We start from the raw sequence: 57,671 nt of genomic DNA on the forward strand, positions 1-57,671 counted from the left end.
CTTTGGACCCGGCCCCGGCTCCGGCTTTGGACCCGGCCCCGGCTCCGGCTTTGGACCCGGCCCCGGCTCCGGCTTTGGACCCGGCCCCGGCTTTGGACCCGGCCCCGGCTCCGGCTTTGAACCCGGTCCCGCCCCCGGATCGGGGCTCGGCGCGCGGTCCCGGCCGGGGCACGGGCGGGACCGGGGATCCGATCCGGTCCCGGCGCGCTCTCACGGCCCGCAGGAGGTCGCGGGCGGCGGGCAGCCTGACCGGGGGCGCCAGGCAGACGAGACCGCCGATCAGGACGCCGGTCGCCGCGCCGACCGCCATGGCCAGCGCCGGCACGGGGGAGGACGGCGAGGCCGGAGGCAGGGCCCTGGTGAATCCCGCCAGCCGCACCCGGGTGTTGCCCGACTGGTGGTTGGCGTAGGTGATCAACGCCTCCGCCACCGCGTTGGCCTGGTCCGCCGCCTCCTGCGGTCCGGAGGCGGAGGCGTTCAGCCACACCAGGGGGGCGTCCGGGGAGGCCGCCGCCCGGACCGTGTCCCGCAGCCGTTCGGCGGCGGCCAGGGGGAGGAACGCCTCGCCCGCGGTCACCGCCAGGATCTCGGGCTGGACGGCGATCCGGGCGTAGGCCTGGGCGAAGTCCACCGCCTGCGCCGTCCCGGCCGGGTCGGCCGGGACCACCACGACGTAGGCGTCGGCACTGTAGACGGGCTCTCTCACCAACGAGAAGACCAGGCCCGCCAGCGTTCCGAACAGTACGGCGACCGCCAGCGGCCACCAGCGCCGGGGCGCGGCCGCCCGCGGCGTCCCGGCCCTGCTCGCGGACCCGTTCACCGGTGCTCCTCCTGCTCGACGGAGTTCGCGGCGGAGTTCGCGGCCGGGCGCCCGGCGGGGTGCCCGGCGGGATCCGCGGCGGCCGGGACGGCGGGACCGAGGACGCGCGCGTACAGGGCTTCCAGCTGGGCGGCGTGGCGGCGGATGTCGTAGTGCGCGACGGCGCGGGGCGGCGGGAGCCGTACCGGTCCGGCGGCGGCGAGGGTGCGGAGCTCGGCGCGCAGGTGGTCCGGGTCGGGCAGGATGCGCCGGGCTCCGGGGACGGCGTCCGAGGGGAGCTCGTCCAGGGCGGGACAGGAGGCGTACAGCACGGGCAGCCCCGCCGCGAGCCCCTCGACGATGGCCAGGCCGAACGTCTCCTCCTGCGACGGGGAGGCGAGCACGTCCATGGCCGACAGCAGGGCGGGCATGTCCATGGACTCGCCGGCGAAGACCACCCGCCGCTCCACCCCCAGCACCCGGGCGAGGTCCTCCAGCGTCCCGCGCGCGGACCCGGCTCCGGCCAGCAGGAGGACGGCCTCCTCGAAGCCCTTCACCGCGTGCAGCAGGACGTCGAAGCGTTTGCCGGGCTCCAGCCGTCCCACGCCGCCCACGACGAAGGCGTCCGGGGCGATGCCCAGCCGCGCCCGCGCCCGCAGGCCGAGGCGGGGGTCGTGGCGGAAGGCCGCCCCGTCGACGCCGTTGGGGATCACCTCGATCCGGGAGCGCGGCACCCCCCACCGGACGAGCCGCTCCGCCACGGCGCGGGAGACCGCGATGGTCACATCCCCCATGGACGCCGTGGCCCGGTACAGCGCGCGGACCCCCACGGTGGCGCGGCGTCCCTCGATGGCGGACTCCCCGATCGAGTGCTCGGTCGCGACGACGGCGGGGACGCGCGCGAGCCGCGCGGCCACCCTGCCGTAGACGCAGGCGCGGTACAGGTGCGTGTGGACGATGTCGTAGCGGCCCGACCGCATCAGCCGGACCAGCCGGCCCACGGCACGCAGGTCCAGGTTGCCCCGCATGTCCAGATGGTGGACGGGGGTGCCCTCGGCCCGGATGGCCTCGGCGACGCCACCGGGATTGGTGAGCGCGGCGACCTCGCACCGCGCGGTCAGGTGCGGCAGCAGCGCCCGCAGCTGCTGCTCGGCCCCGCCCGCCGCCAGGCCCGTGATGACGTGGAGCACCTTCATCGGGAGCGCCCCCACTGCAGGCGGTGGCGGGCGCGCTTGGCGCGCATCCGGAGCGGCCCGTCCCGGTCCCCGACGTAGGTGCGCGCCAGCGCGTGCCGCCCGCTGTGCTCGGACTTCCAGATGGCGCAGGCGTAGGAGTATCCGGCCGCGCGGACCGCGTCCACCTCGCGGGCCCCCGCGAGCCCGTACGGGTAGGCGAAACCGGTGACCTCGCGGTCGAGGACGTCCTCCAGGAGCATCCGGCTCTCCTTGAGCTCCAGCTCCAGCCCCGCGTCGTCGGCCATCTCCAGGAAGGTGTGGTTGACGGTGTGCGAGGCCACCTCCATGCCCGCGGCGGTCACCTCGCGGAGGTCCTGCGCGGTCATCAGCGGTTTGCGCGGGCCGTCCGGGTCCCACACGTTGTGCCCGCCCAGGTGCCCGGCGACCGCGAACACGGTGGCGGTGAAGCCGTGCCGCAGCAGGATCGGCACCGCCTCGGAGGCGAAGTCGGCGTAGCCGTCGTCGAAGGTGAGCCCGACCATCCCGCGCGCCTGCCCGGACGCCTCGGCGGTGAGCAGATCGCGCATCGACACCCCGCGCAGCCCCTGCCGTCTCAGCCAGGCCATCTGGGCGGCGAAACGCCGGGGGGAGACGGTGACCAGGAGCGGGTCGCTCCTGTACTCCGCCACCGAGTGGTACATGAGCACGTACGGCATCACCGCCGTGTGCCTGCTCATAGCCGCTTCCCCGCTGGTGTGTAGCCGATCATTCTCGCGATCTCCTTGGATCCGGTGGCTGTCGCCACGACGATGAACACGGAGCCGACCGTGACCGCGCCGAGCGCCAGGGCGGCGACGGCGGGCAGTCCGGTCAGGACGGGACGGACGAGCCAGCCGGCCCCGGCGGCCGCCGCGGCCGCGAGGGCGGGACGGCCGAGGGCGGCCAGGACGACGTGTGTGCCGAGCCCGCGGAGCCCGCGGAGCCCGCGGAGCCCGGGCAGCAGCGCCGCCGCGGTGAGGGTGATGCCCGCCGCGTTGGCGGCGGTGATCCCCGCGGTCCCCCAGTGGGGGGTGGCGACGGCGGCCAGACCGGCGGTGACGGCCAGGCCCGCGGCCATCGCGCCCGCCGGGTACCAGGACGGCCGCTCCGCGCAGAAGAACACCCGGCACAGGACCCCGACGACGGTCTGCCCGAGCAGCCCCACGGAGTAGACGCGCACGATCTCGGCGGTCGCGGCCGTGTCCGCCGGGGTGAACGCCCCCCGCTGCAGGAGCAGCGCGACGATCTCGGGGGCGAACGCGACGAGGAGGGCGGAGGCGGGCAGCACGATCATCCCGGCCAGCGCGAGGTCGGCGGCGATCCGGCGGCGCGCCGCGGCGATGTCCCCCGCGGCGATGCTCCGCGCGAGCGCCGGGAACGTCACCGTGGCGACGATGAGCGAGAGCGTCATCGGCACCTGGGCGATCTTCTGGGCGTAGTTCAGGTGCGAGATGGAGCCGGCCGCCAGGGAGGAACCGGCGAAGCGCTCGACGAAGACCTGGCCCTGGCGCAGGAGGGTGAACAGGGCGATCGGCGCGAACGCCCCCAGCAGGATCGAGGCCCCGGCCGCCGTCCGGCGGGGCGGCCCGACGTGCCGCAGGAAGCCCGGGATCTGCACCGCGACCATCAGGGCTCCGCCGCACGCCACCCCGAGGGCCGCGGCGGCCACCCCGAACCGGTCGTGGCAGGCGAGGACGGAGGCGATGATGCCCGCGTTGTAGGCGACGTAGATCGCCGCGGGCGGGCCGAACACCTGCCGGGCGCGCAGCGCCGCGCTCAGGTAGCCCGCCAGCCCGAACATCAGGACCGTGACGGAGGTGATCCGCGTGCACCCTACGGCGAGCGCGGGGTCGGCCAGGCCGGGGGCGAGGACGCCGACCAGCCACGGGGCCGAGAGCGCGGTCACCCCGGAGACGAGGACGAGCCCGGCCAGGACGCGGGGGAGCGTGGCCGTGACCGCCTCCCGGATGACGCCGGCGTCCGCCGCCCGGCTGAACAGGGGGACCAGGAGGAACGCCATCGCCCCCTCGATGAGCAGGGGGGCCGCGGTCTCCGGCACGGTCCACGCCACGAGGAAGGCGTCCGTGCTGCCGGTCGCGCCGAAGATCTGGGCGACGAGCAGGTCCCGGCCGAACCCGAGGGCGGCGCCGAGCGCGACGAGCGCCGCGGTGACGGTGAAGGCGCGCAGGAACGGGCTGTCCCCGCGTCCCGGCCTCCGGTGCCGCCCGGGGGTCCACGTCCGGACCCGGTCCCGGCTCCACGCTCGGTTCCGGATCCGGTTCCAGGCCCGGTTCCGGTTCCACGTCCGGCTCCGCTTCCGGCCCCGGCCCCGGATCCGGTCGTGAGGCCGGTCGGCCTCCCGGTCCGGGAGGACGGGCGATCGGGTCAGGGTCATGAGGCGGCCCACCACAGGGCGGTCCCCAGCATCACGGACGTGACCAGCGTCGGCGGGCCGCCGATGTCCGAGTAGAGGAAGTCGACGAGCTGCCAGGCGAGGAATCCCGACGCGGCCAGGCCCGCCGCGCGGTCCCAGGGCGATCGGGTACGGCGGGCGCGCCGCACGCACCAGACCGTCACGCACCCGAGGAAGAGGCAGAAGGCCGTGGCCCCCACGAGCCCCTGCTCGCTGAGCACCAGGAGGTACATGTTGTGCGGGGACAGCAGCGGCTGCCGCTGGAAGCCACTGGCCGGGTCGGCGGTGTCGCTGCCCGACGACAGGTGGAGCGGGGCGCGGGAGTCGCGGAGGGCCGGGAAGGACCGCGGTCCCGCGCCGGTGACGGGGTCGTCCCGCCAGATGCCCGCGGCCGTCTCCCACAGGCCGTAGCGGTCGCTGACGGACCGGTCCGGCTCGGTGACCGAGGAGCCGATCGAGGTCAGCCGGTGGCCGAGCGTGTCCGGTCCCGGCCCCCCGTCCCCGGCGAGTCCCAGGGCCGGGGCGCCGACGAGCAGGACGCAGGCTGCCGCGGCGAACAGGCCGGTGCGCGCCGCGGTCCGCAGGCCGTACGTCACCAGCATGACCGCCGCTGCGCAGCCCACCGCGAGCCAGGCGCCCCGGCTCAGTGAGAACACCAGCGGCGGCGCCAGCAGCGCCGCCCCGGCCAGGGCCGCCGCCCGCCGCCGGCCCCGCAGGGCCAGGCCGAGCGCCAGCGCGACGATCAGCCCGTGGCCGACGACCGTCGCCATGCCCATCACGCCGGTCGCCCCGAAGGTCCCGACGGCCCGGATGCTCTCGCCCGCGTACGAGGCGCCGTTCCCGGTGAGCGCCTGCCAGGATCCGACCGCCCCCTGGATCAGGGCGGTCCCGCAGACCGCGCCGCCCACCAGCCACAGGTCCACCCGGTCCCGCAGCACCGCGACGACGGCCAGCGGGACCAGCACGAAGACCTGGAGGTAGCGGGCCAGTCCCGGCAGGCTCGCCACGATGTCCTGCGAGGCCACGGTGGCCGCGGTCACGCCGACCACCAGGGGGGCCGTGATCCAGGCGCGTCCCGGCAGCGTGCGGCCGGACGCGAGGAGGGCCGCCGCGGCCGTCACGACCAGGGCGACCGACGCGACGTCGGCGGGCGTCACGTCGGAGGCGGTGGTCAGGTCGTCACGTTCCCGGGGCACGCAGACCAGGAGCACGGTCGCGGCCGCCAGAACGCTCGGCCTGCGCCACACGGCTCTCGCGCCTTCGACGTCCGTCACCGCTTCTGCGCCCTTGACGTCCGCCACCGCTCCTGGGCTCCCGACGCCCGCCACCGCTAGCTTCCACCGGGGCGGAGCGCGGACGCGGCGGTGCGCAGGACGATCTTCATGTCGGACCGGAGCGTCCAGCCGTCGATGTAGTGGTTGTCGAACCGCGCGCGGTCCTCGATGGAGGTGTCCCCGCGCAGCCCGTGGATCTGGGCCCAGCCGGTGAGCCCGGCCGGGACGCGGTGGCGGTCGGCGTAGTGCGGCAGCGACGCGGAGAAGCGGTCGACGAAGAACGGCCGCTCGGGCCGCGGGCCGACGACGCTCATGTCGCCCCGCAGGATGTTCCAGAGCTGGGGAAGCTCGTCCAGCGAGGTCCTGCGCAGCAGCCTGCTCACCGGCCTGACGCGCAGGTCGCCGGCGATGCTCCAGCGCGTCTCGGACTCGTGCGGGTCGCCGGGCCTGAGCGTGCGCAGCTTGAGCAGCTCGAAGCGGCGGCCGCCGAGTCCCACCCGGCTCTGCCGGAACAGCACGCCGGGCCCGTTCTCGCAGCGCACGGCCAGGGCGCACGCGGCGATCACCGGCGCGCACACGACCAGGCCCGCCAGGGCGAGGGCGATGTCCAGGCCCCGTTTCAGCGGCCAGGTCGGCCGGGCCTGCGGGAGGGGGCGTATCCGCAGGACGGGCAGGCCCCAGATGTGGTCGCGCGGCGCCAGGAAGTCGGTGAGGACGTCTCCCGGCTCGGGGGCGAGGAAGACCTCGCAGTCCAGGTCCCTGGCGGTCCTGGCCAGGCGGCGGGCCGCCGTGCCGGCGCCGGGGGCCGGGGTGATGATCACCGCGCGGATCCGCCGGGCGCGCACGATGTCGGCGAGCCGCTCGGCGCGGCCGAGCACCGGCACGGCGCCCGGTTCCGGCGCCGTTCCCGTTCCCGGCGTCGGCGTCGTTCTCACGCCCGGGGTCGGCGGCGGGACGGGCACCGGGAGCCGGGCCGGTCCCGCCTCCGGCGCCAGCCGGTCGTCGATGAAGCCGACCGGCGCCATGCCGTACTCCGGGTGGTCGAGCAGGGTCGCCGCGAGCCGGTGGCCGTGGGGTCCGGCGCCGACCAGGAGGGTGGGCCTCGCGCCCGGGCCCGCCAGGCGGCTCCGGGCGGCCGCGTAGGCGGCCCCCCGGACGCCGCACGACAGGACGGTGTGGAGGATGACGGCGACCGTCCAGCCGTGGAGCCCGCTGGCGGGCGAGGCCCCGGCCGGGACGGGGACGAGGAACGGGGCGAGGAGCGGGGCGAGCGCCATGGCGACGGCCCCGCCCCCCGCGAGGGGCAGCAGGTCGTCCAGGACGGAGGGGGCCAGGCGCGGCCGGTACAGGCCGAGGGCGGCGTTGACCGCGCTCAGCAGGATCACGGCGATCACGGCCACCGTGGCGGACGGCGCGATGGCCGCCGCGACGGCCGCCGTGCCGGACGCGGCGGCGGACGGTGCGACGGACGACGTGGTGGCCGCCGCGACGGTCACGGCGGTGGCCGCGCAGGCGGCGTCGGCCGCGGGCAGGCTCAGCGGGGAGAGCGGCCGCCGGCCGGAATCCGGCCGCCGCGCCTCCCCCCGGTGAGGAATCCGCTGGTCCGGAACCGTCTCGCGGGAGGCGCTTCCGGTCGCGTCGCGGGCCGGGCGGCTATCCCTGATGGTCGCGGTCATCGGCGTCTCCGTAGCTGGTTCCCGCATCCGCGATCAACCCGAGTCCGGTCAAGATTCCCCCATGTCGACAGCTCCCACCGATGCCGGAAAACGATCGGCGAGACCCTGAGCGATTGATTTCTTCCGTGCTGGACGCGCGTTTCAATAATGCGCGGAGGCATTCGGCGTAATGCGGATGCCCCAGTTCTGCGATTTCCAGATGCTAGCGAGGGGGGCACCGCTAATCTCGCATCTGAACCGGTGGCCGTGTACGGCGGTCGCGAGCTCCGGATGACCCCTCTTTTTACGCGCGCATACCGGACCGGCCGGGAATTAAAGCGCGACTCCGGTGGGCCCATGTTTTCGCCGCGACCGGATACGGAAAGGCGTGCCCCGCGGGCGAGGCGGTGGAACGGTTCGGGACCGGCGATGGTGACGGGCCGTCACATTGACGTTCTCCATCTTTTCGGGTGGTATCAGGAGCGGTGCCTCATCTCGGTCAACGAGGATCGAAGGGGCACCGTTGGAGGTGTTGTGGCACGGGCCCTACCCGGAGGGTGGAGGTTGGGCGGCGAGAGGACGTGTCCGTTTCGCGGGTGCGAACCCGCATTGTGGGATGCTTGTCCCACCGTCTACTCCCGGCGAGGCGTCACTGTCCGTGACCGCGCGGCTTCCGACCTCCCGCCGCCGACGGCGAGGGATCACGGGTCACACGACGATCCGCGGCGGCTTGCCGAAGATTTGCCCGCCCCCCGCGGGGCCGCCGCGACGATGCGGGCGTCCGGCGCCCGGAAGCCGGGCATCACCGTCTTCTTCCCGGGAACTACAGCCTGACGTAGGTCCTGATAAAACCGCAAAACCCCTCACAAAGGAGTGAGAGCGACATGCCGCTCGACGAGGCCAAGGACGAGCTGCTGAGGAGTGCCGCGGAGAGATGCGCGCACACACCCGGCAGCGAACACAGGAACGTTGAGGAGGTGCTCGCCTTCCTCAGGCTCTACTACCGGCATGTCGCTCCAGAGGACCTCCTGGACCGTGACCCGGTCGACGTGTACGGCCCGGCCACGGCCCACCGCCAGCTCGCCGAGATCCGCCCCCAGGGCCGGGCTCTGGTGCGGGCCTACACCCCCACCCTGGAGGAGCACGGCTGGGACCCCGGCGGCTCGGTCGTCGAGGTGGTCACCGACGACATGCCCTTCCTGGTGGACTCCGTGCGGATGGAGCTCGACCGCCACGAGATCGGCATCCACCTGGTGATCCACCCGCAGATGCGGGTGCGCAGGGACCTGACGGGCAGGCTGCTCGACCGCGACCAGGAGGACGTCACCGGGCAGATGCTCGCCGAGTCCTGGATGCACTTCGAGATCGACCGTCAGGCCGACCCGTCCGTGCTCCGGGAGCTGGAGACCGACCTGCAGCGGATCCTGGCGGACGTGCGCTACACCGTCGAGGACTTCGCCAAGATGCGGGCCCTGGCCGTACAGACCGCCGAGGGCCTCGCGCTCAACCCGCCGCCGCCCCTGGACCCGGCCGCGGTGGAGGACGGGCTGGAGCTGATCCGCTGGCTGGCCGACGGGCACTTCACCTTCCTCGGCTACCGCGAGTACCGCCTGGAGCGGGGAGACGACGGCGACGAGCTGAACGCGGTGCCGGGGACCGGACTGGGCATCCTCCGCCACGACAAGGTGGGTTCGAGCAGTTTCTCCTCGCTCTCGCCCGAGCTGCGCGCCAAGGCCCGCGAGAAGCAGCTGCTGATCATCACCAAGGCCAACAGCCGCGCCACCGTCCACCGCCCCGCCTACCTGGACTACGTGGGCGTCAAGACCTTCAACGCCGAGGGCGAGGTCGTCGGCGAGCGGCGCTTCCTGGGCCTGTTCACCCACTCGGCCTACAACGAGTCGATCACCCGCGTCCCGCTGCTCCGGCGCAAGCTCGCCGAAGTGCTCGACCGGGCCGGGATCGCCCCCGACAGCCACGACGGCAAGGACCTCGTCGAGATCCTGGAGACCTTCCCCCGGGACGAGCTCTTCCCCACCTCGGTCGCCCAGCTCCTGCCGATCGCGCTCGGCGTGCTCCGGCTCCGCGAGCGCAAGCAGGTCAAGATCTTCCTGCGTCCGGACGACTACGGCCGGTACATCTCCTGCCTGATCTACCTGCCGCGCGACCGCTACACCACCAAGATCCGCATCAAGATGCAGGAGCTCCTGGTCAAGGCGCTGGGCGGCACGACGTCCGACTACAGCGCGATGATCGGGGAGTCGGCGCTGGCCCGCCTGCAGGTGGTCGTGCGCGGAGAACGGGGCAGGCCGGTGTCGGCCGCCGGGGTGGACCTGGAGGAGCTGGAGGCCCGGCTGGCCGCCACCACCCGCTCCTGGGAGGACGACCTGGGCGCGGCCATCGCCGAGCTGAGCTCGGAGGAGGAGGCCCCCCGGCTCATCCGCCGGTACGCCACCGCGTTCCCCGAGGGGTACAAGGCCGACTTCCCGCCCCGGATGGCCGTGGCCGACCTGCGGCGGCTGGAGACGCTCGCCAAGACGGGCGACGAGATCGGGATGAACCTCTACGAGCCCTACGAGGCCGGGGAGGGGGAGCGCCGGTTCAAGCTCTACCGGATCGGGGCCCCGGTGTCCCTGTCGCGCGTGCTGCCGCTGCTGCAGCGGATGGGCGTGGAGGTGGTCGACGAGCGTCCCTACGAGATCGACCGCGCCGACATGCCGGACGCCAAGGACGCCTGGATCTACGACTTCGGCCTGCGCTACACCCCCTCGGCGGAGGTGGACAGGGACGAGTTCAAGCGGCTCTTCCAGGACGCGTTCGACGCGCTGTGGCGCGGCCGGGTGGAGAACGACGGCTTCAACGGGCTCGTCCTGGCCGCCGGGCTGACCTGGGAGCAGATCGACATCCTGCGGGTCTACGCCAAGTACCTCCGCCAGGCCGGCACCACCTTCAGCCAGGACTACATCGAGCGCGTTCTGCTGGGCAACGTACGGCTCGCGCGGCTGCTGGTGCGGCTGTTCGAGGCGCGGCTGGACCCGCACCGCTCCGGCGAGGTCCGCGTCGAGCTGGCCGACGCGCTGCACGAGGAGATCCTCGGCGCGCTGGACGACGTCGCCTCCCTGGACGAGGACCGGATCCTCCGCGCCTACCTGGAGATGATCCGCGCCACGCTGCGGACCAACTACTTCCAGACGACGGACTCGGGACGGGGCGGGGAGCGCAAGCCGTACATCTCGCTGAAGCTCGACTCGCCCTCGATCAGCGTGCTGCCGCTGCCCCGGCCGAAGTTCGAGATCTTCGTCTACTCGCCCCGGGTCGAGGGCGTGCACCTGCGCTTCGGCAAGGTGGCCCGGGGCGGCCTGCGCTGGTCGGACCGGATGGAGGACTTCCGCACGGAGATCCTCGGCCTGGTGAAGGCCCAGATGGTGAAGAACACCGTCATCGTGCCCACCGGCTCCAAGGGCGGCTTCGTCGTGAAGAGCCCGCCGAAGTCGGGCTCGCGGGAGGAGGTGCTGGCCGAGGGCGTCGCCTGCTACCGCATCTTCATCTCCGGTCTCCTCGACATCACCGACAACCTGGTCAACGGCCAGGTGGTCCCGCCCGCCGACGTGGTCCGGCACGACGAGGACGACACCTACCTCGTGGTCGCCGCCGACAAGGGCACCGCGACGTTCTCCGACATCGCCAACGCGGTGGCCAAGGAGTACGGCTTCTGGCTGGGCGACGCCTTCGCCTCCGGAGGCTCGATCGGCTACGACCACAAGGCCATGGGCATCACCGCCCGCGGCGCCTGGGAGTCGGTCAAGTACCACTTCCGCACGACGGGCGTGGACATCCAGACCACCGACTTCACCGTGGTCGGCATCGGAGACATGTCCGGCGACGTGTTCGGCAACGGCATGCTGCTCTCCCAGCACATCCGGCTGATCGCGGCCTTCGACCACCGGCACGTCTTCGTCGACCCCGACCCCGACGCCGCGCGCAGCCACGCCGAGCGGGCCCGCCTGTTCGAGCTGCCGCGCAGCTCGTGGGAGGACTACTCGCCGACGCTGATCTCCGACGGCGGCGGCGTCTGGTCGCGCACCGCCAAGTCGATCCCGATCTCGCCGCAGATGCGCGCCGCGCTCCGCATCCCGGACGCGGTGACCGCGCTGGCCCCGAACGACCTGATCAGCGCCATCCTCAAGGCCCCGGTCGACCTGCTGTGGAACGGCGGCATCGGCACCTACGTCAAGGCGTCGGTCGAGTCGCACGCCGACGTCGGCGACAAGGCCAACGACGGCCTGCGGGTCGACGCCTCGCAGCTGCGCTGCAAGGTGATCGGCGAGGGCGGGAACCTGGGCCTGACCCAGCTCGCCCGGATCGAGTTCGCGCTGAACGGCGGGCTGGCCAACACCGACTTCATCGACAACTCCGCGGGCGTGGACACCTCCGACCACGAGGTGAACATCAAGATCCTGCTGGACCGGGTGGTCCGCGACGGCGAGCTCACCGACAAGCAGCGCAACGAGATCTTCCTCGACATGACCGACGAGGTGGCGCGGCTGGTGCTGCGGGACAACTACGACCAGAACGTGGTCCTGGCCGCCGCCCGCGCGCAGGCCGCCGACATGCTCCACATCCACGCGCGCTACCTGCGCCGGCTGGAGCGCGCCGGGCTGATCAACCGGGAGCTGGAGTTCCTGCCCTCGGACAAGGCGCTCGCCGAGCGCCGCCAGGCCGGGCTCGGGCTGACCGCGCCGGAGTTCGCGGTGCTGCTGGCCTACACCAAGCTGGTGGTGGACGCCGAGATCCTCGCCTCCGACCTGCCCGACGACCCCTACCTGGCGTCGTGGCTGGTGTCGTACTTCCCCACGCCGCTGCGCGAGCGGTTCCGCTCCTTCATGGACGACCACCCGCTCCGCCGGGAGATCATCACCACCTGCGTGGTGAACGACCTGGTCAACTCCAGCGGCACCACGTTCATGTTCCGCATCGGGGAGGAGAGCGGCGCGTCCTCGCCGGACATCGCCCGCGCCTACCTGGTCGCCAGGGAGGTCTTCGACCTGCCCAGCTTCTGGCTGGCCGTCGAGCGCCTCGACAACAAGGTGGACACGGCCACCCAGATCGCCATGGAGCTGGAGGCCCGCAAGCTCTGCGAGCGCGCCGCCCGCTGGCTGGTGGGCAACCGCCGCCCGCCGCTGGACCTGGCCTCCACGGTGAGCTTCTTCTCCAAGGGCATGAACGGCCTGCTCGCGCACCTGCCCAAGCTGCTGACCGGGTCGGACCTGCTGGCGTTCGAGGAGCGCCGTGACATGTTCATCGCCCGCGGCGTGCCGCAGGACCTGGCCGAGCGGGTCGCCGCGATGGTCCCGGCCTACTCCACCTTCGACCTGGTGGAGATCTCCGCCGTGACCGGGCGTCCGGTGAACGAGGCCGCCGAGGTCTACTTCGACCTGGCCGACCGGCTCCAGCTGGCCGCGCTGCGCGAGCGGGTCATCGCGCTGCCCCGGGACAACCGGTGGAACTCCATGGCCCGGGCCGCGCTCCGCGACGACCTGTACGCCGCGCACGCCGCGCTCACCCGGGACGTCCTCGTGCACAGCGAGCCGGGGCTGGCCCCGGAGGAGCGGCTGGCGCACTGGGCCGACGCGAACTGGGCGGCGGTGGCCCGGGCCCGGCAGACGATGTCGGAGATCTGGGAGAGCGACAACTTCGACCTGGCGACGCTCTCGGTGGCGCTGCGCGCGGTCCGCACGCTGGTGGCCTCCACCAGCCTGCCGCACAGGGAGTCCTGAGCCGGGATCCCCGCCCTGCAAGGAGTTCTGAGCCGCGATCCCCGCCCTCTCTCCTCCCGGCGGAGGGGGAGGGCGGTGGATCTTCCCGTACGGCGGCCCGCCCTCCCTCCCCGGCGGAGGGGAGGGCCGGGTCAGGTGACGAAGACCTTGGTGACGCCGCCGGTGTAACCGATGACCCGGGCGGCCTTGCCGCTGCTCTTCGGCGGGACCGTGCTCACGTACTGCTGCGTCTCCACGATGCGCAGCTCCTCCTGGGCGCGCCGCTCCTCCCCGGAGTCATCGCGCGGGGCCAGCCCGCGCGCCTCCTCGGGCATCCCGATGGGCAGCCCGCAGGGGTGGATCTCGGCCGTCTCCGTGGTCGTCCTGATCAGCGAGTACATGATCAGGGCGCCGCCGTCCGCGGTGCGCAGCGCGCGCACCGGGTAGCCGGCCGCGGCGAAGATCGACTCGTAGCCGCGGCAGTCGTTCGCCTTCGCCTCCGCCCGCTTGTCCGCGATCTCGGTGGCGTGGGCGGTGGTGTGCGGGCCCTCGGCGATCAGTCCGGTGGCGAACCCCGCCGAGCCCTCCTCGGCGGTGGTCGCGTGGAGCGGCGCCATCAGGCGGGGGCTGATCTGCACGGTGGAGTCGTCGTCGCCGAGCGCGGTCGCGTACCCCTCGGCATCCCGGGTGATCTCCGGGAGCGGCTCCTCGAGGAGCGACAGGGAGCTGATCTGCCAGACGTCTTCGCCTTGCTTGGACAACGTCAGCATCACCGGGTGCGTCTTGCCCGAGGCGTCGCGGCGGTCCGCGACCGCGGCGAACCAGACGGGCCCCCGCTCCAGCCTGGGGACCAGCAGGCGCGGCTCGCCCCAGGTGTGGCGGGGAGGGGACGCGCCCGTGTTCTTCGCCTTCTGGAAGGAGGCCTGGAGCAGCGCCAGATGCCCGTCACGGGACTGCTTGAGCAGGTTGTTCCGGTCGGCGAGCAGCCGGGGGGTGGCCGAGCCCAGGACCCCGTCGGCGGCCAGGACCTCCTTCAGCGCCTTGCCCGCCTCGGCCATGGTGAGCAGCGGAGGGACGGGAGTGGCCGGGACGGTGGCCCCGCCGTCCGTGCGGCCGGGCCCGGGGGCCGTCTCGCCGGAGGCGGTGCAGGCCGTGACGCCGGTCGTCAGGGCGGCCATGGTGAGTGCGAGCGCGAGCAGGCCTCGCCGCCCATGTCCCCGCACGCTCGCCTCCTGATGATCCCCGTCGCGGCGCCCAGCCTAGGGAGTGTTCACACCGGACACACCCTAGCCACGATGAGTGCCTGAGCCGTACACAACGGGGTGTCACGGTCGCGTACCCTTTACAGACGTGGCACTCAACGATCCGACAGAAGAGATCAACGAGCTTACCGGCACGCTGAACGGCATTCAGGACGTGCTGGACCTCGACGCGATGCGCAAGCAGATCGAGGAGCTGGAGGATCAGGCCGCAGCCCCCGACCTGTGGAACGACCAGGAGCGGGCGCAGAAGGTCACCAGCAAGCTCTCCTATCTGCAGGGCGAGGTCAACAAGATCGAGGCCCTCGGCCGGCGCCTGGAGGACGTGGGCGTCCTCTACGAGCTCGCCGAGGCCGAGGACGACCCCGACACCCGCGAAGAGGCCGACCGCGAGCTGACGGCGCTCAAGGGCGAGGTCGGCGCGCTGGAGGTCCGGACCCTCCTCTCGGGCGAGTACGACGCGCGTGAGGCGGTCGTCACGATCAACTCCCAGGCCGGCGGCGTGGACGCCGCCGACTGGGCCCAGATGCTCCTGCGGATGTACATCCGGTGGGCCGAGCGCAAGGGCTACCCGACGGAGGTCTACGAGACCTCCTACGCCGAGGAGGCCGGGATCAAGTCGGCGACCTTCACGGTCAAGGCCCCCTACGCCTACGGGACCCTCCGCGGCGAGCACGGCACCCACCGCCTGGTCCGGATCAGCCCGTTCGACAACCAGGGCCGCCGCCAGACCTCCTTCGCGGGCGTGGACGTGGTCCCGGTCGTGGAGACGACCGACCACATCGAGATCAACGAGGACGACCTGCGGGTCGACGTCTACCGTTCCTCGGGTCCGGGCGGCCAGGGCGTCAACACCACCGACTCGGCGGTCCGCCTGACCCACCTGCCCACCGGCATCGTGGTCTCCTGCCAGAACGAGCGCTCCCAGCTGCAGAACAAGGCGACCGCGATGGCGGTCCTCCAGTCCAAGCTGCTGGAGCGCAAGCGCCAGGAGGAGGCCGCGGCGCTCAGCGAGATCCGGGGCGAGTCGACCACCTCCTGGGGCACCCAGATCCGCAACTACGTGCTGCACCCGTACCAGATCGTCAAGGATCTGCGGACGGGCACCGAGGCGGGCAACCCCAGCGCGGTGCTGGACGGCGACCTCGACGAGTTCATCGAGTCGGAGATCCGCTGGGCGCGCCGCCAGGAGACGGGCGGGGAGGCCTAGGACGGAGGGCCTGAGCGGTCCTCAGGCCCTCGTGAGAGGTCTCGCCGGGCGCTTCGAGCCCGCCCCCCTCTCCGTTCGGAGCGGCGGCCCTCAGGCGCCCGTCAGGTGCTTCAGGGCCAGGGTGAGGAAGAACAGCGCGATCAGCAGGAGGGAGACGAGTGCCGGCGTCATCCCGCCCAGGCCGCTGTGGTGCATGCGGTCGCGGTTGGCCCGGCACAGAGGGCAACGGCCCTCCGCGACGGGGTGGGCGCACCGCGCGCATACCAGGTCGTCACAGCTCATAGTGTCCTCGCCTTCGGGCTCGTCACCACTTTATGTGGTCGTTACCGGGCGTTGAATCGTTTTGTTTCCGTTATGGAGTTTCCATGCCAGTCTTCCCCCTAGACTGGGCTCCGGCCAACCGGAACGTCGATCAAGGTAAAGATCGGCGCCCCCCGGCCGGCGAGAGGCGGGAAGTGGTCCTCTGCCACTACCGCGACCGTCCTAACCCCTAGACTGACATGCTGTGATGCGCCCGTGATCCATTTCGATAATGTCACCAAGGTCTACGCGAACCAGAACCGGCCCGCGTTGGACCACGTCAGCGTTGAGGTCGACAAGGGCGAGTTCGTGTTCCTCGTCGGCCCGTCCGGCTCCGGGAAGTCCACCTTCCTCCGCCTGATCCTCAAGGAGGAGCGTCCCAACTCGGGAGCCATCCACGTGGCGGGCAAGGATCTCGCCCGCCTGTCCAACTTCAAGGTGCCCCACCTGCGCCGCCGCATCGGCTGCGTGTTCCAGGACTTCCGGTTGCTCCCGAACAAGAACGTGTACGAGAACGTCGCGTTCGCCCTGGAGGTCATCGGCAAGCCCCGGCGGTTCATCCGCAAGGTCGTGCCCGAGGTCGTCGAGCTCGTCGGCCTGGAGGGCAAGGCCCACCGGATGCCCGACGAGCTGTCCGGCGGCGAGCAGCAGCGGGTCGCGATGGCCCGCGCCTTCGTCAACCGGCCGATGATCCTCCTGGCGGACGAGCCCACCGGAAACATCGACCCCGCGACGAGCATCGGCATCATGAAGGTGCTCGACCGGATCAACCGGACGGGCACCACCGTCGTCATGGCCACGCACGACGCGGCCATCGTCGACTCCATGCGCAAGCGCGTAGTGGAACTGGAGGACGGAAAGATCGTCCGAGACCAGTCGCGTGGCGTGTACGGCCAGGCGTACTGACCAGGACCGGTCAAAAGCGACAGGAAGAGCATGCGGGCAAACTTCATCTTCTCCGAGGTCTGGATCGGCCTCCGCCGCAATCTCACGATGACCATCGCGGTCATCGTGACTGTGGCCATCGGCATGGCGTTGCTGGGCATCGGTCTGATGGTCAACTCGCAGGTGTCGAAAATGCGGGGCTTCTGGTCGGACAAGGTCGAGGTCTCGGCCTTCCTGTGCAAGAAGAACGACCCCCTCCCCTCCTGCAAGGGCAGCAAGGGGGTCACCGAGCAGGCCCGCGCCGACCTGCAGACCCGCATCCAGGGCATGGCCCAGGTCGAGTCGGTCGAGTTCGAGAACTCCGCGACGGCGTACGAGAACTTCAGGAAGACCTACGGCGAGAACGACGTCCTGGTCAAGGCGATCCAGGTCGAGGACATGCCCGAGTCGTTCCGGGTCAAGGTCAAGAACCCGGAAGAGTACGGCACGGTGATCGACGAGCTGCAGAGCGTGCCGGGCATCTCGATGGTCGTCGACGAGCGGGAGCTCCTGGACGGCTTCTTCGACCTCATGGAGAAGATCCGGGGGTTCGCGCTCATGATCGCGGGCTTCCTCGTCCTCGCGGTCATCCTGCTGATCGGCAACACGGTCCGGCTCTCGGCGTACAACCGCAGGCGTGAGACCGGCATCATGCGCCTGGTCGGAGCCTCCAATCTCTACATCCAGCTGCCGTTCGTCATGGAGGGCGTCATCGCCGGCCTGCTCGGCGGCGTGGTCTCGGCCGTCCTGCTGATCGTGACCAAGGTGTTCCTGTTCGACAGCATGAACATCAACCTCGCCGCGGGCACGCAGCTCACCTGGAACGACCTGGCCCAGGTGATCCTCGGCACGATGGTCATCGGCGTGATCATCTGTATCCTCGCGTCCTTCGTCACGCTCCGCCGTTACCTGCGTGTGTGAGGCGTCCCGGTAGGCTCCAAGGCATGCCACGTGAGACCGGGCGGAAGGTCATCGCCCAGAACAAGCGTGCCCGGCACGATTACCACATCGACGACACCTTCGAAGCCGGCCTCGTGCTTCAGGGCACGGAGGTCAAGTCGTTGCGCCTGGGCCGCGCCTCTCTCATCGACGGGTACGCCACCGTCAAGGACGGCGAGGTGTGGTTGATCAACATCCACATCCCCGAGTACACGATGGGAACGTGGACCAACCACGCGGCGCGGCGCACCCGCAAGCTGCTCCTGCACCGCAAGGAGATCGACAAGCTGGCCGCCAAGACGAAGGAGGGCGGCCTCACCCTGGTGCCGCTCTCGCTCTACTTCAAGGACGGCAAGGCCAAGGTCGAGCTGGGGCTGGGCAGGGGCAAGAAGGACTGGGACAAGCGGCAGACCCTGGCGGAGAAGCAGGCCAAGCGGGAGATGGCCCGCACGCTCAGACATAGGAACAGGTAGTGGTGACGGGGAGACCCCCAAGGACCGTGGCCGCCGCGCTCGCGCTGGCGGTGACGGTTCCCATGTTGTCGGCCTGCTTCGCTGAGCCCTCACCTCACGAGGCGGTCCGTGACTTCCTCGTGGGCTGGCAGACCGGCGACTACGCCACGGCCGCCCGACGCACGGACGGCGACGAGCAGCAGGTGCGCCGGGCGCTGGAGGACGCCAAGATCCAGCTGGACGCGGCCTCGTTCCGGTTCGCCCTCAAGGGGGTCCGGAGCGTGGGAGAGCGGGTCGAGGCCGACTTCGCCGCCGAGGTCGACCTGGGGGAGAACAACCCCCTGTGGGAGTACGACGGCAAGCTCCCCCTCCATCTGGTGAACGGGAGCTGGAAGGTGCGCTGGTCGCCCAGCGTGCTCCACCCCCAGCTGCGCGACGGGCAGCGCTTCGCGGTGAAGATCGACCCTGAGGGCCGCCTCCCGATCGTGGACCGTGCCCGCGACCCGTTGCAGGAGCTCGCCGACCTGCACGTGGCCAGCGTCATCCCGGCCAAGCTGAAGGACCCGGTCGCGGTCTGCGAGCAGCTGGCCAAGGTGACCGGCTTCCCCAAGGACCGGCTGCTGAGCCGGATCCTGTCGGCCAGCCCCAAGTTCGCGGTGCCGCTGGTCACCTTCGGCCGCGCCCGGTTCGCCCGGCTCCGCCAGCAGCTGGAGGCGATCGAGGGCATCCAGTTCTCGATCCGGCCGGAGGCGGTCGCACCCGCCTCGCCCACCCAGATCGTCGGCACCGTCACCGCCGTCACGCCGGAGACCGAGCAGCAGCTCGGCGGGCCGCAGCGGGCCGGCAACACCGTCGGCCGGGACGGACTGCAGAAGGCCTACCAGGAGCACCTGACCGGCACGACCGAGACCAGCGTGATCACTGTGGACCTCAAGACGCTGGATGAGGTGGAGGAGCTCGCCAAGTGGCGGCCGGGCCGTACCGCGGCCCCGGTGCACACCACGCTCGACCGGCACACGCAGCAGGCCGCCGACGCCGCGCTGGCCGGGGGCGCGCGGGGCATGATCGTCGCGGTCCAGGGGTCGACCGGAGAGGTCTGGGCGGTCAGCGCGACCAAGGAGTACCACCAGGAGAAGGACGCGCTCGCCGGGAAGTTCCCCGCCGGGACCACCTTCTCGATCGTGGCGGTCGAGGGGCTGCTCAAGGCGCAGGTGGACCTCGGGCAGAAGCTCGCCTGCCCGCCGGACCGCACCGTCGGCGGGGTCCGGTTCCACCAGGCGGGCGCGCCCGCCGGGAGCCAGCCGACGCTCCAGGGCAGCTTCGCCAACGCCTGTGTGACCGCCCTGGCCTCGCTCGCCCGCCGGATCGACCCGGCCGCGCTGCGTGACAGCGCCGCCGCGTTCGGCATCGGGTCGTCCTGGACGCTGCCGCTGAAGTCCTTCAGCGGCTCGATGGACCCGCTGAAGAACGACGCCGCCACCGCCCGGGCCATCGCCGGACAGAACGTCATGGTCAGCCCGCTGTCCATGGCGCTGGTCGCCGGGGCGGCCGCCTCCGGCACCTGGCACCCGCCGCTCCTGGTCCTCGAACCCAAGTCTCCCGACCTGTCGGCCGAGGCCGAGCAGGCCAAGCCGGTCTCCCCGGTCAAGCTCGACGACAGGACGGTCGACACCCTGCGCACTCTCATGCGCGCCGCGGTGACCTCCGGCTCCGCCCGCACCGCCACGGCTCCGGGCGATCCGGTGCACGGCGTCACGGCTGCGGCGTCGCGGGGCGGCAAGCCGCTGGCCTGGTTCGTGGGCTGGCAGGGGGACATCGCGGTGGCCGTGCTGGTGGAGAGCACCGACTCCACGGCCGGGGCGACCGTCGCGGGACAGTTCTTCCGGAACCTGCGCCAGGGCATGTGACGCGGCCGGAACCGGCCCGCACGCGCGGTGCGGAAGGGCTCGGCGCGTGATGCGGAAGGGTTCGGCATGCGGTGCGGAAGGGCTCGGCGTGCGGCCGGACGGTGACGGCGGACGCCCGGATGTCACTCTGTGAAAAATTCTCATGACAGCGAGCAACCATCGGGCCCCTCGTCGGCGTCTTTCCAGGTGACTGAGCACCGCTCGGGGGGTTGCGGACTCAGTCGCCGTGATGAGATCAGGGCTTCATCTCGGGGGAGGCCCTGCCGTCCGGACCGGCTCGACCCTGCCGGTCGGCCCCGGGGGCGCGTGCGACACGCCGCGCCTCCGGGGCTTTGCCGTTTCCCGGCCCGGCGACGTGCCCCGGCGGGCGTGCCTCGATGGGCGCGCCGGTGACCCCGGTCCGGCGGGCGTGCCCCGGTGGGCGCGCGGGTGATCCCGGTCCGGCGGGTACGGCGTCCGCGCCGGGAATGGAGCCGGGCGCCGGGGTGTTGTACGAGGTGCCCCGGAGCGGTGTGTCCGGGGCGGACACGCCGGTGGGCGCGTCCCGGAGGGCCGGAAGTCTCATCTTCGGCGACGCCCGGTGGGAATCGGGTTGGCGTCGACGGTGTTGTAACCGGTATCTTCGGATCGCCCGGTCCCTTCGGGGAGCGGTGTTGACAACTCAACAGGGGGGTGACTGGTTTCGACTTTGGCTTTGCAAGTCAGGTGAAGCGGGTCGAGGACTGCGGACATAACCTCGTTAATCCTGTGACCGCGACCAATAAGTGCCAATAAGACGCACTCCGAGGTTAGCCAGGGTTCCCTGGCCCTCGCCGCCTAAGCAGCGAGAAACCTCTGTCGGCCCGGGAGCGCCTCCGGCCCGAAGCTGACATCGCTAGGAGGCTCAACCGCGAGACCCGGCCACGGGGTCGAGCGGGAAATCTAACAGTGGCTGAGCCCGTCGGCGTCTTGCCTGTGTGATCGCCGGGGCTGAGAAAAGCAGAGCAGGCTGCACCCGGAGAAGCCCTGTCTTGGAGTTGAAGGACGCGGGTTCGATTCCCGCCACCTCCACCCGACTCGCGTTACTCGAACACCGCTCGTCCAGAGCGGTGGCGAGGGGCGCGGACCCCCTGTAAGCGGCGGTGCCTGTCAAGGCACCGCCGTTGTCGTTTACGGCCCTGTGCGCGTGGAGCGGCGCTGCGACGGGCTCCGCGCGCTCCGAACCGCTCATGGGCACTCCGTCCGGGGGTCCCGCAGCCTCCGCGATCCGCGCCCGGGAGGCGCCGGCCTTCTCGGGAGAGGGCTGGTCAAATGCCGGTTGTGTCCGAAATTCGCGGGTTTTTATGTGGTCAAGGCTGATTTACTGATCCATATGACGACTCTTCGGGACAAAGCAGTTCTTTTCGATTCGCTGCACCGGGGTGAGGAGGCGCTGCTCCTCGCCAACGCCTGGGACGTCGCCAGCGCGCGGCTGATCGAGGAGGCGGGCGCGAAGGCGATCGCCACGACCAGCGCCGGTGTCGCCTGGAGCCTCGGCTCGCCCGACGGGGACCGGCTGGACCGGGACCGGGCGCTCGATCTCGTCGCCCGGATCGCCGCCGCCGTGGACGTGCCCGTCACCGCCGACATCGAGAGCGGCTTCGGCGACACCCCCGAAGGGGTCGCCGAGACCGTCCGGGGAGTGCTGGAGGCGGGCGCCGTGGGAGTGAACATCGAGGACACCCTCCGCGGTGAGGAACTGTCGCTGCGGCCGGTCGAGGAGCAGACGGCCCGGATCGCCGCCGCCCGCCGGGCCGCCGACGCGATGGGGATCCCGCTCTACCTCAACGCCCGGGTGGACGTCTACCTCAGCAGGATCGGCGACCCCGGCACCCGGCTCCAGACGACCCTGGACCGCGCCGCCGCCTACCTCGGGGCCGGGGCCGACGGCGTCTTCGTCCCCGGCGTCACCGACCCGGCGACGGTGTCGTCCCTGGCCAAGGGGATCGGCGCGCCGCTGAACGTGCTGGCGGGGCCGGGAGCCCCGGCCGTGGGCGAGCTGGCGGCGCTGGGCGCGGCCCGGATCAGCGTGGGCGCCTCCATCGCCGTGGCCGCCTACGCCGTCGCCCGGCGGGCGGCCCGTGAGCTGTTCGGCACGGGCACCTACGAGGCCCTGGCCGGGGACCTCGGGTTCATGGAGATCAACGCTCTCCTGAGAAACCGGGCCTGAGACCGTTCCCTGAGATCGTCGTTCCCGGCGGCCGCTCTCCTGGGAGGCCGCCCTCCGGGTGAGTCGCCGTTCCGGGCGCGTCGCGGTGGGCGGGGCGGGCCCGGGCCGGAGGCGGCGAGGACGTCAGCGGATGGTGCGAGGCTCGTCAGCGGTCTCCCCGAAGCTCTGGTTGTCGGCTTCGGGAGGGAGAACGAGATGACGAGCGTCATCGCCGGTGGTCCGGACGATTTCATGACGGTGCGCTATCTGACGGTGCGCGGCAGCCAGCGGGAGATCGGCCGTGCGCTGGCCGAGGAGGCGCGGGCGGTCTCGCGGTGGGCGCCGCAGCCCGCCGACCCGGCGGTGAACGCCGGGCGGATGGCCTGGTTCGCGAAGAACTGGCCGCAGCATCATGAGCGGCTGCTCGGTGTGGCCGAGGTGTTCGGGGTGGATGCGGTGACCTCGTACGTGGAGGGCCTGCCCGGGCTGCCCGGCGGGTCCGGGTGCTCGGTCGTGTGGTCCCCGGCCTCGACGGGGCCCGACGGCCGTACCCGGATCGGCCGCAACTACGACTTCTTCACCATGGGCGTGACCCAGCTCATCCAGTCGATCACCGGAGGCTCGCCGGAACCCTCGGATGAACCCCCGATGGCCTCGCAGCCCTACGTGATCGCGACGATCCCGGACGACGGCATGGCCTCCACCGTGATCACCATGAACGAGCTGGACGGCTGCATGGAGGGGATCAACGCGGCCGGCCTCACCGTGGCCCTGCTGATCGCCGACGCCGAGGCCACCGTCGCCGGCCCGGCCATGTCCGCGCCGCAGGCCGGGGTGAACGAGGTCCAGCTTCCCCGGTTCGTCCTCGACACCTGCGAGGACGTCGAACAGGCCAAGAAGGCCCTGCTCGAGGCGGAGCAGTACGTCACCGGCGTCGCCTGCCACTACCTGATCGCCGACGGCTCCGGGCGGGCGTTCGTCTGGGAGCGGGGAGACGACGGCTCCCGGCACGTCATCGAGCCCGGGAAAGGAGCGATGTGCGTGACCAACTACCCTCTCCACCGCCACCCCGACGTCTCCGACCTGCCGGAGGACAACGAGCACTCCTTCCGGACGTACGAGCGGTCCCGGACGCTGGCGGACCTGACCGGGGACGGCCTGTCCGGGACGGAGCTCCGCGGCGCCCTGGACGCGGTCGCGTTCACCGAGGGGGAGGAGCCGTGGCGGACCCTCTGGCGGAGCGTCTTCGAACCGGAGGAGCGGACGATGACGACGCGGTTCTACCTCGGGGAGGACGCGGAGGGCGGCCCCCGCTACAGCGAGGAGATCGTCTTCGGCTCCGGCCGCTGACGGCCCTCGCGGCCACCGGGTCCCCGGGCCGGGGGACGCCCTCGGGGCTCAGGAGGCGTTCCCGCAGCTCAGGGAGCGTTCTCCCCGGCGGCGGACGAGCGGTGGAGCCGGGTCGCGATGACGGTCGCGAGGATGCCGCCGACCAGCGGGGCGGCGATGAACAACCAGAGCTGACCGAGGCGTTCCCCGCCCGCGAAGAGGGCGGGGCCGATGGAGCGGGCGGGATTGGCCGAGGCGCCGGTGAGCGGGATGCCCGCGAGGTGGACCGCCGCCAGCGTCAGGCCGACCGCCGCCGCGGCGGACGGTTCCCGCAGGGCGATGCGGTCGGTCACCAGCAGGTAGGTCAGGACGAGCACCGTGGTGAGCAGCGTCTCCAGCAGGAACGCGCCGACGCCGTTCACGGCCGCGCCGAAACCGTTGGCGCCCAGCGCCTTCGTCCGGTCGGTGATCTCCCCGGCGCTCACCGTCAGTTCGAGCACGGCGGCCCCCGCCACGCCGCCGAGGACCTGGGCGGCGATGTAGCGCCCGGCCTCCGCCGGGAGCAGCCGCCCGGCCAGCAGCATGCCGAGGGTCACCGCGGGGTTGACGTGGCAGCCGGAGACCGGCCCGAGGCTGTGGGCCAGGGCGAGCAGCACCAGGCCGAAGGCCAGGGCCACCCCGACGGCCCCGATCTTGTCGATGCCGAACACGGCGCTGCCGACGCCGAAGTAGACCAGGATGGACGTGCCGGCGAACTCGGCCGCGTATCGCTTCATTGGGTCACCGCTCGTGAGACGGAATGATCGGTCGCGGGGGTTCGCTCCGGAAGGGCTGCGGGTCGGGAAGGGCTGCGGGTCGGGTGGGAGGTCTGTCCGGGGCGGGTGTACGGCCCGGGCCGTACACCCGCGGTCCGCGGGAGCCCGGCGTCACCCGGACGGGCTGGTGGGAAGCTCCCCCAGCCGGACGGTGACGGCGCCGGTGGAACCGTCCAGGCGCAGGAGCTCCACCTGGGCCTGATCGCCGGGACGGAGGGTGGCGAGCACCTCGGACAGGGCCTGTGTGCTGGGGGTCTCGGTCCCGTTGACCGAGACGATGATGTCGCCCGGCTCGATGCCCGCCCGCGCGGCCCCGCCGCCCTCGCTCACCTCCACGATGCCGACGCCCGCGGGGCTGCCGTCGGCGCCGATCACCGTCCGCACCGAGACGCCCAGGGCGGCCCTGCGGGTGTTGGTGACCTTGCCGCCCTTGACGATCTGGGCGGCGATGTCGGTGGCGGTGTTGGACGGGATCGCGAAGCCGATGCCCGGGGCGGCGCCGCCGCCCAGCTCGGGGATCGTCGCGGCGAGGGTCGGGATGCCGATGACCTCGCCCGCGAGGTTGACCAGCGCACCGCCGCTGTTGCCCGGGTTGATCGCGGCGGAGGTCTGGATGGCGCCGGTGATGGTGGCGCCGGGGGAGCCGGCCTCCTCCGCGGGTTCGGTCACCGTACGGCCCAGCGCCGAGACGATCCCGTCGGTCACGCTGCTGCCCAGGCCGAGCGGGTTGCCCATGGCCAGCACGATCTGGCCGACCCGCAGCCTGCCCGAGTCGCCGAACTTCGCGGGCCTGAGGCCGGCCGGGTCGTCCACCTTGATCACGGCCAGGTCGCCGATCGGGAAGGACTCGACCAGGCTCGCCCGGCGGGGGGCTCCCCCGGTGGCCAGGGTGACCTGGAACTCCGTGGCCCGCCCGACCACGTGGGCGTTGGTGATGATGTGCCCGGAGGCGTCGTAGATGACGCCCGAGCCGAGACCGGTCCTGGTGTTGATCTGCACGATGGACGGCAGGACGTTGGAGATGACTCTCTCGTAGGCGGCCTCCAGGGCGGTCGGCTCCATGGCCGACTCGTTCCCCGGGGACGGAGTCGTGGCGGCGCCGGACGGGGCGGCCGTGGGGGACGCCTCCGTGCTCACCGCGCCCGGGGTGCAGCCCGCGAGCGCGATGACGACGGCGGCGAACAGCGTGAGAGGTACCGGTGGTCTCTCCATGCGGGGCTATTTCCCCGCTCATGGCGAAAGATACGTCTCCCGGAGGCTGGTACGGCTCAGCTTGCCGGTGGGCGTGCGGGGCAGCCGCTCGCGGTACTCGACGACCCGGGGGTGCTTGAGCCGGGCGAGGCGGCCGGCGCAGTGCTCCAGCAGGGCGGCGGTGAGGTCCGGTCCGGGCTCCGCGTCCGGCGCGGGCTCGACGAGGGCGACGACCTTGTGCCCCCACTCGGGGTCCGGCACGCCGATCACCGCCACGTCCGCCACCGCCGGGTGCTCCAGCAGCACCGCCTCGATCTCGGCGGGGTAGATGTTCACCCCGCCGGAGATGATCAGGTCGGTACGGCGGTCGCACAGGAACAGGTAGCCGTCCCCGTCGAGGTAGCCGATGTCGCCGGGGGTGTAGAGCTGCCCGCGCATCGAGGAGGCGGTCTTGTCCGGGTCCCCGTGGTACTCGAAGCGGTTGACGCCGCCGATGTAGACCAGGCCGGGCTCGCCCTGGGGCATCTCCTCGCCGTCCTCGCCGACGATGACGAACCGCATGCCGTCGATCGCCCGGCCCACGGTGCCGGGCCTGGCCAGCCACTCCTCGGAGGAGACCATCGTGGCCACGGCGGCCTCGGTCGAGCCGTAGTACTCCCACACCACCGGGCCGAGCCAGTCGATCATCGACTGCTTGGTGGCGGGCGGGCAGGGGGCGGCGCCGTGGTAGAGGTGCGTCAGGGACGACAGGTCGTACTTCTCCCGGATGTCGGCGGGCAGCGCCAGCAGCCGGTGGAACATCGTGGGGACCATGAACGCGTTGGTGACCCGGTGCCGTTCGATCAGCCGCAGGACCTCCTCGGCCTCGAACCGCTCGGTCACCACCACCGCGTGGCCGTACTGCAGGGCCATCATGGCCTGGCCGTACGGGGCGGAGTGGTAGAGCTGGGACAGCACCAGGTGCACGCCGTCGGACGGCAGCGCGAAGTGCCGCCAGCTCTTGCGCATCAGGATCGGGTAGAGATCTTCGGGGGAGAGGTCGATCAGGCGCCGCCGCACGCCCTTGGGCTTGCCGGTGGTGCCGGAGGTGTAGAGCATCATGGACCCGGCCCGGCGCTCGGCGGGCGGAGTGGCGGGCTGCCCCTCGGCGACCGCGCCGACCTCCTCGAACCCGCCCGGTACGGCGTCGGCGTACCGCTCGCAGCCGATCACCGCGCGGGCCGCGCAGTCGGTGACGATGTATCCGATCTCCTCGGCGGTGTAGTGCCAGTTGACCGGGACGTGGTAGGCGCCGATCTGGTAGGTCGCGAGCATCATCGTGATCGCGTCGACGCCGTTGGGCAGGACCGTCACCACGGCCTCGCCGGGGGTGACGCCCCGTGCGATCAGGCCGTTGGAGACCCGGTTGACCCTCTCGTGCAGCTCGCCGTACGTCATCCGGCCGGGCTCCGGAAGCCCGGCCGCGGCGGTGTTCTCGGTGCTCTCGGTGTGCTCGGTTCTCCCGGTGGTGCTCTCGACGACGGCGGTGCGTCCGGGGTCGGCGGCGGCGATCTCGTAGAAGCCCCTCATGAGCGGGACCATACAGAACTAGGTTCTGTTCAGGGAAGGGGAAATGCGGCTGGCTGCGGGATGTGTCCCCCATAAGAAAAGTATGGGGATCTGCCCTGCATATATCCGCCCAGCTGGCATAGCCTGGCGCCATGGCGGAAGGCGGCGACGCCCCTCCCGGGCGTTCTCACGATGGATATGTCCCCTCCTGGGATGCTCCCACCGCGCCGATCCCCGTCATCCCGGCCGCTCCCGCCGGTGACGGCACGGTGATCACTCCTCGTGTGCCCCGCGACGCTCCCGACGGCCGGTTCCACATCGGCGGCCCGCCCGGCCCGCCCGGCCCGTCCGGCCTTCCCGGCCCGTCCGATCATCCGCGCTTCGCGGCCCCCGCAACCCCCGCAACTCCCGGGGCTCCCGTGCGCCCCGCCGGGTCCATGCCTCCCGCGGCGGGGCGGAGCGCCGTGAGCAGGCTGCTGCTCTGGATCGGGGACATCCCGATGAGGACGATCTACGGTGTCGGCGCCACCCTGGCCGCCGCCCTGGCGGTCTTCCTGGCGTTCGTCTTCTTCTCCGGCGACGTGCCCGAGAGCCCGACGCGGGCGGAGCGGGTCCGGGCCGCCGCGCCCTCGACGCCCGCGGCCGCCGCCCCCCGGATCGTCCTGCCCAGGCTGCCGAGGGCGACCGCGCTCAAGCCGCTGCCCGGCACGGCGAGCCCGGTGCTGGGCACCGTGATCGACGAGAGGGCCGCGATCAGCTACGCGAGACTGGGCGGGCCCTGGTCGGTCGCGCCGCTGCCGCCGTTCTCCAAGGGGCAGCGGGTGGGCGGGGACGGGCTGCCGCGCACGCTGGCCGTCTCGGCGCTCCTGCCCGGCGCGAAGCCGAGGGCCGAGCTGAAGACCGACGCCGACTACAGGAGGACGGCGCTGGCCGCGGTGCGGTGGAGCGTGCGCAACCATCACCCGGCGGGCGGCAGGGTCACCTGGACGGCCTCGCAGCGACTGGCGACCGGCGAGGGCTGGGTCCTCGGCTACCGGGTCGTCTACCGGATCGACGGCCGGGAACGCGTCTCCCAGGCGGCGCTCGCGCTGCTGGACATCGGACGGCGCAAGCCCGCCATGTTCTTCGTGACCGTGCCGGACACCCGCAAACGGCTCTGGGCGGACATCGTCCCCCTGGTCGCCAGCGCCCGTGCGTTGTGACGGAAGCACCTTCTAGAATATGGTTCTGTCACTGAACCGTTTCTGGAGGCTGACATGGCGATCGGGTTGAGCGAGGAGCACGAGGCGCTCCGCGAGTCGGTGAGCGGCTGGGCCGAGCGCAACATTCCTTCCGAGGTCGTACGGGCCGTCATCGCGGCCGAGCGGGAAGAGCGCCCCGGCTTCTGGTCCGGCCTGGCCGACCAGGGCCTGCTCGGGCTGCACATTCCGGAGGAGCACGGCGGCAGCGGGTACGGCCTGCTGGAGACCGCCGTGGCCGTCGAGGCCCTCGGCGAGCGCGTCGCCCCCGGCCCCTACGTCCCGACGGTGTTCGCCAGCGCCGCGATCCTCGCCTCCGACGGCAAGGCCCACGCCGAGCTGCTGCCCGGTCTCGCCGACGGCACGCTGACCGGCGCCGTCGCGCTCTCCGGCTCGATCACCGGCACCCGCGGCGAGGACGGCGCCCTGACGATCAGCGGTAGCGCCGAGCCCGTGCTGGGCGGCGCGCTCGCCGACGTCCTGGTGCTCCCGGTCAGCACCGACCGGGGCGAGGAGTGGGTGGCGGTGGACGCCTCCGCCGCGACCGTGACGCCGATCAAGTCGCTGGACCTCACTCGGAGCGCGGCCAAGATCGAGTTCGACGGGGCGGCCGTGCCGGCCGGGCGGATCCTGGACGGGCTGGAGGGCCCGGCCGTGCTGAACCTGGCCGCGATCCTGCTGGGCGCCGAGGCCGCGGGCGTCGCGTCCTGGTGCGTGACCGCCGCCGCCGAGTACGCCAAGGTGCGCGTGCAGTTCGGCCGCCCGATCGGCCAGTTCCAGGGCGTCAAGCACAAGGCGTCGCGCATGCTCGTGGCGCTGGAGCAGGCCCGCGCGACGGTCTGGGACGCGACCCGCGCCGAGGGCCGGGAGCTGGACTACGCCGCGGCGATCGCGGGTGTGATCGCGCCGGACGCCGCCGTGCAGTGCGCCAAGGACGCCGTCCAGATCTTCGGCGGCATCGGCTACACCTACGAGCACGACGTCCACCTCTACTACCGCCGCGCGCTCACCCTGCGCGCCCTGCTCGGCCCGGCCGCCGAGTGGGCCGAGTCGGTGGCCTCGCTCGCGCTGGACGGCGTCGCCCGCGAGATGGAGATCGACCTCCCCGAGGACGCCGCCGCGCTGCGCGAGTCGATCCGCGCGGAGATCGCCGAGATCGCGAAGCTGGAGGGGGCGGAGCAGAAGCGGGCCCTGGCCGCCGGCGGGTTCGTCATGCCGCACCTTCCCCGGCCGTGGGGCCGCGACGCCAAGCCGCTGGAGCAGGTGCTCATCTTCCAGGAGCTCAAGGCCGCCAAGGTCAAGCTCCCGCAGATGATCATCGGCGCCTGGGTGGTGCCGTCGATCGCCATGTACGGCACGGCCGAGCAGCAGGAGCGCTTCCTGCCCAAGACGCTCAGCGGCGAGATGATGTGGTGCCAGCTCTTCTCCGAGCCGGGCGCCGGCTCCGACCTCGCCGCGCTGCAGATGAAGGCCGAACAGGTCGAGGGCGGCTGGAAGCTCAACGGCCAGAAGATCTGGACCTCGGTGGCGCACTTCGCCGAGTGGGGCATCTGCATCGCCCGCAACTCCTCCGAGGGGACCAAGCACGAGGGCATCACCTACTTCCTGGTGGACATGAAGGCGCCCGGCGTCACCGTCCGGCCGCTGACCGAGATGACCGGCGAGAACCTGTTCAACGAGGTCTTCCTCGACGACGTGTTCGTCCCGGACGAGCTGGTCGTCGGCGAAGTCGGCCAGGGCTGGAAGGTCGCCCGCAACACCCTGTCCAACGAACGCGTCTCGCTCTCCTCGGGCTCGGGCGGCACCGGCGCCTCCGTCCCCGACCTGATCGGCCTGGTCAAGCGGCTCGGCCGCGAGCTGACCCCGGCCGAGCGCCAGGAGCTGGCCCAGGTGGTCTGCGAGGGGCACTCGATCAACGCCCTCGGCCTGCGGGTGACGCTGAAGCAGCTGACCGGCGGCGAGCCGGGCGCCGACGCCTCGGTCCGCAAGCTGGTGTCCACCTCGCACGCCCAGCACGTCTCCGAGTGCGCGGTCGGGCTGCTCGGCACCGCCGCGGTGGCCGCGGCCGACATGAAGCTCGGCGACCCCGGTTACTGGAACCGCGCCGTGCTCGCCACCCGCGCCATGACGATCTACGGCGGCACCACCGAGGTCCAGCTCAACATCATCGCCGAGCGCATGCTCGGCCTGCCCCGCGACCCCGAGCCGGGCAAGTAGTCACGTGACGCGGCGGCCCCGGACCCGTCCGGGGCCGCCGCGAGAGCGCGTCGGACTCCGCGGGGTCCCGCGAGGTTCCGCGCGGCTGCCGTAAAGTGCGCGATATGCGGACAGAATGGGCCAAAGCGTCGAGGTGGTTCGCGCCCGGCTCATCCGGGGACACGGCGGAACCCGGCGCTCCGGGAGCCCGTGCGCCCCGGCCCGGTGCGCTGGGGCGCAGGGCGGCCGCCGCCGCGCCCGCCGTCCTCGGGCTGCTGCTCGGGATGCTGGCCCTCGGTCCCGCGCTGGGGCCGGGATTCGTGCTCCGCTACGACATGGTGTTCGTGCCCGACCCGCCGATCGCGCTCCCCGGGCAGGGCTTCCCCCGGGCCGTCCCCAGCGACCTGGTGGTCGCGCTGTTCTCCCGGTTCCTGCCCGAGCAGGCGGTGCAGAAGGCGATCCTGCTCGGCATCTTCGTGCTGGCCGCCTCGGGGGCGGCGGCGCTCGTGCCCTCGGGACGGCTCGGGCCGCGCCTGGCCGCGGCGGCCTTCTACGCCTGGAACGCCTACCTCGCCCAGCGGCTCCTGCTCGGCCAGTGGGCGCTGCTGCTGGGCGTGGCCGGACTGCCCTGGGCGGTGCGGGCGGCGGCGCTCGGCGGCCGGCTGCGTCTCGTGATCGCCTTGATCCCGGCGGCCGTGGGCGGCTTCCAGGCGATGCTGATCTCCGCCCTGGCGGTGCTCGCCACGGCGGCGACGGCTCCTTCCCTCAGTGCGGCCCCTCCTTCCGGCGCGGCTCCCCGCGATTCGGCGGATCCTTCCCGCGGCCCGGCGACGGTCTCTCCCCGGGGGGCGGCGGGGCGCCTGCGGCGCGTGGGGGAGGCGGGGCTGATCCTGGGCGGGCTGAGCCTGCCCTGGCTGGTCCCCGCGCTGCTCAGCGGGGCCACCACCGACCCCGCCGGGGTGGACGCGTTCGCCCCCCGGGCCGACGGCCCGTTCGGGGTGCTCGGCAGCCTGCTCGGGCTGGGCGGGATCTGGAACGCGCACGCGACGGTGCCGGGCCAGGGCACGTGGTGGTCGGCGGGCGTCCGTCTGGTGCTCGCCGCCGTCGCGCTCTGGGGGTTCGCACGGCTGCGCCTGCGGGGGCGGCCCCCGGCCGACGGCCGCCGTGGAGAAGATCCCGGGGCGGGGGACGGGGGGCGGGGCGCTCCGCCGTACTGGACGGGGCTGGCCGTGGCGGCGGGGGCCGGGCTGCTGATCGCGTGTCTGGGGGCGTTCGCTCCCGGCCTGGTCAAGGCGCTGATCGCCACCTGGCCGGGGTTCGGGCCGATCCGGGACGGGCAGCTCCACCTGGCGCCCTTCGCCCTGCTCCAGGCCGTGGGCCTGGCCTCGGCCGCCGGCGACCTGGTCCTCGGCTCCCGCGCCGCGCGAGCGCGTCCCCGGCCGGTGGCGGACCGGGCGTCCCGGACCGTCACGGTCGCCGTCGCGGCCGCCGTGACGGCGGCTCCGGTGCTGGTGCTGCCCACCTTGGCGCTGGGGGCGTTCGGCAGGCTGGCGGCCGTCGACTACCCGTCCGGGTGGCGGCGGGTCCAGGAGATCGTGAACGCCGACAGGGCTCCCGGGGCGCTGCTGTCGTTGCCGTGGGGGGCGCACCGGGCGTTCCGGTGGAACGGCGGGCGGGTGATCGCCGATCCGGCGACGAAGCTGTTCCGGCGGCGGGTCATCTGGAACGACGAGCTGCTCGTCGGCCTGCCCGGCGGTGGCAGGATCCGGGTGGCGGCGGAGGACCCGCTGGTCGTGCGGGTCGCGGCCGCCCTGCGGGAGGACGAGGGCGAACGGGTGCGGACGCTTGCGAGACTCGGGGTGCGCTACGTTCTCGAAACTTCGGGCGAGAACATGTTCCGCGGCGGCGTCACCGTTTTTCAAGATCGGGAAATTCGCCTGACGAGGCTCGATTTCCCTTCGTGAGCTGGACGTTCGCCCACCTCAGAGAAGTACTCGAGGGTAACTTTCTTTGTCACGGTTTTACTAAGCCTATGGCTTATGAGGTGGATCACGTTCTACTCTCGGCACACTGTCCGAATCTTGGAGGGAGAGTCCAGTGCTGCGAGTGCTCCTAGCCCTGGCCATTGGCGGCGTCCTCGCGGTCGGCGCCTCTGTCGCGGTTGTGAATGTCGCCTCCCCCACCCCCGAGCCGCCGAACAAGCCGCTGTACAACTACGGCACCAGGTGAGCTGACCTGCGGGTTCAGGGCTGATCCAGAAAAAGGATCTTCAACGGAAAGTGCGAGGCGTGGCTTCGCCATGCCTGAAAACGGCCGCATGGGCGCCGCATGGATGAAGGAGTGTGGGGTTCGTGGTCTTGTCGGGCACCGAACCGGGCGCGATGCGCGGCCCCGAAGCCAGTCCGCTCAGGTCTCTCCGGAAGACCCGCGGGGCGCATCTCACCGTCCTCCCCGGCGGCGCGGGAAACCTCGAGGGCAGGCGCGTCGCCGTCCTCAACTTCCGGGAGCCGAGACAGTCGGTCGCCGGTGGAGCCGAGGAATACGCCTGGCAGGTCAGCCGCCACCTCGTCGAGGAGGGCGCGCAGGTCTGCTTCCTCACCGCCCGGGAGCCGGGCCAGCCGCGAGCCGAGCAGTTGGACGGCATCGAGCTGCGGCGCATGGGGAACAGGTTCCTGGTCTACCTGCTCGTGCCGCTCTGGTTGTTCCTGCACCGGCGGCGGTTCGACGTGGTGATCGACTCGATGAACGGCATCCCGTTCTTCTCGCCGCTCGTCGTGCGCCGCTCGACCAAGGTGATCTGCCTGGTCCACCATGTCCACGGCCGCCAGTTCTACGCGTTCCTCCCCGCGTGGCTGGCCAGGATCGGTGTCTTCATCGAGGGGCCGGTGGCCCGGCGGCTCTACCGGCGGTGCGCCACGGTGACGGTCTCCGACTCCTCCCGCCGGGACCTGATCGAGCGGCTGTCCTGGCGGGCGCCGATCCAGGTGATCCCCAACGGGCGCTCGGTCGCCGACGCCCCCGTGGGACCCGTGTGCGGCGACCCTGTCGTGGTCTACCTGGGACGGCTCGTCGGGCACAAGCGCGTCGACCGGGTCGTCGGGCTGGCCGACCGGCTCGGTCACGCCTGGCCCCGCATGCACGTGCACGTGATCGGCCGGGGAGTGGAGTCGGAGTCGCTGGCCGGGTTCGTGCGGGAGAAGGCCCTCGAGGACCGGGTCACCATGCACGGCTTCCTCTCGGAGGAGGAGAAGGTCCAGGTGCTCGGAGGCGCCCAGCTCCACGTGACCGCCTCGGAGTTCGAGGGCTGGGGACTGACCGTCATCGAGGCGGCCGCCCTCGGCGTGCCGACCGTCGCCTACGACGTCGCCGGGTTGCGCGACTCGGTCCGGGACGGGGAGACCGGCTGGCTCGTCCGCGAGGGCGAGACGTTGGAGGACGTCGTCGACCGGGCGCTGAAGCTGCTCAGCGACCCGGTCCGGCGTGAGGAGATCGCGCACGAGTGCCGGCAGTGGGCCGGACGGTTCACCTGGAGGCGCACCGGCGCCGCGATGACCGAGCTGATCGCCGGTGAGCCGGCGGGCTCTCCCGCGGCCGCCCCCGGCGCGCTGGCGGCCGGAGGCCGGTGAGCGGATGAGGAGAGCCCCCGGGCGGCGCGGCCGCCCCGGGGGCTCACGTCGTTCCGGGAACGCTCCGGCGTTCCCGGGCGGAGTATCAGTTCTTGCGGAGCACCAGCACCAGGTTCCAGGTGACGATCTCGCGCAGGCCGGGGATCGCGAGCACGGGCTTCGCCCAGCGGGGCAGGTAGCGGGGCAGGGCGTCCACCACGGTGGCGTCCCCGCACGTCCGGGCCCAGCGGAGGGCGTCGGCGACGGAGACCGCGTAGAGGCTCTCCCCGAAGACGTTCTTGGGCCGCTTGCCGTGCCGCCTCTCGTAGCGCCGCGCGGCCCGGTGCCCGCCGAGGTAGTGCCACGGGGAGGTCTCGTGGCCGCCCCAGGGGGACAGCCAGTTGGTGAACGACAGATAGACCGTGCCGCCGGGCCTGGTCACCCGGACCATCTCCGAGGCCATGGTGAACGGGTCGGGGACGTGCTCCAGCACGTTGGAGGAGAAGCAGATGTCGATCGATCCGGTCCGCAGCGGGAGGCAGAGCGCGCTGCCCAGCACCGCGCCCTCGGGCATGGTCCCGTCCCGGGCCGTCATCTCGCCCGCGTCGCAGTCGACGCACACGACCCGGGCCCCGGCGTCCTGCAGGGCCTCGGCGAAGTATCCGGCCCCGCCGCCCACGTCGAGGACGAGCGAGCCCTTCACCTCCGTGTAGGTGCTCAGTTGCGAAACAGTGTCGCGAGCGAGTAGTCCATAGAAGAAATCAGGGTCGGTCTGCTCCTTGCGGAACGCGCTGAAGAGACGGACCGAGCGCGCCAGGTTCGCGCGGAACACGCTGGGCGATACCACGGCCGGAGCTTACTAGAACTTGTTGCATGGGGGGACCCGGGGTGAGACGGCGGGGTACGGCGTTCGTGCTGCTGCTCGTCCTCGCCTGCCTGATCCCGCTGGCGGGGAGGGACAGCGGGGAGTGCCTGCCCGCCGCCCCGGTGGAGGTCCGCCCGGACGCGGAGTGGACGCGCAGGTTCGCCGCCTTCGGCAACGACAACACCCGGACCGACGACTGGACGGGCGCCGACGGGACCTGGTCGGTCCGCCTGCCGGGCGGGCGGACGTTGTGGATCTTCGCGGACACATTTCTCGGCACGGTCGCCGGTCCGCCCAACCGCAACGGCGAGGTGAGCCACTGGCGCTCTCCCGGCCGGGCCCCGCTCATCCGGAACTCGGCGCTGCTCCAGGAGCCGGACGGCGCCTTCACGATGGTCCGCGGCACCCGCGCCGACGGCGCCCCGGACTCCTGGATCAGGCATCCCGAGGTCCCCGGAACGGCCTACTGGCCGATGTCGGCGGTGGTGGAGCCGGAGTACCCCGGGGCCCGGACCGACGTGCTGCGGGTGTTCGCCGTGCAGGTCGCCCCGCCCGAGGGGCGTCACGTCTTCGGGGTGCTCGTACGGGGGGCCGTGGCCACCTTCGCGCTCGACGACCTGTCCCGCCCGATCGCCTTCACCGAGTTCCCCGCCCCGCCCCCGCCGGACGGCCGGTGGACCAACCAGGTCTTCTACGGCTCCCAGGTCCTGGTGGAGGGGGAGTACGTCTACATCTACGGCGGCACCGGCAACTCCCTGGCGGGCGGGCAGAGCGCCTACCTGGCCCGGGCCCTGCGGGGCGCGGCGGACCGGCACGCCAAGTGGCACTACTGGAGCGGCCGTGCCGCCTCGGGAGCGGACATGTGGTCCGACCGGCCGGACCGGGCGCGGCCCATACTGCCCTGGACGGGTTCCTCGGGCGTGTCCCCCGGCTACAGCGTGATGCGCACCGGCTCGACCTACCTGCTGTTCACCATGGACCCGACGGTCTACGCCGGGAGCGTCTCGCGGATCGCCAGCTACTGGTCCTGCCTGCCCACCGGGCCGTGGCACGGGCCCACGGAGCTCTACCGGCCGCCCGAGGTGCGGCGGGGCTCCTCGGCCTACAGCTATTTCCCGGTCGCCCACCCCACGGTTGCGGTGGGGGAGGGGGAGCTGCTCCTCAGCTACGACGTGAACGCCGACTTCGCCGACGTCCACCATGACGTCGGCCTCTATCGGCCCCGGTTCCTCCGGGTCAGGATCCCTTCCGGGAGATAATCCCCGCCTCCGTGAGATAGTCCCTGTTTGTCACAATTCGACGAATCGGCTGGCTTCAGTGTGCAACGCGTTCTAGCCTCGGTTGCGCGGAAGGGAGCCATACCGGGTCTGCGGGGGAAGGGCGTGAGTTTGTGATCTCCGTTGACCACGCGGGACAGATCGTCGACCGCGCGGGGCGGACCCCGTCGCGTCTCCAGGACCGCCTGCGGGTGTTCGCCGGCTGCCTGGTCCTGTTCGCGATCTCCCTCTTCACCGCCTCCGAGAAGATCATCGCGGAGACCAAGCTCGACATGCCCGTCAACCCGGTGGGCTTCCTCGCGCGCTCCCTGTCGCTGTGGGACGGCGCGCACTTCGGGCACATCCAGAACCAGGCGTACGGCTACCTCTTCCCGATGGGGCCGTTCTACGTCCTGGGCGTCGAGATCGGCCTGCCCCCCTGGGTGGTGCAGCGGCTCTGGATGGGGCTGGTGCTCTCGGTCGCCTTCGTGGGCATGGTCGTCCTGGCCAGGGCCCTGGGCGTGGGGACGCACAACACCAGGCTGCTGGGCGCCATGGCCTACGCCCTCGCCCCGCACGCGCAGGCCCTCATCGGGGTGAACTCCTCGGAGTTCCTGCCCAGCGCGGTGCTGCCCTGGATGCTGCTCCCGCTGGTGTACGGCGTCCGCGAGCGCATGAACCCCCGCCGGGCCGCGGCCCTGTCGGCGCTGGCCTTCGTCCTGTGCGGCGGGATCAACGCCACGGCGGAGCTCGCCGTCCTGGTCGTGCCGCTGCTCTACCTCCTGACCCGCCGCAAGGGCCCCCGGCGGCGGCGTCTGCTCGGATGGTGGCTGGGATTCACCGCGGCCGTGTCGGTGTGGTGGATGGTGCCCCTGCTGATCATGGGCAAGTACATCTTCTCCTTCATGCCCTACACCGAGAACGCGGCGGCGACGACCGGGGTCACCTCGCTGACCAACACGTTGCGGGGCGCGGCCAACTGGGTCGGCTTCCTGCCGATCGACGGCCTTCCCTGGTGGCCGGCCGCCTACGAGCACTCGGTCCAGCCCTGGCTGGTCATCGCCTCGGCGCTGGTCGCGGGGCTGGGACTGGTCGGGCTGCTCCGCCGGGAGATGCCGGAACGCACCTTCCTGATCGTGCTGCTGCTCGCCGGAACCGCGATCATGGTCACCGGGCACGTCAGCGTCATCGCGAACCCGTTCGCCGCGGAGTTCCGCGAGCTCTTCGACGGCCCGCTCGCGGTGTTCCGGAACATCCACAAGTTCGACGCCTTGATCCGCCTCCCGGTCTGCCTGGGCCTGGCCTACCTGCCGGCGGTGGTGATCCCGCGGCTGCGCGTGCCCATCGCGCTGACCACGAGCGGCCTGCTGCTGGTGACCTTCGCGCCGATCGGGACGGTCGGCCTGGCCGCCCGGGGCGCCTACCAGGAGATCCCCGGGTACTGGAAGGAGGCCGCGGCCTGGCTCAACGCCAACACCGGCGAGCAGACGGTGCTGGCGGCGCCCGGATCCCGCTGGGGCGAGTATCTGTGGGGCCGTCCCATGGACGAGCCCATGCAGCCCCTGCTCAACGTGCGCTGGGCGGGCCGGACGATCGTGCCCTGGGGCTCGGCCGGCGTCACCCGGCTGCTGGACGCCGTCGACGAACGGTTCGCCACCGGGCAGGGGTCGACCGGCCTGGCCCAGGTGCTCGCCCGCATCGGGGTGCGCTACGTGCTGGTCCGCAACGACCTGGACAAGTACTCGATCCGCGGGGCCTGGCCGCCGCGCGTGCACGAGGCGATCAACGAGTCGCCCGGCCTCCGCCTGGTCAAGACCTTCGGCCCGGTCGTCGGCGACCCGTACACGGTGAACACCTCGACCTGGTTCAACCAGCCGTACATGGCCCTGGAGGTCTGGGAGGTCGAGGGCGCGGCGGAGGCGGCGTCCACGATCCCCGCCGGAGAGCCGCTGCGGGTCACCGGCGGACCGGAGGCGCTGCTGGCCATGGCCGACCTCGGCCTGCTCCGCGACGACCGTCCGATCCTGCTCGGCGACGACGGCGCGGCGGCCGAGGTGCCCGCGGAGGACACCGTCGTCACCGACACCCTCCGCAGGCGCGAGGTGGCCTTCAGCGAGCTCAGGTTCGCCAGTTCCCCGACGCTGACCGCGACGGAGGAATACCGCCGCCCGGCCGCGGTGCACGACCTGCTGGACCCGGGCTGGAGCAAGTACCTCTCCGTCGCGAAGCTGAAGGGCGTCGCGTCGGTCACCGCCTCCTCCTCGGCCTCCGACATCACCGCGCTGCCGGACGGGCGGGACCCGGCCCACCATCCCTTCGCCGCGCTGGACGGCGACAGCCGTACCTCGTGGCGGTCGGACGGGTGGAGCGGGGCCGTCGGGGAGTGGATCGAGGTGAAGTTCACCTCGAAGATCACCATGCCGCACCTCGCCGTCGCCTTCAGCCAGTTCCTCGGCCCCGCGGTGACCGAGGTGGAGGTGGAGACCGCCGCCGGGAAGCTGCGCCATCCCGTCGCGAACGTGAGCACCGCCCAGCTCATCCCCGTCCCGGCCGGCGCGACCGACCGGCTGCGCCTGTCGGTGACCAAGGTCGCCTGGCGTCCCAAGAGCACGCTTGGAACCCGGGTCGGCATCACCGAGCTCGCCGTGCCGGGACTGCTCGCGGCACGCACGGTCGCGGTGCCCACCCCGGCCGTCAAGGGCGGGGGGATCCCCGCCTACCTGCTCACCGGCGGCGCCGGCAGCGCGCCCGGCTGCATGCAGGGGTCGTTCGTGTGGACCTGCTCGTCCCAGCTCGGGATCGGGGGAGAGGAGCCGTACGGCTTCAACCGGACGATCACCTCGCCGGGGGCGGCGGAGCGGGTCGCGGAGGGGCAGGCCATCCTGAGCGACCCCGGGACCGCGAACCACTCCACGACCTTCCCCGGCATCTACCCGCACGTCACGGCGTCGTCCACGCTCATCGACCACGCCGCCACGCTCGGCCGGGCCGCCTTCGACGGAGACCCGAAGACGATCTGGTACGCCGGGGCGCTCGACGCCAAGCCCACGCTGACCATCGACTTCGGCAGGAAGACCTCGCTCGACCGGATCAAGGTGATCTATCCGGAGCTGCTGAGCGAGCCGGCCCCCATGCAGGTCCTGGTCTGGGCCGGTGAGACCATGCGCGGCGGTTACCTCGACGAGGACGGCGACTTCCGATTCAAGCGGGTCACCACCAGGAAGCTGGTGGTGCAGTTCCTGCCCGCCCCCAGCCAGAAGGTCCACATCGCCGACATGCGGATCCCCGGTGTGGATCACGTCCGGCTGCCCGGCAACTTCCCGGTGCGCACGATGTGCGGGGTCGGCCCCGCGCTCATCGTCAACGGCGAGCAGGTGCCGACCAGGATCGTGGGAGGCACCCTCGGCGACATCCTGACCGGGCGCCCGCTCACCTTCCGCAGCTGCAAGAAGTGGGGCATCGAGGAGGGGGAGAACACGTTCGCGGTCTCCCGTCACGACGCCTACCGCATCACCTCCCTGCTGATCAGGGGGAAGGCCGCCGAGCAGGCCGTCCCGCCGCGGGCCCGCCAGGTCGCGGTCACCGGCTGGGAGCCGGGCAGGCGCAAGTTCGTCCCCGAGCCCGGAGAGCGCTCCTACCTGGTCGTCAACGAGAACTTCAACATCGGCTGGGAGGCCACCGCGGGCGGCGCCCGGCTGGAGGCGGTCCGGCTCGACGGCTGGCGTCAGGCGTGGATCGTGCCGGAGGACGTCACCGACGTGGTCGTCGCGGGCTACGCGCCGGAACCCTGGTACCGCGCCGCGATCGTGGGGGGCTGGGTGCTCATCCTGCTCGTGGCGCTGATCGCCTGGCGCTCGAAGCGCTGGGGGAGGTTCAAGTACTGCCCCGAGGCGGAACCGGCCGTCCTGCCCCGCCGGCTGGTCACGGCGGCGGCGCCGGTCGTCGGCGTGTGGGTCGGCGGGCTGTTCGGCCTCATCGTCGTGGTGGCCTGCTACGCGCTGATCCGGAGCATGCGCGCGGCGGCCCGCCGCAACCCCGATCTCCCGGCCTCCTTCCGCCGCTGGGCGGTCCTGCTGTACTCGCCCGCCCTGGCGGGGGTCTCCATGGCCCTGGCGGGAGTCGCGGTGGGCCTGGGCCACCACTTCGCGGGCACCGAGCAGGACGTGCTGGCCGACCCGCTGCGCGACGTCGTCGGCCAGCTGCTCTGCCTGCCGGTGCTGGGCCGGTTGCTGGTCGCGCTGCACGACGGCCCCGAGATCGACCGGCTCGCGGCACAGACCAGGGTGGCCGAGATCGAGGCCGCCCGCCCGCTCGCCGAACTCGTGGGGCGCTAGGAGGAGTAATGATCGAGACCGTGCGAACGTCTCCGTCCCCCGTGCGGAGGGCGGTCAACCCGCTCCGCCACAGGATCGTGGTCACGGGCCTGGTCCTCGTCCTGCTCCAGGCCGCCTGGCTGGTGTTCGTGGTCGGCGGCTCCTTCTTCAAGGAGGACGACTTCCAGCTGATCGTGCGCGTCACCGATCCGGAGATGGGCTGGGACGGGCTGCTGGAGCCGGTCGGCGGCAGGTTCGTCCCCGGCGTCCTGGCCGTGGTCTGGGCGGCGGCGTGGCTGGACGTCTACGGCTGGGGCCTGGTCACGGCGATCGTGGTGACCGTCCAGGCGCTGGCCTCGGTCGCCGTGCTCCGCATGCTGGTCGTGGCCTTCGGGGAGCGGAAGGCGATCCTCGCCCCGTTCGCGCTCTACCTGTTCTGGCCGCTGGCGGTGCCCTCGCTCGCCTGGTGGTCGGCCGCGCTGCCGGTCGCCGGCCTCCACCTGGCGCTGGCCATGGCGGTCTCCTCCTACCTGCTGCGGGTGCGCCGGGGCAGGCGGGCGGCGACCGGGGTCGTCGTCTGGACGCTCGTCGGCTCGTGCTTCAGCGCGGCGGCGCTTCTGATCCCGGTGCTCCTGCTCGCGGTGCACGCCGTGTTCCTGCTCGGCGGACGCGGCGCCGTACGGCGGGTGCTGCGCGGCTCCCCGGTCCTGTGGACCCTGTACGGCACGCTGACGGCGGCGCTCGGCGCGGTCCACCTGGCCGCGCGGATCGCGGGCCAGGACGTGACGCCGCCGGCGCCGGGTGACGCGGCGGGCTTCGTCGTGCGGCTGCTGGGAGAGACCACGGCCACCGCGCTGGTGGGCGGACCGTTCCAGTGGTATCTCCCGCGCCCGGACCACGGGCTGGCCCTGCCGGACCCTCCCGTCACCGTCACCGCCTGGATCGTGATCGTCGTGGTGGTGTGGGCCTCGTCGCGGGTGCGCGGCGTGCGCGGGGCCGCCCCCGCCTGGGGGATCCTCCTGGGATACGTGCTGCTGTCGGCGCTCCTTCCGGCCCTGCTGTGGACGGTCGGAGCGGCCGGGCCGTTCGCCGGGGCGGAGACCCGCCTGGTGGCGGACGCCACCCCGGTGGCGGCGTTCAGTCTGGCGGCGGCGTTCCTCCCGCTGGTGGGGGAGCGGGACAGGGAGGGCGGCCGGCCGGTGGGCAGGGTGCTCAGGGTCGGCGGGACGGTGCTCGTCGCCGCGGTGGTCGCCGCCTCCCTGTGGTCGGGCGCGGCGCTGCGCGCCCGGATCGACAGCGAGCCCGTCCGCGACTATCTCGCCACCGCCGCGGGAGAACTGGCGCGCACCCCGTCCAGCACCCAGATCTACGACACGACGGTGCCCCGGGAGCTCATGTCCAGCTGGTTCGGGGACGACCGGCTGACGTCCCGGGTCCTGGCCCCCCTCGCACCGGTGGACCTGCGGGGGGTGCTGCGCGAGCCGGTGCCGTCGTCGGCGCCGCTCATCTTCGACGAGACCGGGCGGCTGCGGCCGATGGGCGTCTTCCCCGTCTCCGTGGCCCGCGCGCCCGGCGGATGCTGGCCGCTGCTCGGCAACCGGGTGGACATCCCCCTGGACCAGGACCTTCCGCGCAGGACCTACACCGTCGCGCTGTCCTACACCGCCACCAGCCAGGCGCTGGCCGTCTTCTCCTACGGCGGCGAGCAGGTGCGGCTGAGCCTGCGGCCGGGCCCCCAGGCGGTCTACCTCCAGATCACCGGGGGCGGGTCCGCCATGCGGATCAGCCAGATCACCTCAGGCACGGGCCTGTGCGTCAGCGGACTCAGCGTGGGAGCCGCCGTCGTGCGGCGCTGACGACGCTGACGGCGCTGATCGCGTCACCGTCCGGCCGAGGTAGCGCCCCAGGTTGTGGAAGGGGTTCTCGACCAGGTGGTAGGTGAGGGCGGCGAGCACCAGCGTGCCCACCGCCGAGATGCCCAGGACCTCCCAGAACTCGCCGCCGATGAACAGGTCGTTGCCGACCGCCCAGTAGTAGCCGTAGATCACCACGAACTGCCAGAGGAAGACCCCGTAGGAGATCTTGCCGACGTACCGCATGATCGGGCTGCCGAAGAACAGGTTGGCCAGTCCGCCGGCACGCGGGGCGAACGCCGAGGGCGCCACGAGCAGCAGGCCCACGACCGCCCAGAGAATCGCCTTGATCATGCCTTCGTGGGCCGGCAGGGCGCCCAGGTGCAGCGGGCCGGTGAACGAGGTGCTGGCCGCCGCGTAGGTGAGCAGCGCCAGCGTCCACGACATCAGCGCGAAGCGGGGGATCGTGACGCAGAGGCGCGCGACCCGGCCCGACGGCTCGGCCTTGGCCCACGCCGCCAGCACCGCCAGCGCCATGCCCGGGGCGAACCACAGGTAGTAGCGCGGCAGGAGCATGTTGATCTCCGGCGGCATGCCCGGCTGGTGGGCCAGCAGGACCAGGCCGATCGAGATCGCGATCAGTACGGCCAGCCCGCCCAGCAGCCTGACCGCCCGGGCGCCGGGACCGCCGCCGCCGAGCCGCGCGACCCGGGCCAGCACGGCGGCCAGCAGCGGCAGCGTGAGATAGAAGGCCACCTCGACGGAGAGCGACCACATCTGCTCCAGGCCCTTGCCCTCCCCCACCAGCCACCACGACTCCACGTCGTAGATCTGCAGCAGGAGCAGCCACTTGGCCCAGAACCACTGCGAGTCGTTGTGCGCCTGGTTGAACAGCAGCAGCGCGATCACGGCGACCAGCCAGTAGGCGGGCAGGAGCCGGAACCCGCGGCGCCACAGGTAGGCCTTGGCGCTGGGCGGGGCGGTCGAGGTGAGGGCGGCCGTGGCCCAGGGGCGGTACAGCAGCAGCCCGGAGAGCGTGAAGAAGATCGCCACGCCGACGTCGCCGCGCGACACCAGCCACGCGCCCCAGCCCTCCTCCATGCCGGTCTTGGAGCCGACGTGGAAGACGAGAACCGCGAAGGCCGCCAGCGCACGGATGCCGTCGAGCGCGTTCAGGTGGCCGGCGGCCTCCCGGGGCAGCGGCCCGGCGTGCCCGGCCGCGGTGCCGGACTGCGGCGCGCTCAGGACCGCGGGCACGTCGCGGTCCTCCGTCACGGGGCTCCGCGCCCCGCGGTCGTCCACGGCGGCGGGACGCGCGGGGCGCGGCGGGGCGGCGGGTCGTGAGACGGGCGGGACGGGGCGGGACGGGGCGGCCGCGGACGGAGCGCCGCGGGTGAAGCCGACGACCCGCATCCCGGCCGGGGCCAGCAGCGGCGGCTCGGGGGCGGTGCCGCTGTGGCCCAGGCGCGACAGCGGGAACTCCACGAGATACCAGGTCAGCGCCGACAGCACCACGGTGAGCGCGAGGCTCAGCGGCAGCACGTACCACATGCCGCCGTTGAAGTACGGGGTCCCGGTCAGCCGGAAGACCGCCTCCATGGCCACGAACTGCCACAGGAAGATCCCGTAGGAGATCTGGCCGAGGAAGCGCATCACGCCGCCGCCGAGGAACCTGCCGAACCGGTCCGGGTGGCCGCGGTGGAAGGCCGCCGGGGCCAGCAGCAGGAACGTGATGAGAGCGTGCAGGAAGAGCTTGGCCTCCTCCTGGAACAGGCCCGTGAAGGGGTCGCCGAACCGGCCGGTGATCGGGGTCATCAGGATGGCGAAGGCGAGCCCCGCCGTGAGCAGGAAGGTCCCGGTGGCCGCGGCCACCGACGAGCGCAGCGCGTGGATCCGCCGCGCCCCCTCGCTCTCGCCCTGGCCCCACACCAGCAGGACGGCCAGGGCCATGCCGATGGCGAAGAAGACCAGGTAGTGGGGGAGCATGAAGCTGAGCCAGAAGATCCGCTCGGGGTAGTGCAGGAAGATCACGAAGATGAACGAGACGGCGCCCATGACCCCGATCCCGACGAGCGCGCGCCGCGCCCGCCCGTCGATCGAGCCGCCCCGGCGGGCGTACCGCTCCAGCAGCCACGCGAAGACCGGCAGCAGGACGTAGAAGGCGGCCTCGACCGCGAGGCTCCACATCTGGCCGAGGGCGGTCGGGCCGAGCCCTCCGTTGGGCCAGGAGGCCCCCGGGTCGTAGATGTGCACGAGCAGGAGCATCTCCGCCCACTCGACCAGGGAGTATCCCCCCGGCTCCGCCAGGTTCGTCATCGCGATGACGACGACGATCCAGTAGGCGGGCAGGATGCGCAGCGCCCGGCGCCAGAAGTAGCTCCGGACCGACGGGGGCCGGGAACCGGTCAGGATGCGCCTGGCCCACGGCCGGAAGAGCAGCAGGCCGGAGAGGGCGAAGAAGATCGAGACCGCCAGATCCCACCGGGCCAGCGCGCCGCCGACGACGCCGCCGTCATGGACGAAGCTGGTCATGACGGCCGCGTGGAAGACCAGGATCATTAGCGCCGCCACCGCCCGCAGGCCGGTGAGGGTGTCGATTCTCTCCTCGAGAGGCGCTGCCGTACGCATGGGAAAGATGCCTCCGGGGCCGGGATCAGTCGGTGGCGCGCTGCGACCGGCGCCGTTCGAGACGCTTGCCGAGCGCGCGGGCCGGTTGTTCGACGAGGTGGTAGGTGATCCAGGACAGGACCAGGGAGGCCGCCAGCACGGCGCCGAACACCGGCAGGAAGGCCATGTCGAGCTTGGGCCGTCCGGTCACGTCGTAGAAGACCCAGATGAGCAGGATCTGCCAGGCGAACAGGCCGTAGGACAGGTTGGCCAGCCAGCGCATGACGGGATTGCCGAGCGCGACGTTCACCCAGGTCCGGGTGGCGGGCTGCATGGCCACCGGCGCGACGATGAGGAAGGTCATCACCGCGTACGCCGCCAGCCGGAAGGCGGTGTGGCCGAGCTCGGGCACCGGGCTCACCGGGACCTTGGGGCCGCCGAGCGTGGTGGCCGCCAGGCCGAACGCCAGCACGGCCAGGGTGAAGCACGTGCCGGTGTGGTAGGCCATGTCGGCGCACCAGGCCCGGATCCGCAGGGCCGCCGGGGTCTCGGCGCGGGCCCAGACCGTCAGGACGCAGATCGCCATGCCGACGGCGAACCACGGGAAGAAGCGGGGCAGCCACCACTCCATCCGCATGGTGTAGACGGGGTGGTGGACGGCGAACAGGTAGCCGAACGAGGCGAGCGAGAGCACACCCAGGGCGATGAGCAGCCGGATCGCCCGCGTGTCGGGGCGGGCCGTCCCCCCGGACTCCCCGGCCCTGGCCACCCGGCTCAGGGCCGCGGCGAGGAACGGCAGAAGCAGGTAGAAGCTGACGTCGACGGAGAGGGTCCACATCTGCTGCAGCCCGATCGGGCCGAGCTGGATCACCGGCCACCAGGGGTCGGGATCGAAGACGTGGATGAGCAGGGCGACCTCGATCCAGTCCCAGGGCGTGTGCAGGCGGTCGAGGTTGTACAGGAGCAGGCTGACCGCGGCCACCAGCCAGTACAGCGGGAAGATGCGCAGCACCCGGCGGATCGTGTAGATCTTCGCGCTGGGGTGGGGGGCGGCGATCAGCAGGCTCTTCACCCAGGGCCGGTAGAGCAGCAGTCCCGAGATCGCGAAGAACACCGCCACCCGGGCCTCGCCCCGGGACAGCACCCAGGCGAGCGGGCCTTCACCGTAGTGCAGGCCGACGACGCCGGCGACGTGGAACACCAGCACGGCCAGGGCGGCCAGCGCGCGCAGCCCGTCGACGCCGTCCAGCCGGGAGGCGGAGGGGGGCGCGGCCGGGGGCGTCGCGCCGGCATGCGATTCGACCTGCATGAGGCGTCCATGGGGGTCAGAGGGGGGAGGGTCGCACTAGGTTATCTCTAACCTAGAATCCGTTCTACTGTCCCTTTAGCTGTGGAGGCTCCATGCGGCGTGCCGGCTTGGGGCTGCTCGGTCTGGGCGGCTTCCTGGCGGCACTGGCGCTGGCCGTGCCGCTCTACCTGCTGGGCGCTCTGGCATCCGCGCCGGAGGATTTCTATTCGGTGACGAAACTGCGGGCGGAGGGCGCGACGGCGCTGGACCGCGCGAGCGGCCGGCTCCTGCGGGACCAGACGGTCGAGATGATCTCCACGATCCGCGGGGACGTGAACGCGGCCATCAGCGGGGTCGCGGTGTGGGACAACTTCACCACCGTGCGGACCGAGGGCGGGCTGACGCTGAGCTACACCGAGCGGCGGGCGGCCTTCGACCGGAGGTCCGGCCGGATCGTGAACTGCTGCGGCGAGTACGTGGGCACCTCGTCCGCCGTCAAGCAGTCCGGCCTGGCCTACCGGTGGCCGTTCTTCGCCGGGCGCCGGGACTACCCCTTCTTCGACACCGTCACCGGGACGGCCCTTCCCATGGTCTTCCAGGGGGAGACCTGGATCGGGGACGTGCGGGTCTACCGCTACGTCCAGCGGGTGCCGGAGACGCGGGCGGGCCCGGTCCCCGGCGGCGTGGTGCCGGCGGGGCTGTTCCGGCGGACCGCCGGACGGCCGGATCGGGACGGCAACGTCCGCGCGTCCGTGTGGGCGTCGGTGGATCGCACGTACTGGGTGGAGCCCGTCACCGGGACGCCGGTGAAGATCGAGGAACGGCAGCGGCAGTCGATCGTCGCCGAGGAGGACGGGGCGCGGCTGACCGCCCTGGAGGCCGACTTCGTGAGCCTGCCCGAGGAGGTCAACGCCCGCGTGGCCGAGGTGCGCCCGCGGGTGGGCATTCTGGAGATCATGAACAGTCGCCTTCCGTGGCTGGTGGCGGGGGCGGGGGCGGCGCTCGCCCTGACCGGCGGGCTGCTGTACCGCCGGGGAATGAAACGGGTTACATCTCTGTGACCGGGGAGTCATACGCTGCGCTCAACCATCTGAGGGAAGGGCGGCGGCAGGTGACCGTTCGAGCGTCTGGTGAGCTCCGCGATTTCTACGAGCGGCCGGAGACCCCGGTCTCCGCCGCCCAGGACCGTGCCGCCCGGCTGGTCGCGTTCCTGAGAGAGATCACCGCCGCGTCGTCCGGTGAGCTGGTGATAGCCGACGTGGGCTGCGGCGACGGGGGGATCACCCGGATGGCCGCGGACGCGGCTCCGGGGCACCGGGTCATCGGCATGGACTGGGCGATGGCGCCGCTGGAGACGGCCCGGGCCAAGGGGCTGACGGTGATGCGGGGCACCGCGGCCCACCCCGGCCTCCCCCTGGCCTCGGCCAGCGTCGACGTGGTCGTCTTCTCCGAGGTGATCGAGCACCTGGTGGATCCCGACGCGGCGATCCTCGAACTCCACCGGGTCCTGCGCCCCGGCGGCCACCTCCTGCTGTCCACGCCCAACCTCGCGGCGTGGTTCAACCGGGGCATGCTCGCGCTGGGCCGGCAGCCGGTCTTCTCCGAGGTCAGCATGGCCCGGGTGTTCGGCAGGCCCGGCCAGTTCGTGGCCGGGCACCTGCGGCTGTTCACGCTGGGCGCGCTCAAGGAGTTCCTGGTGGCGTACGGCTTCGCGGATCTGCGGGTGCGCGGGGCCTGCTACCACGACGTGCCGGGCCCCCTGCGCCCGCTCGACCGGTTGTTCCGTTCCTGGCCCGCGGCCTCGGCGATCTTGACTGTTCACGCGCGGAAGCCGCACTAGAACAAGCTGCGGTTACTTTTCAGTAACCTACGTGACGTCGATCACTCGCAGCACTAACATGACCGGAAAATAGAACACCATTTCACGACATATAGCCCAAATCGCACGGCTGGCCACCCCCCGGAGGATTCCATGCGCAAGACAGTCGGAGTCGTTCTCTTAGCCGTTGGAGCCTTCCTCATCGTCCTCGCCCCGCTGGTGAGGTTCCAGGTGGCGGACAAGCTCATCGCCGCCCCGGCCGGCCAGTACGGCGTCAGCAAGCTCGAGGCGACGAACGCCCAGTACTTCAGCACCGGCGACCTCAAGGTCCTCACCGGCAACCTCGACATCACCGTGACGACCCGCGGCGACGTCTCCCAGGCCCAGGGCGACAGGGTCGTCTGGGACGAGTTCACCTCGGTGAACGACGTCACCAACAACAAGGCCGGCATCTCGATGAGCGAGCGGCGCAGCGCCTTCAACAAGTACACCGGGGTCGGCGTCAACTGCTGCGCGGTGAACATCGACAAGAAGCCGGTCACCCTTGAGGGCCAGATCTACAAGTGGCCCTTCGACGTCGAGAAGAAGACCTACAAGGTGTTCAACTCGACCACCGGCAAGGCGTTCGACGCCAAGTTCGTGGGCGAGGACACGGTCAACGGGCTCGCGGTCTACAAGTTCGAGCAGGCCATCCCGCCGACCAAGACGCAGACCATCACCGCTCCCGCCTCGGTCTTCGGCGTCCCGGTCGCCGGCGACATCCAGGTCGACCGCGTCTACGACGGCAAGAACACGTTCTGGATCGAGCCCGTCACCGGCTCGCCGGTCCGGCAGGAGCAGCAGCGCAACGAGGTGCTCAAGACCCAGGACGGGGTCGAGCGCTCCAAGGCGTTCGTGGCCACGGCGAAGATGACCCAGGAGACGGTCAACGAGCTGTCGACCAACGCCAGGAACAGCAAGAGCCAGATCACGCTGATCAAGACCACCATCCCGCTGGTGCTGCTCATCCTCGGTGTCGTGCTCCTGGGCGGCGGGCTCTTCGCGCTGCGGGGCGCCCGTCGCAAGGCGTGACCCCGGGCGGCCGTAGAGCGAACGTTCTAGACTAGAACACGTTGCAGTTTGGTGGCTGGGCACCGTACCGTGGGCGTATGCGGACACGTGTCACGGACATGTTCGGAATCGAATTTCCGATCTTCGCGTTCAGCCACTGCCGGGATGTCGTCGCCGCGGTCAGCCGCGCCGGCGGGATGGGCGTGCTCGGCGCGCTCTACTTCAGCCCGGAAGAGCTCGAGATGGAGCTCAAGTGGATCGACGACCACGTCGACGGCCGGCCGTACGGCGTCGACGTGGTCATGCCCGCCTCCTACGCGGGAGCCGACCTCGGCGTCGACTCCCCCGAGGACCTGGTGGGACGCCTGCAGGGAATGATCCCGGCAGGTCACCGGAAGTTCGTCGACGACCTGCTGGCCGCGCACGGCGTGCCGCCGCTGTCGGACGAGGCCGACGCGGGCAAGGTGCTGCTCGGCTGGACCGACGCCACCGCCCGGCCGCAGGTCGAGGTCGCGCTCAAGCACCCGATCGCGCTGCTGGCCAACGCGCTCGGCCCGCCCCCCGCCGACGTGGTCGAGATGGCCCACGCCAAGGGCGTCAAGGTGGCGGCGCTGGCCTCCACCCCCCGGCACGCGGTCAAGCAGGTCGAGGTCGGCGTGGACGTGGTCGTGGCGCAGGGGACCGAGGCGGGCGGGCACACCGGTGAGATCTCCACGATGGTGCTCATCCCGCAGGTCGTGGACGCCGTCGACGTGCCCGTGCTGGCGGCCGGGGGCATCGGCAACGGACGTCAGATGGCGGCGGGCATGGCCCTGGGCGCCGAGGGCGTGTGGACCGGGTCGATCTGGCTGACCGTGGAGGAGGCCGACACCCCCGAGATGGCCAGGCGGCGCATCCTGGAGGCCACCTCCCGCGACACCGTCCGCTCCCGCTCGTGGACCGGCAAGCCGGCCCGGCTGCTGAAGAACGAGTGGACCGACGCCTGGGAGTCGGCCGAGTCGCCGGGCACGCTGCCGATGCCGCTGCAGTTCATGCTGGTCTCGGACGCGCTGCGCAGGATCGGCCGGTCCGACGCCGCCGAGCTGGCGACCTTCCCGGCCGGTCAGATCATCGGGACGATGAACCAGGTGAAGCCCACCCGGGACGTGGTGTTCGGGATGGTCGAGGAGTACGTCGAGGCCATGGAGCGCCTGGGCCGTCTCACCCAGGACTGACACCCGCCCGGGCTGCTATCGATCACGGGCTCTCTTGTAGATCATTTCAGTCCGGGCGGTCTACCACTCCGATGACCGGCGGGAGATCCTCCTCGCCGAATCCGCTCCCGGCCGTCGGCGGCGTGCTCCCGCGCCCGCACGCGGTGGTGCTCGCCCACCAGCGAAGGCGCGACCCGCCCGGATCGCTCATGCCCGACTCGCCCACTGATCCGCCGCCGCGGGATCGATTTGCGCCATCGGCCCGTCAGGCTTCGATGGGGACGACGACGAGCACTGCCAATGCGGAGAAAGGCCGTCCCTTTTCCGGCGCCTGCGGTGATGTAGGTCTCGAACGGCTGAAGCGACCGGCGCGGGGCCTTGTTCCACCCGCACCCGGTGAATAACCGGTGGAGTGTTCCGTCTGCCGTACTCGTCGCCCGGAGGCGGAACCCGCTGACCCGGCAAGGCGCTGCCGACGTGCGCGCCCGAGCTCAATTCGATGGAGAGCGACCGGGCGCCTCCCGGCCGTGGCGGGCCTTGTTGGAATTTATGAGTCACCCGATAACCGGAACCCGATCCCGCGGCAGAGGTCTTCTGCGGGAATCTCCAGGTATTGATCTTCGGCAAAGCGCCTGCCAGTATGTCCAATGTCCGGACTGATCATGAAGAAAGCCATCCAGATAGCCTCTTCTGCGACTATCGCTTCCTTTGGTCGCAGCGCTTCAGGAGAAAGGCTACCATGCGTAAATCCGTCGTTACATTAACGATGATCATGGCTCTGTCCGCAGGACAGTTTATGGGCTCGGCATCTGTCAGCGCCTCTGCCTCGTCTTCGGAGACGGCCGCCGTTGGGGACGGCCGCGGCTCGCTGCCGTATGGCGGTTCTACCGGTCTCGTGACCAATTCGCCCGGGAGGCGGGCGGAAATCCCCGCCCAGCAGGGGAGTGCTTCCGAAGGACTCCGCATCGCCGATGTCACGCTCGACCTGAGCGAGGATGGACGCACGGCAGTCATAGAATTGACGGCCCACGCGCCGGTTTCAGACGCATCGATCCGGGTGGGCTCCCACCGCGGCGGCGTGTCGGCGCATATCGGCACCGCGCCTCTGGGGGATCTGCAGGCAGGGCAGTCCGTGCAACGCTCCATGGAGTTGCCGGAGTTCGCCGAGGGGGATACCGGGATCCTTGCGCAGGTGTTCACCGGTCCCGACGGAGCGGATTCTCAGTTCATTGCGGTGCGCAACGGGTCCCACGGAATCGTCACGGCCATCAGCTTCGAAGGTCTCGCAGAGGCCGAACTCCAGCAGAAATTGAAGCTGGGCCTGCTGTCGGAGGACGAGTTCCAGGCGGAGGCGCTCAAACTTCACGCCGTTCCGGCTGCCGATCCGTCGTCGATCAAAGTCGCGCCGTTGCCGGACGAGAATCAGTCGCTCACCGCCGCGGCGGATCAGGTGACAATCAGCGGTACGGTGACTTATCTCGACCGGAATGGCATCAAAAGGCCAGTTCGGAATGCTCGGCTTGAGTTGGTCTCGACCAGCGGACTACCGGGACATGAAATCGGTAGAACCAGTGGAACGGGCACCTTCAACGCAACCGTCGTGGACTTCAGAGCCGGCGAGTACATGCTCAAGGTCGTCACGGACAACGAGGTGGGGGTCATCCACACGGGAAACGATTCCAACCCGTACTACGTGGCCTCCGGTCCCTATAGATGGTCGCCGGGAAACGCTTACTCCAGTGTGAACGTCGACATCGCCAACAACACTGATACGGGCAGGTCTTTCGCGCTGCTGGACGCCCTGCGCACAGTCGGGGCCCACTATCAGAGCATCCGCCGCTCCGACTGGCAGTCGAAGCTCCTCGTGATCTACCCGGCCACCGGTTCCCGGATGAGCGGAGGAGTCATCTACACCGGAGGCAGCTCGCTCATCTGCTCCAGCGGCGGGGACCACTGCAACGAGGACGCCTTCGACTGGACCGTTCTCGCGCACGAGGCGGGACACGTGGTCGCGGACGAGGGAGGCTTCGTCTCCAGCCCCGGAGGAAGCCACGGTATCTGTGACAACGCCTGGCAGGGCAGCAGGACGAAACAAGACGCCCTCGGCCTCGCCTGGAGCGAAGGCTGGGCTTCGTTCTACGGGTTGCAGGCGCTGCAGGCGCAGGGAGTGCCGGCGGGCATCCCGAATTACTCCCCGACGGTTTACCACGACGGCTCGATCTCGCCCCCGAACCCGTCGACGGTCGTGTTCTTCTACAACATCGAGACGGCGAACGCGGCCAGCGGCGCCGGCGCCCTCACCTGCGCGCCGACCGGTGAGGACAGCGAACTGGCCGTTCAACGAGTGCTGTGGGACCTCTACGACTCCCAAGTCGATGCCGACTCCGGAGAGACGGCCGCCTGGGGGACGATGAACGACATCATCACCAAGCTCACCGCTGATGGTTCCACCACGTTCTCGGCCGCCTACAAGGCGCTCAGCGCCGGCCGCAACTGGCAGGACCGCAAGGCGGGGCAGAAGGTGCTGGCCGCGCACGGCATGGGGCCCAAGACTGTCACGGTCGGCACGACGTCCCCTCCGACCATCAGCTGGAGTCCCGCCGGTGGGACTTCCAACCACCCCAACAACCGTTTCGAGGTGCAGTTCGTCGATCCGGCCAACGGGCAATCGATCAAATCTGTGACGGTCGCCACCACCACGTATACGCCCACCTTGCAGGAGTGGAACCAGATCACGATCGGCCGACCGGGTCTGGCGGTGCAGGTGGGAGGACGGCAGGCCACCGCCCCGGCGACGGGGCCATACTTCAGCGAGCCGGTGAACATCACCCCCACCGGCAACGGGGGGAAAATCATGGTGGTCGGCGATTCGATCACCAACGGCCATGAAGGGGACTACACCTGGAGATATCGCCTGGCCAAGCACTTCGCCGCCAACAGTCTGAATGTGGACTTCGTCGGTCCCTACCGCGGCACGTTCAACATGTACGCCAAGGACACCTCGGCCACCTACCGCGACGGGAACTTCGACAGCGACCATTTCTCACTGTGGGGATGGCACTACGCAGACGCCAAGAACAAAATCCGAGGGATGGTGCAGACCTATAAGCCCGACTATCTCGCCGTGGCGCTCGGCTTCAACGACATCGCCTGGTACGGCGGAGCCGACAGCACCATCACCTCGATGAGAGATTTCATCGCCGAGGCACGGGCCGCCAACCCCGACCTCAAGATTCTCGTCTCCAATGTGGTCAACCGCTCAGAGTTGGACGGCTGGTCGTGGCTGAATCCGGCGATCTCCGACTACAAGGCCAAGCTTCCCGGTGTGGTGACATCCCTGAGCACGACTCGATCACCGATCCATGTGGTGGACGTCAACAGCACCTTCAACCATGCGAGTGACGCCTACGACGGCTTGCACCCCAACGGGGTCGGCGAATACAAGATCGCCAAGGCGTTCGCCGACGCCTTCGCCACCCGTTTCGCGATCGGTTCGGCCTTCGGCTCCGTCCCCTCCAGCGTGCCCGGCATCACCTTGACGGCACCCGGGTGGGCGACGGCCCAGGTGGTTCCGGAGGGCATCCAGCTCAAGTGGGCCAGGGTCTACGGAGCCGGCGGATATTACATCCACACACGTGATGTGACGGCGGGCGAGCCGTTCCACAAACTGCCCTACCCCATCGCCGGCGACAACTGGCTGTCCGGAGGTCTGATCAAGGGGCACACCTACGAATACAGGATCACCGCCGCTCACGGCACTCAGGAGAGCGCGGCCTCGCCGATCGCCTCAGGGGTGGCCAACCCGCAGACTCCTCCCCAGACCGAGGGCGTGAAACTGATTCCGGGCCAGACCAGCGTCGAGGTGACCTGGAAGCCGACCCCGGGGGCGACGAAGTACGAGGTCTACGGGCAGGACCAGACCACCGGAGCCTGGCTGCCCACGGTCACCGTCACCGGGACCAGCTACACCTACACCGGGCTGGCTACCGACCACCGCTACAACATCGCTGTCGCCGGCGTCAACGCCGTCGGAGCCGGCGCGCCCGGAGGAGCCCTGCCCGCTCACACCGGTCGCGGCGCGCCCCCCGCGGTCACCGGGGTCGACACCTGGCAGATCGGCCCGGCCGAGGCCCGGATCGAATGGAACCCCTCCTACGGCGCGATCGGCTACTGGATCGAGTACCTCGACCACACCCAGGCCAGTCCCACCTGGAGCCGCATGCCCTATCCCCTGGACGCCGCAACCCTCGATCCCGGATTCAGCGCGGGCTACCTGTTCAGCGGACCCACCAACTACAGTTTCCGGATCGTCGCCGCCAACGGCGGGCTGGAAGCCGCAGCCTCGGCGCCCGCCCGGGTCCGCCCGCAGAACCTTGCCGCCTCCCGGACGCTGACCGACAAGGAACTGGCGAAACTCCGCAAGGCTTCAAAGGAGGCGGGATACCTCTTCAAGCGGCTGCCGGACTCGGCATTCGGCGTCCCGCCGCAGAATGCCGGAGACTGCTACTGCCTGCAAGGCCGGCGTTAGCGGTGTGAGGAAGGACCAGGTGCCGTACGGCGGTGCCCCCGTGGCTCGGGGGTGCCGCTGTGCGGACCTCGTGTCCTGATGGTCTCCGAGTACCAGAACTTATGATCGGGTCAGCGCAGACCGCGGCTGACCGACATGCTTCCGGAGACGTATGTCGTCTCACTAGCGCGAGGAGGTCCCATGCCGAAGCGGTGGAAGCTCCGCATGCTGGCATGCGCGACTGCGACGGCGGCGGCACTGTCCGGATGCGCGGAACCGGTCGTCTGCAAGCCGTGTCCTGGAAACAGGGTGCAGCTGACCGCGCATCAATCGATCGTAAGGCCCGATCACACGTATGAACTGTGTGACGCACGCGGCGTCTGCAGTGAAGGCCAGGTGGCAGCTTCCGGACCGTCCGGCTCTCCCACCCCTGCCGCGGGGACCGGTGCCACAGCTGGAACCCAGCTTCCCGTCGCCGTCGTCAATCTCCCCGGAGACGCCACCGGCTACTCGCGTATGTCCGTCCAGGCCGTCATCAAGGATGCGAGGGGACGGATCATCGGTGAAGGAGAAGCCACCTTCCCCGAGTACCCGCAAGTCGAATCCGAGCCGTGTCACTGCTACAACGCGTTTGTCCAGGTGGATATCTATCCCAGGTCGTGATGCGCGGCGCTCGGACCGCCGCCAGTGCAGATCGCAGAGCTGTGGCGATGCGATTGTTTGCGCGGTGACGCCGAAGGCGTCACCGCGCCTCGCTCAAGAGGGATCGGCTGCGACGGGCCGGTTCTCAGGCCGCCGCAGCTTCACCGTGAAACTCATTAATAGCAGATCCATCCTTGGGTGGTGCGTGCACAGCACATTCCATTGCACGGCCAGACCCATCCTGGACCGCATCCCATTCCGGATGAGGAGCAGCTGTACGCCCCCCGACGGCAGGGCTGGTAGCTCGGGCAGTTGTTGGGGAGGTCGGCCGAGCAGCCGCAATCGCTTGCCGCGGCGAGAGTCGATTGATCCGATGCGATATGAGGCTTCTGGGGGCCTAGGTTGGACAGCAAGGCATGAGCCTCATCGGCACCGAAGGCGGCAATAGCCGCAGTATTCAGCGACTGAAGTTTGTCGTATGTCTCCTCAGTCGGCAGAACAGCGAAGGTAGTGACGTCGCGATACAGCTCTAGAGCAGTCCTGATCACTTCTTGCTGCTCGGCGCTCATATTCGGGTGTGATTGCCGATACCTCTGGACATGGGTGACCCAGAGATTGCTGCGGACCTTGGGAGAGAGTTCGGTGAAGATGGCCTGACGGTGCGACAGGTCGTGTGCGCTGAACGCCTCGTAGGTCTGTGGAAGATTCGCCTTATTCGCTTCGACCCACGCCTCGGCAGGCGAAGGGGAGTCCGAAGCGGCCTGGGCGAGCGATGTCCTGCCGGCGATCACGGATACGGCGATTCCGAGGCCGGCGGTCCGGAGGAAGCGGCGACGGCCCGAGGCGGCGCCGGAATGGGCGTCGTCATGCCTCTCCGCCTCCTTCCGCGCTTCGCCGAGCGCGGCCAGCAGGCCGTACGTCCCGCGGAATCCCAGCCGGGAGGCGAGTCGAATCGCCATGGCCGGGCCCGTCCACGCGCGTACATCAGCATCATCGACCCTGATGAGAGTGGGGGCGTACGGCGCGTCTTCGCCGAGCGCCTGTTTCCTCCACGTGACGACGTTGGGGTGTGTCAGCGGAATTATTCCGAGACGATTACCGCTGAATTTCTTCACTTTGTCGGCGAGTCCTCGGCATTGGCCACAGGACGCGTCGAAAGCGAGAATCCACTGGGATTTTGAATTTTCCTTCATGGTGTTTTCTCCGTGCATGTACGCCTATGTGACAAATGGAATCTATGAGGCCGTCAAATTCATGTCAAGTGGCAATGAATGTGAAATCATCTCAAGTCGATCACGTCGTTTCCGGTGTGCGTGTGAACTCTTTCCGGGCATGCCTGCAGGATGCGGGACAGATTAACGATGTGAAACCGATCCTCGTCTCAGCGTGCGCCGCAAGGGCTGAGGAGGAGAGCGGTGTCGCCGTCGTCCAATGAAACGCAGGGAGCTCGGGAGCACCGCCGTGAACGATGCCGGATGCTCACGGCGGCCTCCCCGAGAAACTTCGCTGCCGGGTGTGACAGCGACCTGGTTGTGACGCCCGCCGACTATGGGATCAGGGAACCCATGAGCAGGCGGTGTTGGATTTGGCGCTTGCGCCGCCCATGTTCTCGGCGGTCATCTGGAAGCAGTAGTACTCGCCGCCGGCGAGGGGCGAGACGAGGGCGCTGCGACTGTCCTCTCCCCAGGGACCGATCTTGGTTGGTGGTTGGGACCCGGTCCAATAATGGATGTAGTAATGGACGCCGCTGGACGGGTAGGTGACCCCGTTCCAGGACACCTTGACAGTGTTGGCTCCGGATCCGGTGGCCGTCACCCCGGTGGGCGCGGCGGGCTTCGTCACCTGAACGACCTTGCTCTCAGTGTTCGATCTGCGGCCCTCGATCGCATTCTTGGTGCTGGAGAAGGGCACGACGTACCACTCGAAGGTGTGTCCGTGGTTCCACGGCCCGCCGATGGGATCCACCCGGGCTTCCGGCTTGTTGGTCCACAACTCGTACTTCTTCCAGCTTTCCCCCACCGTGGCGTCACGGTGCCAGATCCAGTACCACACCCCCTGGCCCACGTCGTCCCATTTGAGATTGACGTGTC

The 57,671-nt window shown here is 71.0% G+C and carries 36 protein-coding genes and 1 other RNA gene (1 of these 37 running past the window's edge); 21 read left to right on the forward strand and 16 right to left on the reverse strand.

The window, feature by feature from the left end; genetic code table 11:
• From Plo01_RS04930 to Plo01_RS04955, 6 genes are all read right to left on the reverse strand, one after another.
• A partial coding sequence (locus Plo01_RS04930) for a YveK family protein (protein ID WP_373871668.1) occupies positions 1–820 on the reverse strand: 820 nt, incomplete at its 3' end.
• Complete coding sequence (locus Plo01_RS04935; protein WP_203889289.1) at positions 817–1,995, reverse strand: glycosyltransferase; 1,179 nt, start codon at positions 1,993–1,995, stop codon at positions 817–819. The genes Plo01_RS04930 and Plo01_RS04935, both read right to left, overlap by 4 nt.
• Positions 1,992–2,711, reverse strand: coding sequence for a polysaccharide deacetylase family protein (locus tag Plo01_RS04940; protein WP_239315894.1), 720 nt, complete (start codon positions 2,709–2,711; stop codon positions 1,992–1,994). Before Plo01_RS04940 ends, Plo01_RS04935 begins: the two co-directional genes overlap by 4 nt.
• Positions 2,708–4,408: a lipid II flippase MurJ gene (locus Plo01_RS04945; RefSeq protein WP_203889290.1), complete on the reverse strand. Its 1,701-nt coding sequence runs from the start codon at positions 4,406–4,408 to the stop codon at positions 2,708–2,710. The genes Plo01_RS04940 and Plo01_RS04945 overlap by 4 nt, the downstream gene beginning before the upstream one ends.
• Positions 4,405–5,727: an O-antigen ligase family protein gene (locus tag Plo01_RS04950; RefSeq protein WP_203889291.1), complete on the reverse strand. Its 1,323-nt coding sequence runs from the start codon at positions 5,725–5,727 to the stop codon at positions 4,405–4,407. Before Plo01_RS04950 ends, Plo01_RS04945 begins: the two co-directional genes overlap by 4 nt.
• A 29-nt stretch (positions 5,728–5,756) precedes the next feature.
• The gene (locus Plo01_RS04955; RefSeq protein WP_203889292.1) at positions 5,757–7,376 is read right to left on the reverse strand and encodes a sugar transferase; all 1,620 of its coding nucleotides are present in this window, start codon (positions 7,374–7,376) and stop codon (positions 5,757–5,759) included.
• Between the two features lie 863 nt (positions 7,377–8,239).
• On the opposite strand from Plo01_RS04955, the gene Plo01_RS04960 reads away from it, so the two are divergent.
• Positions 8,240–13,129 (forward strand): NAD-glutamate dehydrogenase, encoded by a 4,890-nt coding sequence (locus tag Plo01_RS04960; RefSeq protein ID WP_203889293.1) that lies wholly within the window; start codon positions 8,240–8,242, stop codon positions 13,127–13,129.
• A 131-nt stretch (positions 13,130–13,260) separates the two neighbouring features.
• Here Plo01_RS04960 and Plo01_RS04965 read toward each other — a convergent pair whose 3' ends face one another.
• Positions 13,261–14,331, reverse strand: a complete 1,071-nt coding sequence (locus Plo01_RS04965; protein WP_203889294.1) for a DUF8094 domain-containing protein — start codon at positions 14,329–14,331, stop codon at positions 13,261–13,263.
• 127 nt (positions 14,332–14,458) lie between these two features.
• Between Plo01_RS04965 and prfB the strand changes: the two genes are divergently transcribed.
• Positions 14,459–15,577 carry a peptide chain release factor 2 gene (gene prfB, locus Plo01_RS04970; protein ID WP_203889295.1) on the forward strand — a complete coding sequence of 373 codons (1,119 nt, stop codon included), beginning with the start codon at positions 14,459–14,461 and terminating at the stop codon, positions 15,575–15,577.
• Positions 15,578–15,667: 90 nt separating this feature from the next.
• Here the strand turns inward: prfB and Plo01_RS04975 are convergent, their stop codons facing one another.
• Positions 15,668–15,859, reverse strand: a complete 192-nt coding sequence (locus Plo01_RS04975) for a hypothetical protein (protein WP_203889296.1) — start codon at positions 15,857–15,859, stop codon at positions 15,668–15,670.
• Positions 15,860–16,093: 234 nt separating this feature from the next.
• On the opposite strand from Plo01_RS04975, the gene ftsE reads away from it, so the two are divergent.
• The 7 genes from ftsE to Plo01_RS05010 all read left to right on the forward strand — a co-directional run bounded on the left by ftsE (position 16,094) and on the right by Plo01_RS05010 (position 23,616).
• On the forward strand, positions 16,094–16,783 hold the full coding sequence (gene ftsE / locus Plo01_RS04980) for a cell division ATP-binding protein FtsE (RefSeq protein WP_203889297.1): 690 nt from the start codon (positions 16,094–16,096) through the stop codon (positions 16,781–16,783).
• Between the two features lie 30 nt (positions 16,784–16,813).
• Positions 16,814–17,722, forward strand: a complete 909-nt coding sequence (gene ftsX, locus Plo01_RS04985; RefSeq protein WP_203889298.1) for a permease-like cell division protein FtsX — start codon at positions 16,814–16,816, stop codon at positions 17,720–17,722.
• Positions 17,723–17,745: 23 nt separating this feature from the next.
• On the forward strand, positions 17,746–18,213 hold the full coding sequence (gene smpB, locus Plo01_RS04990; protein ID WP_203889299.1) for an SsrA-binding protein SmpB: 468 nt from the start codon (positions 17,746–17,748) through the stop codon (positions 18,211–18,213).
• Positions 18,214–18,239: 26 nt separating this feature from the next.
• Positions 18,240–20,099: a penicillin-binding transpeptidase domain-containing protein gene (locus tag Plo01_RS04995; RefSeq protein WP_239315895.1), complete on the forward strand. Its 1,860-nt coding sequence runs from the start codon at positions 18,240–18,242 to the stop codon at positions 20,097–20,099.
• A 668-nt stretch (positions 20,100–20,767) separates the two neighbouring features.
• Positions 20,768–21,152, forward strand: a transfer-messenger RNA (tmRNA) gene (ssrA, locus tag Plo01_RS05000).
• Between the two features lie 298 nt (positions 21,153–21,450).
• On the forward strand, positions 21,451–22,287 hold the full coding sequence (locus Plo01_RS05005; protein ID WP_203889301.1) for an isocitrate lyase/PEP mutase family protein: 837 nt from the start codon (positions 21,451–21,453) through the stop codon (positions 22,285–22,287).
• A 195-nt stretch (positions 22,288–22,482) separates the two neighbouring features.
• Positions 22,483–23,616 carry a C45 family peptidase gene (locus Plo01_RS05010; RefSeq protein WP_203889302.1) on the forward strand — a complete coding sequence of 378 codons (1,134 nt, stop codon included), beginning with the start codon at positions 22,483–22,485 and terminating at the stop codon, positions 23,614–23,616.
• A gap of 68 nt (positions 23,617–23,684) precedes the next feature.
• Here Plo01_RS05010 and Plo01_RS05015 read toward each other — a convergent pair whose 3' ends face one another.
• The 3 genes from Plo01_RS05015 to Plo01_RS05025 form a co-directional block, all read right to left on the reverse strand.
• Entirely contained in the window at positions 23,685–24,371 is a 687-nt protein-coding gene (locus Plo01_RS05015) for an aquaporin (RefSeq protein ID WP_203889303.1), read from the reverse strand.
• Positions 24,372–24,521: 150 nt separating this feature from the next.
• Positions 24,522–25,622, reverse strand: a complete 1,101-nt coding sequence (locus Plo01_RS05020; RefSeq protein WP_203889304.1) for a S1C family serine protease — start codon at positions 25,620–25,622, stop codon at positions 24,522–24,524.
• 18 nt (positions 25,623–25,640) lie between these two features.
• A complete protein-coding gene (locus Plo01_RS05025; RefSeq protein ID WP_203889305.1) occupies positions 25,641–27,170 on the reverse strand; it encodes an AMP-binding protein in 1,530 nt (509 codons plus the stop codon).
• A 443-nt stretch (positions 27,171–27,613) separates the two neighbouring features.
• Here Plo01_RS05025 and Plo01_RS05030 point away from each other — a divergent pair, with 443 nt between their 5' ends.
• The 4 genes from Plo01_RS05030 to Plo01_RS05045 all read left to right on the forward strand — a co-directional run bounded on the left by Plo01_RS05030 (position 27,614) and on the right by Plo01_RS05045 (position 34,209).
• Entirely contained in the window at positions 27,614–28,351 is a 738-nt protein-coding gene (locus Plo01_RS05030) for a hypothetical protein (RefSeq protein ID WP_203889306.1), read from the forward strand.
• A gap of 54 nt (positions 28,352–28,405) precedes the next feature.
• Positions 28,406–30,604, forward strand: a complete 2,199-nt coding sequence (locus Plo01_RS05035) for an acyl-CoA dehydrogenase family protein (protein WP_203889307.1) — start codon at positions 28,406–28,408, stop codon at positions 30,602–30,604.
• A 104-nt stretch (positions 30,605–30,708) separates the two neighbouring features.
• On the forward strand, positions 30,709–32,547 hold the full coding sequence (locus Plo01_RS05040) for an MmpA family trehalose lipid delivery protein (RefSeq protein WP_203889308.1): 1,839 nt from the start codon (positions 30,709–30,711) through the stop codon (positions 32,545–32,547).
• 417 nt (positions 32,548–32,964) lie between these two features.
• Complete coding sequence (locus tag Plo01_RS05045; RefSeq protein ID WP_203889347.1) at positions 32,965–34,209, forward strand: glycosyltransferase family 4 protein; 1,245 nt, start codon at positions 32,965–32,967, stop codon at positions 34,207–34,209.
• 85 nt (positions 34,210–34,294) lie between these two features.
• Here Plo01_RS05045 and Plo01_RS05050 read toward each other — a convergent pair whose 3' ends face one another.
• Entirely contained in the window at positions 34,295–35,035 is a 741-nt protein-coding gene (locus tag Plo01_RS05050) for a class I SAM-dependent methyltransferase (RefSeq protein ID WP_203889309.1), read from the reverse strand.
• A 41-nt stretch (positions 35,036–35,076) separates the two neighbouring features.
• Between Plo01_RS05050 and Plo01_RS05055 the strand changes: the two genes are divergently transcribed.
• The 3 genes from Plo01_RS05055 (at position 35,077) to Plo01_RS05065 (ending at position 42,478) form a co-directional block, all read left to right on the forward strand.
• Positions 35,077–36,312, forward strand: a complete 1,236-nt coding sequence (locus tag Plo01_RS05055) for a DUF5005 domain-containing protein (protein ID WP_203889310.1) — start codon at positions 35,077–35,079, stop codon at positions 36,310–36,312.
• A gap of 131 nt (positions 36,313–36,443) precedes the next feature.
• Positions 36,444–40,643 (forward strand): alpha-(1->3)-arabinofuranosyltransferase domain-containing protein, encoded by a 4,200-nt coding sequence (locus tag Plo01_RS05060; RefSeq protein WP_203889311.1) that lies wholly within the window; start codon positions 36,444–36,446, stop codon positions 40,641–40,643.
• Positions 40,644–40,651: 8 nt separating this feature from the next.
• Positions 40,652–42,478, forward strand: a complete 1,827-nt coding sequence (locus Plo01_RS05065) for a hypothetical protein (RefSeq protein ID WP_203889312.1) — start codon at positions 40,652–40,654, stop codon at positions 42,476–42,478.
• On the opposite strand, the gene Plo01_RS05070 is transcribed toward Plo01_RS05065, so the two are convergent.
• Both Plo01_RS05070 and Plo01_RS05075 read right to left on the reverse strand, forming a co-directional pair.
• Positions 42,419–45,103 (reverse strand): acyltransferase family protein, encoded by a 2,685-nt coding sequence (locus Plo01_RS05070; protein WP_203889313.1) that lies wholly within the window; start codon positions 45,101–45,103, stop codon positions 42,419–42,421. The genes Plo01_RS05065 and Plo01_RS05070 overlap by 60 nt on opposite strands.
• A 25-nt stretch (positions 45,104–45,128) precedes the next feature.
• Positions 45,129–46,391, reverse strand: a complete 1,263-nt coding sequence (locus Plo01_RS05075) for an acyltransferase family protein (protein WP_203889314.1) — start codon at positions 46,389–46,391, stop codon at positions 45,129–45,131.
• Positions 46,392–46,483: 92 nt separating this feature from the next.
• Between Plo01_RS05075 and pgfA (Plo01_RS05080) the strand changes: the two genes are divergently transcribed.
• From pgfA (Plo01_RS05080) to Plo01_RS05100, 5 genes are all read left to right on the forward strand, one after another.
• Entirely contained in the window at positions 46,484–47,431 is a 948-nt protein-coding gene (gene pgfA, locus Plo01_RS05080; protein WP_203889315.1) for a cell envelope lipid trafficking protein PgfA, read from the forward strand.
• Positions 47,432–47,481: 50 nt separating this feature from the next.
• Complete coding sequence (locus Plo01_RS05085; protein ID WP_203889316.1) at positions 47,482–48,210, forward strand: class I SAM-dependent methyltransferase; 729 nt, start codon at positions 47,482–47,484, stop codon at positions 48,208–48,210.
• Positions 48,211–48,342: 132 nt separating this feature from the next.
• Complete coding sequence (gene pgfA / locus Plo01_RS05090) at positions 48,343–49,260, forward strand: cell envelope lipid trafficking protein PgfA (RefSeq protein ID WP_203889317.1); 918 nt, start codon at positions 48,343–48,345, stop codon at positions 49,258–49,260.
• Positions 49,261–49,337: 77 nt separating this feature from the next.
• Positions 49,338–50,453, forward strand: coding sequence for an NAD(P)H-dependent flavin oxidoreductase (locus tag Plo01_RS05095; protein WP_203889318.1), 1,116 nt, complete (start codon positions 49,338–49,340; stop codon positions 50,451–50,453).
• Positions 50,454–51,045: 592 nt separating this feature from the next.
• Positions 51,046–54,960 carry a fibronectin type III domain-containing protein gene (locus tag Plo01_RS05100; RefSeq protein WP_203889319.1) on the forward strand — a complete coding sequence of 1,305 codons (3,915 nt, stop codon included), beginning with the start codon at positions 51,046–51,048 and terminating at the stop codon, positions 54,958–54,960.
• A 797-nt stretch (positions 54,961–55,757) separates the two neighbouring features.
• Here Plo01_RS05100 and Plo01_RS05105 read toward each other — a convergent pair.
• Complete coding sequence (locus tag Plo01_RS05105) at positions 55,758–56,774, reverse strand: bacteriocin fulvocin C-related protein (protein WP_203889320.1); 1,017 nt, start codon at positions 56,772–56,774, stop codon at positions 55,758–55,760.
• Between the two features lie 361 nt (positions 56,775–57,135).
• Positions 57,136–57,671, reverse strand: partial view of a DUF5005 domain-containing protein gene (locus tag Plo01_RS05110; protein WP_203889321.1) — the 3' portion only. 3,322 nt of this gene lie beyond the right edge of the window; 536 of the gene's 3,858 nt are visible here — the last part of the coding sequence; its start codon lies off the right edge, out of view — the gene reads right to left on this strand; its stop codon occupies positions 57,136–57,138.

Source organism: Planobispora longispora (assembly GCF_016863135.1).
Lineage (GTDB): Bacteria > Actinomycetota > Actinomycetes > Streptosporangiales > Streptosporangiaceae > Planobispora > Planobispora longispora.

Coding starts and splice junctions, on each gene's coding strand:
- Plo01_RS05020 (WP_203889304.1), bottom strand. CDS start 25,622: ATGGAGAGACCACCGGTACCTCTCACGCTGTTCGCCGCCGTCGTCATC.
- Plo01_RS05035 (WP_203889307.1), top strand. CDS start 28,406: ATGGCGATCGGGTTGAGCGAGGAGCACGAGGCGCTCCGCGAGTCGGTG.
- Plo01_RS04960 (WP_203889293.1), top strand. CDS start 8,240: ATGCCGCTCGACGAGGCCAAGGACGAGCTGCTGAGGAGTGCCGCGGAG.
- pgfA (WP_203889317.1), top strand. CDS start 48,343: ATGCGCAAGACAGTCGGAGTCGTTCTCTTAGCCGTTGGAGCCTTCCTC.
- Plo01_RS04945 (WP_203889290.1), bottom strand. CDS start 4,408: ATGACCCTGACCCGATCGCCCGTCCTCCCGGACCGGGAGGCCGACCGG.
- Plo01_RS05010 (WP_203889302.1), top strand. CDS start 22,483: ATGACGAGCGTCATCGCCGGTGGTCCGGACGATTTCATGACGGTGCGC.
- Plo01_RS04940 (WP_239315894.1), bottom strand. CDS start 2,711: ATGAGCAGGCACACGGCGGTGATGCCGTACGTGCTCATGTACCACTCG.
- Plo01_RS05105 (WP_203889320.1), bottom strand. CDS start 56,774: ATGAAGGAAAATTCAAAATCCCAGTGGATTCTCGCTTTCGACGCGTCC.
- Plo01_RS05005 (WP_203889301.1), top strand. CDS start 21,451: ATGACGACTCTTCGGGACAAAGCAGTTCTTTTCGATTCGCTGCACCGG.
- ftsX (WP_203889298.1), top strand. CDS start 16,814: ATGCGGGCAAACTTCATCTTCTCCGAGGTCTGGATCGGCCTCCGCCGC.
- Plo01_RS05045 (WP_203889347.1), top strand. CDS start 32,965: ATGCGCGGCCCCGAAGCCAGTCCGCTCAGGTCTCTCCGGAAGACCCGC.
- pgfA (WP_203889315.1), top strand. CDS start 46,484: ATGCGGCGTGCCGGCTTGGGGCTGCTCGGTCTGGGCGGCTTCCTGGCG.
- Plo01_RS05025 (WP_203889305.1), bottom strand. CDS start 27,170: ATGAGGGGCTTCTACGAGATCGCCGCCGCCGACCCCGGACGCACCGCC.
- Plo01_RS05095 (WP_203889318.1), top strand. CDS start 49,338: ATGCGGACACGTGTCACGGACATGTTCGGAATCGAATTTCCGATCTTC.
- Plo01_RS05040 (WP_203889308.1), top strand. CDS start 30,709: ATGCGGACAGAATGGGCCAAAGCGTCGAGGTGGTTCGCGCCCGGCTCA.
- Plo01_RS04975 (WP_203889296.1), bottom strand. CDS start 15,859: ATGAGCTGTGACGACCTGGTATGCGCGCGGTGCGCCCACCCCGTCGCG.
- Plo01_RS05070 (WP_203889313.1), bottom strand. CDS start 45,103: ATGCGTACGGCAGCGCCTCTCGAGGAGAGAATCGACACCCTCACCGGC.
- Plo01_RS04955 (WP_203889292.1), bottom strand. CDS start 7,376: ATGACCGCGACCATCAGGGATAGCCGCCCGGCCCGCGACGCGACCGGA.
- Plo01_RS05075 (WP_203889314.1), bottom strand. CDS start 46,391: ATGCAGGTCGAATCGCATGCCGGCGCGACGCCCCCGGCCGCGCCCCCC.
- Plo01_RS05015 (WP_203889303.1), bottom strand. CDS start 24,371: ATGAAGCGATACGCGGCCGAGTTCGCCGGCACGTCCATCCTGGTCTAC.
- Plo01_RS05065 (WP_203889312.1), top strand. CDS start 40,652: ATGATCGAGACCGTGCGAACGTCTCCGTCCCCCGTGCGGAGGGCGGTC.
- smpB (WP_203889299.1), top strand. CDS start 17,746: ATGCCACGTGAGACCGGGCGGAAGGTCATCGCCCAGAACAAGCGTGCC.
- Plo01_RS04935 (WP_203889289.1), bottom strand. CDS start 1,995: ATGAAGGTGCTCCACGTCATCACGGGCCTGGCGGCGGGCGGGGCCGAG.